The sequence below is a fragment of the Streptosporangium sp. NBC_01469 genome (assembly GCF_036227305.1).
GTDB lineage: Bacteria > Actinomycetota > Actinomycetes > Streptosporangiales > Streptosporangiaceae > Streptosporangium.
On the sequence record NZ_CP109465.1, the window covers coordinates 10687822 to 10745492 of the forward strand.

52 protein-coding genes (2 of these 52 only partly in view) are annotated in these 57671 nt (G+C 69.1%); 28 read left to right on the forward strand and 24 right to left on the reverse strand.

What is annotated here, in order from left to right:
• The 4 genes from OG587_RS46550 to OG587_RS46565 form a co-directional block, all read right to left on the reverse strand.
• Positions 1-475, reverse strand: the start of a protein-coding gene (locus OG587_RS46550; RefSeq protein ID WP_329085521.1) for a sugar ABC transporter ATP-binding protein. It extends 1037 nt beyond the left edge of the window; 475 of the gene's 1512 nt are visible here — the first part of the coding sequence; its start codon is at positions 473-475; the stop codon falls past the left edge of the window.
• A 14-nt stretch (positions 476-489) separates the two neighbouring features.
• Positions 490-1674 carry an ROK family protein gene (locus OG587_RS46555; protein ID WP_329085522.1) on the reverse strand — a complete coding sequence of 395 codons (1185 nt, stop codon included), beginning with the start codon at positions 1672-1674 and terminating at the stop codon, positions 490-492.
• Positions 1675-1804: 130 nt separating this feature from the next.
• On the reverse strand, positions 1805-5260 hold the full coding sequence (locus OG587_RS46560) for a ThuA domain-containing protein (protein ID WP_329085523.1): 3456 nt from the start codon (positions 5258-5260) through the stop codon (positions 1805-1807).
• 518 nt (positions 5261-5778) lie between these two features.
• Positions 5779-6675, reverse strand: a complete 897-nt coding sequence (locus OG587_RS46565; protein ID WP_329085525.1) for an SDR family oxidoreductase — start codon at positions 6673-6675, stop codon at positions 5779-5781.
• A gap of 327 nt (positions 6676-7002) precedes the next feature.
• Here OG587_RS46565 and OG587_RS46570 point away from each other — a divergent pair, with 327 nt between their 5' ends.
• Positions 7003-8061: an NAD(P)H-dependent amine dehydrogenase family protein gene (locus OG587_RS46570; protein WP_329085526.1), complete on the forward strand. Its 1059-nt coding sequence runs from the start codon at positions 7003-7005 to the stop codon at positions 8059-8061.
• Positions 8062-8422: 361 nt separating this feature from the next.
• On the opposite strand, the gene OG587_RS46575 is transcribed toward OG587_RS46570, so the two are convergent.
• From OG587_RS46575 to OG587_RS46585, 3 genes are all read right to left on the reverse strand, one after another.
• Positions 8423-8929 (reverse strand): flavin reductase family protein, encoded by a 507-nt coding sequence (locus tag OG587_RS46575; protein WP_329085527.1) that lies wholly within the window; start codon positions 8927-8929, stop codon positions 8423-8425.
• Between the two features lie 119 nt (positions 8930-9048).
• Positions 9049-9570, reverse strand: coding sequence for an NADPH-dependent FMN reductase (locus tag OG587_RS46580; RefSeq protein WP_329085529.1), 522 nt, complete (start codon positions 9568-9570; stop codon positions 9049-9051).
• Positions 9567-10349, reverse strand: a complete 783-nt coding sequence (locus OG587_RS46585; protein ID WP_329085531.1) for an ABC transporter ATP-binding protein — start codon at positions 10347-10349, stop codon at positions 9567-9569. Before OG587_RS46585 ends, OG587_RS46580 begins: the two co-directional genes overlap by 4 nt.
• 311 nt (positions 10350-10660) lie before the next feature.
• On the opposite strand from OG587_RS46585, the gene OG587_RS46590 reads away from it, so the two are divergent.
• The 9 genes from OG587_RS46590 to OG587_RS46630 all read left to right on the forward strand — a co-directional run bounded on the left by OG587_RS46590 (position 10661) and on the right by OG587_RS46630 (position 21528).
• Complete coding sequence (locus tag OG587_RS46590; RefSeq protein WP_329085533.1) at positions 10661-11554, forward strand: glutathione S-transferase family protein; 894 nt, start codon at positions 10661-10663, stop codon at positions 11552-11554.
• Between the two features lie 205 nt (positions 11555-11759).
• Positions 11760-14288, forward strand: a complete 2529-nt coding sequence (locus OG587_RS46595) for a glycoside hydrolase family 9 protein (RefSeq protein ID WP_329085536.1) — start codon at positions 11760-11762, stop codon at positions 14286-14288.
• 114 nt (positions 14289-14402) lie between these two features.
• On the forward strand, positions 14403-14768 hold the full coding sequence (locus tag OG587_RS46600) for a type II toxin-antitoxin system RelE/ParE family toxin (RefSeq protein WP_329085537.1): 366 nt from the start codon (positions 14403-14405) through the stop codon (positions 14766-14768).
• Between the two features lie 7 nt (positions 14769-14775).
• Positions 14776-15054 (forward strand): helix-turn-helix domain-containing protein, encoded by a 279-nt coding sequence (locus OG587_RS46605; protein WP_329085539.1) that lies wholly within the window; start codon positions 14776-14778, stop codon positions 15052-15054.
• 46 nt (positions 15055-15100) lie between these two features.
• Positions 15101-15766: a B3/B4 domain-containing protein gene (locus tag OG587_RS46610; RefSeq protein WP_329085540.1), complete on the forward strand. Its 666-nt coding sequence runs from the start codon at positions 15101-15103 to the stop codon at positions 15764-15766.
• Positions 15767-15959: 193 nt separating this feature from the next.
• Entirely contained in the window at positions 15960-19661 is a 3702-nt protein-coding gene (locus OG587_RS46615; RefSeq protein WP_329085542.1) for a multifunctional oxoglutarate decarboxylase/oxoglutarate dehydrogenase thiamine pyrophosphate-binding subunit/dihydrolipoyllysine-residue succinyltransferase subunit, read from the forward strand.
• Between the two features lie 137 nt (positions 19662-19798).
• Entirely contained in the window at positions 19799-19975 is a 177-nt protein-coding gene (locus OG587_RS46620; protein WP_329094229.1) for a DUF6104 family protein, read from the forward strand.
• Positions 19976-20092: 117 nt separating this feature from the next.
• Positions 20093-20842 (forward strand): DUF4097 family beta strand repeat-containing protein, encoded by a 750-nt coding sequence (locus OG587_RS46625; protein WP_329085544.1) that lies wholly within the window; start codon positions 20093-20095, stop codon positions 20840-20842.
• Complete coding sequence (locus OG587_RS46630; protein WP_329085546.1) at positions 20839-21528, forward strand: PadR family transcriptional regulator; 690 nt, start codon at positions 20839-20841, stop codon at positions 21526-21528. Before OG587_RS46625 ends, OG587_RS46630 begins: the two co-directional genes overlap by 4 nt.
• 156 nt (positions 21529-21684) lie before the next feature.
• On the opposite strand, the gene OG587_RS46635 is transcribed toward OG587_RS46630, so the two are convergent.
• Both OG587_RS46635 and OG587_RS46640 read right to left on the reverse strand, forming a co-directional pair.
• Entirely contained in the window at positions 21685-22647 is a 963-nt protein-coding gene (locus OG587_RS46635; protein ID WP_329085548.1) for a zinc-binding dehydrogenase, read from the reverse strand.
• Positions 22648-22710: 63 nt separating this feature from the next.
• Complete coding sequence (locus OG587_RS46640; protein WP_329085550.1) at positions 22711-23592, reverse strand: hypothetical protein; 882 nt, start codon at positions 23590-23592, stop codon at positions 22711-22713.
• Positions 23593-24079: 487 nt separating this feature from the next.
• Here OG587_RS46640 and OG587_RS46645 point away from each other — a divergent pair, with 487 nt between their 5' ends.
• Positions 24080-25195: a trypsin-like serine peptidase gene (locus OG587_RS46645; protein ID WP_329085551.1), complete on the forward strand. Its 1116-nt coding sequence runs from the start codon at positions 24080-24082 to the stop codon at positions 25193-25195.
• 100 nt (positions 25196-25295) lie between these two features.
• Here OG587_RS46645 and OG587_RS46650 read toward each other — a convergent pair whose 3' ends face one another.
• Positions 25296-25940 (reverse strand): SSI family serine proteinase inhibitor, encoded by a 645-nt coding sequence (locus OG587_RS46650; RefSeq protein ID WP_329085553.1) that lies wholly within the window; start codon positions 25938-25940, stop codon positions 25296-25298.
• A 93-nt stretch (positions 25941-26033) separates the two neighbouring features.
• Positions 26034-26195 carry a hypothetical protein gene (locus OG587_RS46655; RefSeq protein ID WP_329085555.1) on the reverse strand — a complete coding sequence of 54 codons (162 nt, stop codon included), beginning with the start codon at positions 26193-26195 and terminating at the stop codon, positions 26034-26036.
• A gap of 64 nt (positions 26196-26259) precedes the next feature.
• On the opposite strand from OG587_RS46655, the gene OG587_RS46660 reads away from it, so the two are divergent.
• Positions 26260-27819 (forward strand): hypothetical protein, encoded by a 1560-nt coding sequence (locus tag OG587_RS46660; protein WP_329085556.1) that lies wholly within the window; start codon positions 26260-26262, stop codon positions 27817-27819.
• 168 nt (positions 27820-27987) lie between these two features.
• On the opposite strand, the gene OG587_RS46665 is transcribed toward OG587_RS46660, so the two are convergent.
• The gene (locus OG587_RS46665; RefSeq protein WP_329085558.1) at positions 27988-28503 is read right to left on the reverse strand and encodes a hypothetical protein; all 516 of its coding nucleotides are present in this window, start codon (positions 28501-28503) and stop codon (positions 27988-27990) included.
• Between OG587_RS46665 and OG587_RS46670 the strand changes: the two genes are divergently transcribed.
• From OG587_RS46670 to OG587_RS46685, 4 genes are all read left to right on the forward strand, one after another.
• Complete coding sequence (locus tag OG587_RS46670; RefSeq protein WP_329085559.1) at positions 28490-29233, forward strand: trypsin-like serine peptidase; 744 nt, start codon at positions 28490-28492, stop codon at positions 29231-29233. The two genes, OG587_RS46665 and OG587_RS46670, sit on opposite strands and share 14 nt — an antisense overlap.
• 129 nt (positions 29234-29362) lie before the next feature.
• Positions 29363-30523, forward strand: a complete 1161-nt coding sequence (locus tag OG587_RS46675; RefSeq protein WP_329085562.1) for a trypsin-like serine peptidase — start codon at positions 29363-29365, stop codon at positions 30521-30523.
• A gap of 502 nt (positions 30524-31025) precedes the next feature.
• Entirely contained in the window at positions 31026-32558 is a 1533-nt protein-coding gene (locus OG587_RS46680; RefSeq protein ID WP_329085564.1) for a hypothetical protein, read from the forward strand.
• Between the two features lie 876 nt (positions 32559-33434).
• Positions 33435-34982, forward strand: coding sequence for a hypothetical protein (locus tag OG587_RS46685; protein WP_329085565.1), 1548 nt, complete (start codon positions 33435-33437; stop codon positions 34980-34982).
• Positions 34983-35152: 170 nt separating this feature from the next.
• Here the strand turns inward: OG587_RS46685 and OG587_RS46690 are convergent, their stop codons facing one another.
• Together OG587_RS46690 and OG587_RS46695 are read right to left on the reverse strand one after the other, a co-directional pair.
• Positions 35153-36511: a hypothetical protein gene (locus OG587_RS46690; protein ID WP_329085567.1), complete on the reverse strand. Its 1359-nt coding sequence runs from the start codon at positions 36509-36511 to the stop codon at positions 35153-35155.
• Between the two features lie 359 nt (positions 36512-36870).
• Positions 36871-38064, reverse strand: coding sequence for an NAD(P)-dependent malic enzyme (locus OG587_RS46695; RefSeq protein ID WP_329094231.1), 1194 nt, complete (start codon positions 38062-38064; stop codon positions 36871-36873).
• Between the two features lie 278 nt (positions 38065-38342).
• On the opposite strand from OG587_RS46695, the gene OG587_RS46700 reads away from it, so the two are divergent.
• Complete coding sequence (locus tag OG587_RS46700) at positions 38343-38873, forward strand: CGNR zinc finger domain-containing protein (protein ID WP_329085569.1); 531 nt, start codon at positions 38343-38345, stop codon at positions 38871-38873.
• A 101-nt stretch (positions 38874-38974) separates the two neighbouring features.
• Here the strand turns inward: OG587_RS46700 and OG587_RS46705 are convergent, their stop codons facing one another.
• Positions 38975-39277: a S24 family peptidase gene (locus tag OG587_RS46705; protein WP_329085571.1), complete on the reverse strand. Its 303-nt coding sequence runs from the start codon at positions 39275-39277 to the stop codon at positions 38975-38977.
• A 90-nt stretch (positions 39278-39367) separates the two neighbouring features.
• Between OG587_RS46705 and sodN the strand changes: the two genes are divergently transcribed.
• The 3 genes from sodN (at position 39368) to OG587_RS46720 (ending at position 41336) form a co-directional block, all read left to right on the forward strand.
• Complete coding sequence (sodN, locus tag OG587_RS46710) at positions 39368-39769, forward strand: superoxide dismutase, Ni (RefSeq protein WP_329085573.1); 402 nt, start codon at positions 39368-39370, stop codon at positions 39767-39769.
• A gap of 344 nt (positions 39770-40113) precedes the next feature.
• Positions 40114-40539, forward strand: a complete 426-nt coding sequence (locus tag OG587_RS46715) for an anti-sigma factor (RefSeq protein ID WP_030924831.1) — start codon at positions 40114-40116, stop codon at positions 40537-40539.
• The gene (locus tag OG587_RS46720; protein ID WP_030924834.1) at positions 40536-41336 is read left to right on the forward strand and encodes an RNA polymerase sigma factor SigF; all 801 of its coding nucleotides are present in this window, start codon (positions 40536-40538) and stop codon (positions 41334-41336) included. The genes OG587_RS46715 and OG587_RS46720 overlap by 4 nt, the downstream gene beginning before the upstream one ends.
• 41 nt (positions 41337-41377) lie before the next feature.
• Here the strand turns inward: OG587_RS46720 and OG587_RS46725 are convergent, their stop codons facing one another.
• A complete protein-coding gene (locus tag OG587_RS46725) occupies positions 41378-41761 on the reverse strand; it encodes a hypothetical protein (RefSeq protein ID WP_329085575.1) in 384 nt (127 codons plus the stop codon).
• Positions 41762-41839: 78 nt separating this feature from the next.
• On the opposite strand from OG587_RS46725, the gene OG587_RS46730 reads away from it, so the two are divergent.
• Together OG587_RS46730 and OG587_RS46735 are read left to right on the forward strand one after the other, a co-directional pair.
• A complete protein-coding gene (locus tag OG587_RS46730) occupies positions 41840-42799 on the forward strand; it encodes a diacylglycerol/lipid kinase family protein (protein ID WP_329085577.1) in 960 nt (319 codons plus the stop codon).
• A gap of 281 nt (positions 42800-43080) precedes the next feature.
• On the forward strand, positions 43081-43335 hold the full coding sequence (locus OG587_RS46735) for a WhiB family transcriptional regulator (RefSeq protein WP_329085579.1): 255 nt from the start codon (positions 43081-43083) through the stop codon (positions 43333-43335).
• A gap of 180 nt (positions 43336-43515) precedes the next feature.
• Here the strand turns inward: OG587_RS46735 and OG587_RS46740 are convergent, their stop codons facing one another.
• On the reverse strand, positions 43516-44979 hold the full coding sequence (locus OG587_RS46740; RefSeq protein ID WP_329085580.1) for a histidine kinase N-terminal domain-containing protein: 1464 nt from the start codon (positions 44977-44979) through the stop codon (positions 43516-43518).
• A gap of 67 nt (positions 44980-45046) precedes the next feature.
• Here OG587_RS46740 and OG587_RS46745 point away from each other — a divergent pair, with 67 nt between their 5' ends.
• From OG587_RS46745 to OG587_RS46765, 5 genes are all read left to right on the forward strand, one after another.
• Positions 45047-46207, forward strand: coding sequence for an 8-amino-7-oxononanoate synthase (locus OG587_RS46745; RefSeq protein WP_329085581.1), 1161 nt, complete (start codon positions 45047-45049; stop codon positions 46205-46207).
• Positions 46204-46923: a GntR family transcriptional regulator gene (locus tag OG587_RS46750; protein ID WP_329085583.1), complete on the forward strand. Its 720-nt coding sequence runs from the start codon at positions 46204-46206 to the stop codon at positions 46921-46923. The genes OG587_RS46745 and OG587_RS46750 overlap by 4 nt, the downstream gene beginning before the upstream one ends.
• 60 nt (positions 46924-46983) lie before the next feature.
• Complete coding sequence (bioD, locus tag OG587_RS46755) at positions 46984-47706, forward strand: dethiobiotin synthase (RefSeq protein WP_329085584.1); 723 nt, start codon at positions 46984-46986, stop codon at positions 47704-47706.
• A gap of 37 nt (positions 47707-47743) precedes the next feature.
• A complete protein-coding gene (bioB, locus tag OG587_RS46760) occupies positions 47744-48739 on the forward strand; it encodes a biotin synthase BioB (protein WP_329085586.1) in 996 nt (331 codons plus the stop codon).
• A 272-nt stretch (positions 48740-49011) separates the two neighbouring features.
• Positions 49012-50664 carry an acetolactate synthase gene (locus OG587_RS46765; RefSeq protein WP_329085588.1) on the forward strand — a complete coding sequence of 551 codons (1653 nt, stop codon included), beginning with the start codon at positions 49012-49014 and terminating at the stop codon, positions 50662-50664.
• Positions 50665-50736: 72 nt separating this feature from the next.
• Here OG587_RS46765 and OG587_RS46770 read toward each other — a convergent pair whose 3' ends face one another.
• Both OG587_RS46770 and bsaP read right to left on the reverse strand, forming a co-directional pair.
• Positions 50737-52491 carry a serine/threonine-protein kinase gene (locus tag OG587_RS46770; RefSeq protein ID WP_329085590.1) on the reverse strand — a complete coding sequence of 585 codons (1755 nt, stop codon included), beginning with the start codon at positions 52489-52491 and terminating at the stop codon, positions 50737-50739.
• A 341-nt stretch (positions 52492-52832) separates the two neighbouring features.
• Positions 52833-53015, reverse strand: coding sequence for a biotin synthase auxiliary protein BsaP (bsaP, locus tag OG587_RS46775; protein ID WP_329085591.1), 183 nt, complete (start codon positions 53013-53015; stop codon positions 52833-52835).
• Positions 53016-53040: 25 nt separating this feature from the next.
• Here bsaP and OG587_RS46780 point away from each other — a divergent pair, with 25 nt between their 5' ends.
• Positions 53041-53445, forward strand: a complete 405-nt coding sequence (locus OG587_RS46780; protein ID WP_329085593.1) for a thioesterase family protein — start codon at positions 53041-53043, stop codon at positions 53443-53445.
• Here the strand turns inward: OG587_RS46780 and OG587_RS46785 are convergent.
• The 5 genes from OG587_RS46785 to rsrA all read right to left on the reverse strand — a co-directional run.
• Complete coding sequence (locus tag OG587_RS46785) at positions 53435-53647, reverse strand: biotin/lipoyl-binding carrier protein (RefSeq protein ID WP_329085594.1); 213 nt, start codon at positions 53645-53647, stop codon at positions 53435-53437. The two genes, OG587_RS46780 and OG587_RS46785, sit on opposite strands and share 11 nt — an antisense overlap.
• A gap of 167 nt (positions 53648-53814) precedes the next feature.
• Positions 53815-55095: an HD-GYP domain-containing protein gene (locus OG587_RS46790; protein ID WP_329085596.1), complete on the reverse strand. Its 1281-nt coding sequence runs from the start codon at positions 55093-55095 to the stop codon at positions 53815-53817.
• Positions 55092-56447 carry an HD-GYP domain-containing protein gene (locus tag OG587_RS46795; RefSeq protein WP_329085598.1) on the reverse strand — a complete coding sequence of 452 codons (1356 nt, stop codon included), beginning with the start codon at positions 56445-56447 and terminating at the stop codon, positions 55092-55094. The genes OG587_RS46790 and OG587_RS46795 overlap by 4 nt, the downstream gene beginning before the upstream one ends.
• 215 nt (positions 56448-56662) lie before the next feature.
• Positions 56663-57607, reverse strand: coding sequence for an NAD-dependent epimerase/dehydratase family protein (locus tag OG587_RS46800; RefSeq protein ID WP_329085599.1), 945 nt, complete (start codon positions 57605-57607; stop codon positions 56663-56665).
• Between the two features lie 51 nt (positions 57608-57658).
• Positions 57659-57671, reverse strand: the end of a protein-coding gene (gene rsrA, locus OG587_RS46805; RefSeq protein ID WP_329085601.1) for a mycothiol system anti-sigma-R factor. 254 nt of this gene lie beyond the right edge of the window; only the last 13 of its 267 coding nucleotides appear in the window; its start codon lies beyond the right edge, outside the window — the gene reads right to left on this strand; the stop codon is at positions 57659-57661.

Below are 57671 nucleotides of genomic sequence, written 5' to 3' on the forward strand. Positions count from 1 at the left end.
ACGCCCGCGCCATGCTCACCACCTGCTTGGCCGCCGGAGACAGTCGCCCCACCTCCGTCGACGGGCGGATCTCCCCGTGCCCCAACCTGGCCAGCAACTCCCGCGTCGCCCGCGCCGCCTCACCCCGGCCCACGAACCCCATCCGGGACGGCTCATGACCCAAGAACACGTTCTCGGCCACACTCAACCCGTCCACCAGGTCAAGCTCCTGATAGATCGTGGAGATCCCGAGCCTGATCGCGGCGATCGGGCTCGACAGCCGCACATCCTCACCGTTCAACGTGATCGTCCCCTCGTCGGGCTGGTGAGCGCCCGCCAAGGTCTTGATCAAAGTGGACTTCCCGGCACCGTTCTGGCCGAGCAGGCAGTGCACCTCTCCTGGCAGCACTTCCAGGTCGACGCCGTCGAGGGCGCGCACTCCGGGGAACTGCTTGACGATCCCGCGCATGAGGAGCAGGGGGGTGGCTTCTGACATGGGGCCTCGCTGGTTCATCGTGGAGCCGAGAAGACGTGGTCGCTGCTGAGCCTGGCCGCGCCGACCACGCCGGCGTCGGGTCCCAGCTCCGAGAGCACGATGGGCAGGTTTCCGGTCGCCAGGGGCAGCGACCGGCGGTAGACGACGCTTCTGATCTCCGCCAGGAGGACGTGACCCAGCTGGGCCACTCCTCCCGCGATGATCACGAGGCCGGGGTTGAAGAAGCTAACGAGCCCGGCCAGCACCGTGCCGACCCTGCGCCCGCCGTCACGGATGAGCCGTACCGCCTCGGCGTCGCCCATCTCGGCGGCCAAGGCGACGTCCTCGGCGGTGAGGGTGCCCGTCTGGTCGAGACGCCGGCCCAGGTAGGCCGAGCGCCCGGCGATGGCCGTGGCCTCCCTGGCGAGGGCGGTCCCGCCGAAGTAGGCCTCCAGGCAGCCGACGTTGCCGCAGGCGCAGACGGGGCCCTGATCGTCGACGCGGATGTGACCGATGTCGCCGGCGCTGCCGGAGACACCCCGGTAGATCTTGCCGTCCACCACGATCCCGCAGCCGATACCGGTGCCGATCTTGACGAGCAGGAAGTCGTCCACCTGCCTGGCCAGCCCCGAGTGCAGCTCGCCGAGGGCCATGATGTTGACGTCGTTGTCGACCACCGCGGGGCAGCCGAGGGCCTGGCCGACCGCCTCCCTGACGGGGTAGCGGTCCCAGCCGGGCATGATCGGGGGGGCGACCGGCACCCCCTCGCGGAAGCTGACCGGCCCGGGGACACCGATCCCCGCGCCGTACAGCTGGGTGAACATGCCCTGCTCACCCAGCTTGGCGATCATCTCCATGGCCTGGTCGAGCACGGCCACGGGACCGTCGCGCACGTCGCACCGCTCGCTCAGGTGGCTGAGGATCTCCAGCTCACCGTCGGTGACGACCACGTCGATGGAGGTGGCGCCGATGTCGATCCCGGCGAAGCGGAGCTCTCCGGAGAGCCGTACCAGGCCGGACCTGCGCCCGCCGCGCGAGGCCGCCAGCCCCGCCTGCTCGGCCAGGCGCAGCTCGATGAGCCGGTCGAGTTCCAGGTTGAGCCTGGATCGTGACAGGGCGGTCACGTCGCCGAGTTCGGCGCGCGACCGCGCCCTCTCGCGCAGCAGCCGGAGCAGCGCGGCCTGGTGCGCGTTCTCTGGCCGAGCGACGGTCCGCTTCACGACACCTCCCTGTTCCGAGCAGGTGTGCAGAAGCTAACCCTCTTTAGACTGATTTGTGAATCACTTTTACCTAACGGTTCGCCGACTTTTGTAGCAATCGGCAAAAGTCGGCGAACCTGACCCGCCCCGGTCAGCTCACCCGGGTGAGCCTCCACTGCTGGTTGGCGCCGGTCCCGCAGGTGGCCTGGGTGAGTTGCGTGCCGTCGGCGGTCGAGGCTCCGGGCACCTCAAGGCAGTGGCCGCTCGCGACCGAGGTGATCCTCCAGGTGCCGTTCGTCCCGGCGGTGAACCTCCACTGCTGGTTGGCGGCATTGTGGCAGGTCCACTGGATGATCGGTGCGCCCGGCGCGGTGGAGCCGGCGTTCACGTCCAGGCACTTGCCTCCCTGGACGCCGGTGAGGGTGAAGGCGCCGCCGGTCGCGGCGGTGAACCTCCACTGCTGGTTCGCGGCGCCGCCGGCCGCCCACTGGACCACCTTGGCCCCGTCGGCCGTGGACTGGCCCTCGACGTCGGCCGCCTTGGAGCTGTGCGCGGCGACCATGGTGTAGACGCCGCCGGCCACCGGCCCGCTGGACCCCCCCGAGGCGTTCAGGGTGAGGGAGTCGAGATCGAACTGGTTGGCGGTCGAGTGCTTGAACACCAGGAACAGCGGATGGCTGCCCGACAGCGACGCCAGCGAGGTGGTGGCCGTTTGCTGGTAGGTGTCCCAGCCGCCGGTGTTCTGCACCGATGTGGTGGCCAGCAGCTGCCCGGTGGGCGAGTCGGCGCGCAACTCGATCGAGCCGCCGCCCACGGGCGAGGACACCCGGTACGACACCGACGCGACCCCCTGGACGCTCATCGGCGAGAAGGAGATCCAGTCGTTGTTGGAGATGTCACCGACGCGCTTGCCGTTCTGCGCCCCGGCCTGGTCGACGATCCGGACCCCGGAGGAGCCGGTGAAGTACTCCGCCTGCTTCTGGCGGGGCTGCAGGATCAGGTTCGCGGTGTTGGACAGGCCGCCCTTGTCGACGTAGGTCGCGGTGAGGACGTAGAAGGTGTTGGCGTCGGCGTCGTGTCCGGAGTTCGTGGTCACGACGGTCCCCGAGCAGCCGGTGAACTGGCCCGTGTCATGGCTGTGGGTGTCGTGGCCGAGCGCCGTAACCACCGTGACCTTGGAACAGTCGATCGTGCCGTCCTCGGGGTCGGTGACGGTCACCGTGTACGGGACCGAGTCGCCGAAGTTGATGGCCATGCCGTCGGGCGGCGAGCCGAACCGCACGACCGGCGCGGTGTTGCCGACCGTGATGGGCACCGTCGCCGAGCCGCTCTTGCCCGACGGGTCGGTGATCGTGAGCCTGGCGGTGTAGGTGCCGTTGGCGGTGTAGGTGAACGAGGGGTTGGCCGAGGTGGAGTCGGTCGAGCCGTTGCTGGTGAAGTCCCACGCGTAGGTGAACGCGTCGCCGTCGGGGTCCGCCGAGCCCGCCGAGGAGAACTGGACGGCGAGCGGGGCCTGGCCGGAGGTCGGCGTCCCGCTCGCCTTGGCGATCGGGGAACGCGAACCGTTGATGTAGTCGATGCGGTAGACGCCGTCGTCGGGGTTGGTGCCGCCGTAGCCGGCCCCCCACTCGACCAGGTACATCGCGCCGTCAGGGCCGAACTTCATGTCTATCGGCGACCTGAACCCGAGGTTGGACAGGAAGCGGTTGGTCTTCAGGACGTTGCCGCCGCCGTCCAGCCGCATCTCCATCAGGTAGTTGCGGCTCCACTCGTAGAAGAACGGGGTGTCGTCGAAGTACGCGGGGAACTTCGTGTCCGAGGGGTTGGCCGCGTCGTAGTGGTAGAACGGCCCGCCCATCGGGGCCGCACCGCCGCCGGTGCCCATCTCCGGCCACTCGGAAACGAGGTGGTAGTTGTACCAGACGGTGGCGGTCTTGACGGCGGGCAGGTTCGTCAGGCCCGTGTTGTTTGGCGAGTTGTTCACCGGCGCCGAGCAGTTGAACTTCGGCCCCGAGGTGGACGTGGCGAAGTTGTAGTCGTTGAACGGGATGTTGTTGCCGACGCAGTACGGCCAGCCGTAGAAGCCGGGCGACTTGATCAGGTTCCACTCGACGGTGCCCTCGGGCCCGCGGTTGGCGTTGGCCGATCCTGCGTCGGGGCCGTAGTCGGCCGCCGAGATCCAGCCGGTCTCGGAGTCCACCGAGAACCTGAACGGGTTGCGGAAGCCCATCGCGTAGATCTCCGGGCGGGTCTGCGCGGTACCCGGCGCGAACAGGTTGCCCGAGGGGATCGTGTAGGTGCCGTTGCCCTCCGGGTGGATCCGCAGGATCTTGCCGCGCAGGTCGTTGGTGTTGGCGCTGGTCTTCTGCGCGTCGAAGTTGGCGCGGCCCGAACGCTCGTCGATCGGCGTGTACCCGTCGGAGGCGAAGGGGTTGATGTCGTCGCCGACGCCGATGTAGAGGTTCCCGCCGGGCCCGAAGGTGAGATACCCGCCGGTGTGCCCCGGCTCGTCGGTCCTGGTGGCGGGGATGGCGAGAAGCTTCTTCTCGCTGGACAGGTCGAGGGTGTCGCCGTTCAGGGTGAACCGGGAGACTTGATTGATCGCCGCGGAACCGGTCGGCGAGTAGTTGAGGTAGACCCAGCGGTTGGCCGCGAAATTCGGGTCCAGGACAATGCCGATCAGCCCGTCCTCGCCGCCGGTGTAGACGCTCAGCGTGCCGGTGGTCACGATCTGGCCGTTGCTCTTGCGGACCAGCATGAGCTTGCCGGAACGGGCGATGTAGTAGACGTCGCCGTTGGGGGCGATGTCCAGGCCCATCGGCTGGTCGGGCGCGCTGTCGAGCGTCACCTTCTGGAACCGGTTCCACATGGTGCCACCGCAGTCGCCCGCGGCGTTGCCGGCCGCCCACTTGACGCCGCCGAGCACGTGCTGGCGGAAGTTGGCCTCGCTATAGGAGGCGCTCTCGTGGCCCATCGCGGTCGCCCACACGCGCCCGCCCTCGGTGTTGCGGCACCAGGAGATCGGGTGGTCGGCGCCCATCTTGCTGCCGCCGGCGTCGTAGGTGGTCTCGTCGGCGGTGACCAGAACGTGGACGTCGCCCCGCATGTTCTTGCTGAAGTTGTACCACTCCTCGGTACGCGTCCAGCGGTCGGGCAGGCCCACGGTGGAGGGGTGCTTCTTGTCCAGGACCTTGGCGGTGCCCTGCACGATGCTGGAGTGCGCGGTCATGTGCGCGCCGCCCAGGACGAGCTGGTCCCACCAGGGGAACTGGGCCTCGACGTTCATGTCCGTGGTGTTGTGGACCGCCACGATGCCGCCGCCGTCGTTGACGAACTTCTGGGTGGCCTGGCGCTGGGCGTCGTTGTCCCAGACCATGCCGGAGTTCTGCAGCATGATGATCGCGTCGAAGGTGGCCAGGTTCGCGTCGTTGAACACGGTCGAGTTCGCGGACTGGACGACCTCGAAGTCGTTGGCGGCGGCGAGCTGCTGGACCATCGTGATGCCCGCCGGGATCGAGCCGTGCACGTAGTCGGCGGTCTCGGTGAACAGCAGCACCCGGAAGGCGGCCGCCTTCGCGGCTCCCGCGCTCGCCGAGGACGTTGACACACCGGAGAAAACGGATAACAAGAGCAGGATGGGGACCATTAAGGCGGTGAACTGGCGGCGCACGGAATCTCCTGGGGGACGAGAAGGGCATGCGAAGCGAACCGGGCGGCCTGGGTGGGCGGACCGGTGGTGACAACCCGGGGAGCGAGCGGGCCAGTGGTGGTGCTGGAGAGGGAAAGGGCGGACGAACCGGTGTCGACATCGGAACGAGCGGCAGCAAATCTCGAGATCTGCCGGTTTCTGACTTATTTCCTCCTTATTTCAGGATGGTAAGGACAAGTTCTGCCAGCCGTCAAGCAAAAGGTTGCTGAGGCCAGGCAGAACATATCGCCCCCGCGCCGCGAAAGCGGATCCCGTCCACCCGGACTCCCTCGCCCGCCCTACCGGGCGTTTCATCTGATTCCCATATCCCCGCCGCACCCTCCGGACCGTTCCATGACCGCCGGAAATCACCGGAAATCCCTCCGGGCGACGAAAAGGGCGCTCTCGGAACGAGAGCGCCCTTGAACGTCCGGCCGTCAGAGCATGGCCTTCATCGAGGCGGTCGCCTGCTGTCCGAGGGTGGTCGGGGTCAGGTACGGCTGCTCGGCGAGGATCGCCTGCCAGTTGTCCCGGATGTCCTCCACCGTGTGGTCGTCCTGCCGCCAGCCGGGCCCCTCGGCCACGAACACCCGCGCGATCCGGCCGGCGCCGACGCTGAAGACCTCGCCGCTGGTCTCGCAGGCCTCGTGCGCCAGGAAGGTCACCAGGGCGCTGACCCGATCCGCAGTGAACCTGGCCTCGAACTCGGCGGGCAGGAGCTCCTCGGTCATCCGGGTCCAGGCGATCGGCGCGATCGCGTTGGCCTTGATCCCGGCCCTGGCGCCCTCGATGCCGAGCGTCTTGGTGAGGCCGACCAGGCCCATCTTGGCGGTGGAGTAGTTGGCCTGGCCGAAGTTGCCGAACAGCCCGGCGGGCGAGGAGGTGTTGACGATCCGGCCGTACCCCTGCTCCTTGAGATACGGGAACGCCGCCCGGCTGACCAGGAACGAGCCGCGGACGTGGACGGCGAGGACCTGGTCGAACTCCTCGACGCTCATCTTGCCGAAGGATCTGTCCCGCAGGATGCCCGCGTTGTTGACGACGATGTCCAGCCGTCCGTAGGTGTCGATCGCGGTCCGCACGATCGCCTGGGCCCCCTCGGGGGTCGCGACGTCGTCGGTGCTGGCGGCCGCCTCCCCGCCGTCCTTCCTGATCAGCTCGACCACCTCGGCGGCCGGGCCCGCGGAGGCGCCGGTGCCGTCCAGTGCCCCGCCCAGGTCGTTGACGACCACCTTGGCGCCGCGCTCGGCGAGCGACAGCGCGTGCGAGCGGCCGAGTCCGTGCCCGGCGCCGGTGATGACCGCGACCCTGCCGTCAAACCGCAGCTCTGACATCCGCAACCCTCCCACGAGAACATAATTCTAGTCGTCTGAACAATAGCTCGCCCGGCCCGCGTGATGCCATGGGAATCCCCGGGACACCACCTGCGGAACCTTTGGGACATCGCCCGCGAAACCGTGACGAGTCATCGGCGGAACTGTTACGCCGCCGCAAGGAAAGGCGCGCGACGGTAACCAAAAATGCCTGGGATCATTGCGCATAGTAAGCATGCGTGTTAATTTCTGCTAAAGTTTTTGCCCCACACGGGCGAGGGTCAACGACGACACCCCTCACATTCTCCTAGTAAGGCCCCGCCCAATATTTTGGGCTGGAGGCCCTATATGTCCTTATCGCCGCCCCGGCGCGTGGTCCAGTGGGCCACGGGCGCCGTCGGCAGATACTCCCTGCGCAGCGTGATCACCCGGCCGGATTTCGAACTGGCCGGTGTTCTGGTCTACGACCCGGACAAGGTGGGACAGGACGCGGGGACCCTCGTGGGGCTCCCCGAGGCCGGTGTCACCTGCACCGACGACGTCGAGGAGATTCTCGCCACGGAGGCCGACTGCGTACTGCACATGCCGCTGCCGGCGTCCTACTTCGGCGGGAAGCATCCGAGCGACGTGGAGACCATCTGCGCGCTGCTCGCCACCGGCAAGAACGTCATCACCACCACCGGGTTCGTGTACCCCAAGTGCTACGGCCCGGGGGTGGTGGAGCGTCTGGAGGCCGCCTGCCGCGCGGGAGGAACGTCCCTGCACGGCACCGGCGTCAACCCCGGCTTCGTGAGCGACATGCTGCCGCTCACGCTGACCGGCCTGTCCAGCCGCGTCGACCACATCTACGTCCGGGAGTCGTCCGACTTCCGGGGGCATCCGTCCCGGCAGATCGTGGTGGACCTGTTCGGCTTCACGCGTTCGGCCAAGGACTACGTCGCCGCCGTGCGCCCCTTCCGCGCCTTCCAGCGCTCGCTGTTCGCCGAGAGCGTCCAGTTCGTGGCCGACAACCTCGGCGTGACCCTCGACGAGGTCGAGGAGAGCGACGAGTTCGAGCTCGCGTCCGAGGAGTTCGAGATCGCCGCGGGACTGGTCAGGGCGGGCACCGTGTGCGCGTCCCGCTGGATGTTCAGCGGGCTGGTCCGCGGCCGTCCCTTCATGACCGTGGAGTGCGTCTACAAGGCCGACGCCGACCGGGTGAAACGCTGGGCCGATCCAGGCTTCAGCATCCACATCGAGGGCGTGCCCCAGCTGATGCTCACCGTCGACGAGATCTCCCACGGCCTGGCCGCCGCCGCCGCTCACGCCGTGAACTCCGTCGCCGCCCTCTGCGCCGCCCCGCCGGGCATCCGCACCGTGCTGGATCTCCCCCTGGCCACCGGCCGGGGCACCGTCCGCCTCGCCTGAGGATCCTCCTCGGCCCCCTCCGAGGCATCCCCAGAGCGGACGTTCACGGCCCGCCGGGCATCGGCCCGCTCACGACTCCGGCCAAGAACCGGCCCGAACACCCGCGCCACCGGCCTGGCCCGCCACATCGAGCCGGCAGATGCTGAGGGAAGTCGCCTTCAGCCCGGACGCCCGGCTGCTCGCCCTGGCGTCGTCCGACCACACCACCAGCCTCTGGGACGTCACCGACCCCGCCCGCCCCCGCCGACCGGCCGATGACGCCGGCCCCGGGCACAGCGGGAACGGTACGGCGCCGTGCCCGGCATCCGGCGTCGCCGATCCCCGCGAGACCGGGCGGAGGATCATCGCGGGATCAGAGGCATCAGGTATGCGGGATGAAACGCCCGAAACGGCCCTGGTGGTACAGGAGAGGTCGCCCGCCGGGTTCGAGACTGGTGTCGGTGACGAGTCCGACGACCAGGACGTGGTCGCCGATGTCGACGGTGGAGTGGGGAGCGCAGATCAGGTGGGCCGAGACGCCGCCCAGCAGCGGGACGCCCAGGTGCCCGGGGGTCCAGGAGGTGGGAGCGGCGAAGCGGTCGACGCCCTTCCTGGCGAAACGCGAGGCCAACTCGGCCTGATCGCTGGCCAGGACGTTCACCGCGAAGTGATCGGCCTGCCGGAGCCAGGGCCAGGTGGTCGAGGACTGGTCCACGTAGAAGGAGACCAGCGGGGGTGTGAGGCTGACGGATGAGAACGAGGTGGCCGTGAGGCCGACCGGTACGCCGTCGACCTGCGCGGTGACGACGACGACCCCGGCCGCGTGGACGGCCAGTGCCTGCCGAAAGCTCTCCGCGTCGACCGCGCGGCCCGACAGTGTCTCGGTCATGGCACCTCGCTCAGCACTGTGTGGGGTATCACCAAGATGCTCCACTTGGTCACTTTTCCCCCTCTGAGGAACAAAGGACACCTCTCAGAACCCATTACGCTCGCCATCTCTTCCCGGCGTCATGCGGGAGCCCTCTCTCCGAGTGCCGCGGACACCTGCGGGCCGACCCGGTCGGCCCAGGGGCCGAGAACGGCGTCGAGGTCGGAGATCTGCGACTCCAGCAGCGCGAGGCCCGGCGTAGGAACGGTCGCGCCGAGCTCCACCAGCAGCGGCCGGAAGTGGAGCTCCACCGCCAGCGAGTGCTTGGCGTCGCCCATCACCAGGACCGGGAGGGCGACGGCCGAGGCGAGCGCGCCGCCCGGCAGCCGGTCGAGGAACGCCTTGAGCAGGCCGGTGTAGGTGGCCTTGTAGGTGGGGCTCGCCACCACCAGCACGTCGGCCCCGGCGACCAGCTCCAGCGCGGCCCTCACCTCCGGCGCCGTCTCGGGGGCGAACAGCAGCGGGGCCAGGGCAGCCAGGTCGACGATCTCTGGAGGCCCCCCGTCCCCGATCCGCCGGGCGACGGCCTCCGCCGCCCGGACGGCCACCCCGTGGGTGCGCGATCCCGGTCGCGGGTTTCCCACCACGGTCACGATGCTCATGAGGCCACCGGTGCTTTCTGGTCGACATCGGAACGGAGAAGCTTCCACACCTCGTGGCGGTACTCCCCGAAGCGGGAACCGCCCCTCGGGTCACCCTCGCGGGGGCCGAGATCCACCTCGACGGCCCCCTGGATCCGGCCGGGCCGGGAGGCCATGACCGCGACCCTCCGGCCGAGATAGACGGCCTCGTCGATGCTCCGGGTGGTGAACAGGAGCGTCGTGCCGGTCTTCTCCCAGATCCGCACCAGCTCCTCCTGGAGCGACTCCCGGGTCCCGGCGTCCAGCGCGGCGAACGGCTCGTCGAGGAGCAGCACGGTCGGATCCGCGGCCAGGCTCCTGGCGATGGCCACCCGCTGGGGCATGCCGCGGGAGAGTTCGTGGGGGTAGCGGTCGCCGAGCTTGCCCAGCCCCGCCAGGTCCAGATACCCCCTGGCCAGGTCGGTGCGCTCCCGCTTCGTGGCGGCCCTGCCCTCCAGCGCGAACTCGATGTTGGACAGCGCCGTGCGCCAGGGGAACAGCGCGTACTGCTGCAGGACGATCCCCCGGTCGAGACCGGGGCCTTCGAGGGGGATGCCGTCCAGCAGGATCCGGCCGGCGGTCGGCGCGGCCAGCCCGGCGATCAGGTCGAGGAGGGTGGACTTGCCGCAGCCGCTCGGCCCGACGAGGGTGAGAAGCTCCCCCTCCCGTACGTCGAGGTTGACGTCGTCGAGGGCGGCGAAGGAACGTCGGGTGTCACGGCCGGTGAACTCCTTGCCGACCCCCTGGATCCGGAGCTTCACCGGGCACCCCCCGAAGGGGCGCGGACGGGGACGGCGAGGGTGACGAGGGTGGGGACATGACTGATCATGATCACGATATGCGTCCTGTGAGATATGGGGGAGGAGGGGACGGCGGGTCGATTCGTGATCACGGACACTGGGCGCTGAACACACGGCAGAGGTCGACGTGCGCGCACCGAGTCAGATAGATGCCCATACCGGAGAAACTACGCACCACTTTCCAGTAAGTCAATATTTCCTACTGGTTGTACATGAAATACCTCGGAGGAACCGCGCCCCCCTCCCCGCCGAAGGTCCCGTACCGTCGAGACATGAAGCTGGAAAAGGAGATCTCCGGCGGCGGTCGCTTCGAGAGGCAGCCGAACCGGTTCACGACGCGGATCGAGGCGGGCGGCGAGCACCCGCCGGAGCCCGGCCGCTACCAGATCTACGCGTCCTACGCCTGCCCGTGGGCGCACCGCTCCCTCATCGTCCGCGAGCTGCTGGGCCTGCGGGATGTGGTCGGGGTGACGATCGTCGACCCGATCAGGGACGAGAAGGGCTGGCGGATCCCCGGGGGCGACCCGGTCACCGGGGTGGAGTACCTCTCCGAGCTCTACCTGGCGACCGACCCCGGCTACGAGGGCCGCTACACGGTGCCCTGCGTCTGGGACGTCACCGCCGGGCGCCTGGTCACCAACGACTACCCGCAGATCACCCTCACCCTGGAGACGGCCTTCGCGCCGTGGCACGCCGAGGGCGCGCCCGACCTCTACCCGGAGAAGCTGCGCGAGGAGATCGACGCGCTCAACGAGGTGATCTTCCGCGGCCTCAACAACGGCGTCTACCGGGCCGGGTTCGCCCGCTCGCAGGAGGCGTACGACGAGGCGGTCACCGAGGTGTTCGCCACGCTCGACCTGCTGGAGGAGCGGCTGTCCACCCGCCGCCACCTGCACGGCGACGCGCTCACCGAGAGTGACGTGCGGCTCTACCCGACGCTCGCCAGGTTCGACGCCGTCTACAACTCGCACTTCAAGTGCTCGGTACGGCGGCTGGCCGACTATCCGGTCCTGTGGGCCTACGCCCGCGAGCTCCACGCCATCCCCGCGTTCCGCGACACGACCGACTTCGACCAGATCAAGCGGCACTACTTCGTGACGCAGACGAACGTCAACCCGAGCGGGATCGTGCCCCGGGGGCCGGAGATCGACTGGACCGCCCCCTGACGCCCCGCTGAAAGTTTCATCGGACAAATCGGTCATTCGCCCGGTCGGCGGGCGGTCCTGGAGGGGGCCGGTTGACGGTGGGCGAAACGCGCTGGAAACATCGGGCACCCAGGTTGTGGGAGCGCTCCCACTTGGGTTCCCCCGACCGGGCCCCTCGGACCCGCGCTCCCGCAACCTGGCACCTCCCCCGCCCAAAGGACCCTTTGTGATCAGACCACCCGCCTGGCTCGCCCTCGCCACGGCCGCCGCCCTGGTGACCCTGACCCCCCTGCCCGCCGCCGCGGACGGCCCAGAACAGATCGTCAACGGCACCTTCGACACCGGCACCGCCCCCTGGTGGAGCACCGGCAACACCGCGCTGGAGGTCGAGGACGGCCGCCTGTGCGCCGACGTCCCCGGCGGCACCGCCAACCCGTGGGACGTCATCGTCGGCCAGAACGACATCCCGCTGGTCAAGGACGAGACGTACGAGTTCTCCTTCTTCGGGATCGCGACGCCGGGGCGGGTGGCCAAGGCCCTCGTACAGCTCCCGGTGGACCCCTACACGCAGTACCTGTCGGCCAACCCCGAGCTGAGCGTGTCCGGTAACGACTACCGCTACACCTTCACCTCGCCCGTGGACCTGCCGGGCGCGCAGGTGGCGTTCCAACTCGGGGGCAGCGCCACCCCGTGGAGGTTCTGCGTGGACGACGTCTCCCTGAAGGGCGGGGCCGAGCCCGACGTCTACGAACCGGACACCGGGCCCCGCGTCCGGGTGAACATGGTCGGCTACCTGCCCTCGGGGCCGAAGAACGCCACCCTCGTCACCGAGGGCACGGAGCCGGTGGACTGGAAACTCAGGCGCGGCGGGGAGGTCGTCGCCGAAGGGGACACCGTCCCGCGCGGCGTCGACGGAAGCTCCGGCCAGAACACGCACTCGATCGACTTCGGCACGGTCACCGCGCCCGGCACCGGCTACACGCTGGAGGCCGACGGCGAGACCAGCCGCCCGTTCGACATCGGCGCGGACGTCTACGGCGAGCTCAGGACCGACGCGCTGAAGTTCTACTACACCCAGCGCAGCGGCATCCCGATCCTCGACGACCTCCGCCCCGGCTACGGAAGGCCGGCCGGGCACGCCGGGGTCGCCCCCAACCGGGGCGACGTCGCGGTGCCCTGCCAGCCGGGCGTCTGCGACTACACGCTGAACGTCAAGGGCGGCTGGTACGACGCGGGCGACCACGGCAAGTACGTCGTCAACGGCGGCATCTCCGTCCATCAGCTGATGTCCGCCTTCGAGCGCGCCAAGGCCGACGGCGTCCACAGGGACGGCGACCTCGACATCCCCGAGAGCGGCAACGGGGTGCCCGACATCCTCGACGAGGCCCGCTGGGAGCAGGAGTTCCTGCTCAGCATGCAGGTCCCCGACGGCAGGCCGTACGCGGGAATGGCCCACCACAAGATCCACGACGCCGCGTGGACCGGGCTGCCCCTCCTGCCCCACCTGGACCCCCAGCCACGCGAGCTGCACCCGGTCTCCACCGCCGCCACCCTCAACCTGGCCGCCACCGGGGCCCAGGCTGCCCGCCTCTTCGCCCCGTACGACGCCGCGTTCGCCGCGCGCAACCTCACGGCGGCCAGGAAGGCGTGGGCGGCGGCGAAGGCCAACCCCGCGCGGTACGCGGACCCGGCGGACGGGGTGGGCGGCGGCGCCTACAACGACGACAACGTGACCGACGAGTTCTACTGGGCCGCCGCCGAGCTCTATCTCGCCACCGGTGAGAAGGAGTTCAGGGACCACGTGCTCGCCTCCCCGCACCACACCGGCGACATCTGGCGCGAGCGCGGCTTCGACTGGGGCAACACCGCCCAGCTCGGCCGCCTGCAGCTGGCGTCCGTGCCCAGCGCACTCCCCGACCGGGCGCAGGTGCGCCGGTCGGTCCTGGAGGGCGCCGACAGGTATCTCGCCGTCCAGAAGGCCCACCCGTACGGCGTTCCGTACAACCCGCCGGACTACGACTGGGGCTCCAACAACCTGGTGCTCAACAACATGGTCGTGATGGCCGTCGCCCACGACCTGAGCGGCGAGGCGAGATACCGCGACGGGGTGCTGGAGGGGCTGGACTACCTCTTCGGGCGCAACGCGCTGAACCAGTCGTACGTGACCGGCTACGGCGAGGTCGCCTCGAAGAACCAGCACAGCCGCTGGTACGCCCACCAGCTCGACCCGTCCCTGCCCAACCCGCCGCGCGGCACCCTGGCCGGAGGCCCGAACTCCGCGATCCAGGACCCGGTGGCCCAGGCCAAGCTCAGGGGCTGCAAGCCCCAGTTCTGCTACATCGACGACATCGAGTCGTGGGCCACCAACGAGCTGACGATCAACTGGAACTCCCCGCTCGCCTGGATCGCCTCCTACCTCGCCACCCCCGCCGCCCCCGGCCCGTGCAAGGTCACCTACACCACCCACGGCGAGTGGCCGGAGGGGTTCAACACCCAGGTCACCGTCACCAACACCGGCACCAGGGCCATCGACGGCTGGACCCTCAACTGGTCCTTCCCGGGCGGCCAGGCCGTACGGCGGCACTGGAGCGCCGCCCTCACCCAGGACGGCGCGACCGTGACCGCCAAGAACCTCGCCTGGAACAAGACCATCAAGCCCGGCGGCTCGGTCACCTTCGGCTTCATCGGCGCCGACGCCCCCGGCCCCAACCCCAAACCGGAACGCTTCCTCCTCAACGGCGGCCTCTGCAGGTGACCGGCACGACTTGATCACGTACGTCCATAATCGGACGCCTAAGCCGGTGACCTGCGGTTACCGATGTTGACGTATCGCGGATTATATAATCGATGACATATAGCCTCACGGTCCGTGAGGCTATATGTCATCGAGGTCGAGCCCGAGATCCGATCTTGGCTTGAGTCGCTTTCCGAACGCGACTACGTGAAGGTCGAAGCTCTGGCCGATCTCCTCTCCGAACAGGCCGAGACGCTCGACGAGCCCTACTCCAGGCACCTTGGAGGCAAAGTGCGTGAGCTGCGCCTCTCGCTCACGCGCCGTCAGGCCAGGATCACCTACTGGCTCGCTCCCGGTCGGCGGATCGTCCTTCTCACCGTCTTCACCAAGACACGCCGCAGGGAGACCGGTCAGGTTGAACGCGCTCGTCGAGCACAGGTCGAATGTGAGAATCTTCATGTGGTCGCCTCGGAGGTCTACGACCGCGTCTGGAAGGACTGAGTGGGGCATGGCTCACAGCACGTGGGAGCGGACAGGCGCCGAGCGCCGTGCCGACGCCTACCAGGAAGCCCGCGAGGCGTTGCTCCTGGGGCAGCAGGTCTACAACCGCCGGATGGAGCTCGGCCTTTCACAGGCGGAGCTGGCCGAGCGGGCCGGGATGACCCAACCGCAGGTCTCCCGCCTGGAAACAGGGGGGGTCACCCCGACGCTGGCACTGCTCCGACGCCTTGCGAAAGCGCTGGACGCCGACTTGAACGTCACTTTCACCCCCCACGCGGCCGCCTGACGCCGCTTCCCGGGGGCAAGGGCCGCGAGCGCCCTAAACTGGGGCCGTGATCGAGGACATCCGGGTGGATCCCGCCGTCAGCGTGCTCAGGCCCGACTTCGGGGTGCTGGTGATGGGGGTGTACGGGCTGCGCAACGGGCCGACGGACGACAGGTCGCGGGCCTGGCTGGCGGAGGCGGCGGAGAAGGCCGTGGCGGCCGACGACCCGAGGGTCGAGGCGTGGCGGGAGGCGTACCGGGGGTTCGGGGCGAAGCCGCAGCGGACCAGGCCCTCGGTGGACGCGCTGGTCAGGCGGATGCCGCCGCCGGAGATCAACCGGGTGGTCGACGCCTACAACGCGATCAGCGTCAGGCACGGCCTGCCGATCGGCGGGGAGGATCTGGCCCGCTACGAGGGGGCGGCGAGGCTGGTGCGCGCGAACGGCGACGAGCCGTTCGAGGTCGTCGAGAAGGGCGAGCCCGCGATCGACCACCCGGAGGCCGGCGAGGTCGTCTGGCGCGACGACAGGGGCGTCACCTGCCGCCGGTGGAACTGGCGGCAGTGCGTCCGCACCCGGATCACCGAGGAGACGACGGACGCGCTGTTCCTGCTGGAGCGGCTCGCACCCCTGTCGTCGGAGGAGCTGCGCGCGGCCGGAGACGAGCTGGCCGGGCTGCTCGAAGACGTCACTCCGGGAATACGGGTGGAGTCGCGACTGGTCTGGCCGGGCTGACCGCGCCCGCCGGATCGGGCTGACCAGCGCCTGAGCGAGTAAACAGTTACCCGGTGGCTGACCACTTTGGCCGATACTGAGAGGATCGGCGAGGAAGCTGTCGTCAGACTGGCGCAGGTCCAAGCCGAGGCGAGTAGCCTTGGACAGGTTCTCTATCATCAACGCCGATCTGCGGAAGAGGGCGATTTCCGCCGTGTCGTCTGAGTCGTCGCGGACAAACCCGCTGGCAGCCTTTGGTCAGAACGAATGGCTTGTCGACGAGCTGTATCAGAAGTACCTCCAGGACCCCGAGTCGGTCGACCGGGCCTGGTGGAACTTCTTTGCCGACTACAGCCCTGATTCGGGGTCCGGCCGCGCCGCGCCCCAGGGCGCGGCCGCCGCCGCGCCCGCCGCTCCACCGACACCCGCTGCGCCCTCGGCCACCCCGGCTGCGGCTCAGGCCACCCCGGCCCCCGCAGCGACGACCCCAGCGCCGGCGGTGGCCAAGCCCGCCCCGGCGGACCAACCCAAGCAGGAGACGCAGTTGCCCGCCGCCGCCGGTGCCGAGGAAGTCCGACTACGCGGCGCCGCCGCGAGGACAGCGGCCAACATGGAGGCCAGCCTCGTTGTCCCGACGGCGACCAGTGTGCGCGCGGTCCCGGCGAAGCTGCTCATCGACAACCGGATCGTGATCAACAACCACCTGTCGCGCGGTCGCGGCGGCAAGGTGTCGTTCACGCACATCATCGGCTACGCGGTGATCAAGGCCCTCAAGGTCCTGCCGGAGATGAACCACTCCTACACCGAGGTCGACGGCAAGCCGGTGCTGGTCAAGCCCGAGCACGTCAACCTGGGCCTGGCCATCGACGTCGCCAAGAGCGACGGCACCCGCCAGCTCCTGGTCCCGTCGATCAAGGCGACCGAGCGGATGGACTTCCGCCAGTTCTGGGTCGCGTACGAAGAGGTCGTGCGCAAGGCCAGGGCGGGCAAGCTGGGTGTCGACGACTTCAGCGGCACGACGATCTCGCTGACCAACCCGGGCACCATCGGCACCGTGCACTCGGTGCCGCGCCTGATGCCGGGACAGGGCACGATCATCGGCGTCGGCGCGATGGAGTACCCCGCCGAGTACCAGGGGGCCTCCCCCGAGACGCTCTCCCGCCTCGCGGTGAGCAAGGTCATGACGATCACCAGCACGTACGACCACCGCATCATCCAGGGCGCCCAGTCGGGCGACTTCCTGCGGCAGGTCCACCGGCTGCTGCTCGGCGAGGACGGCTTCTACGACGAGATCTTCGAAGCCCTCCGGATCCCGTACGAGCCGATCCGCTGGGTCCAGGACATCTCGACCACCCACGACGACGACGTGGCGAAGTCGGCCCGGGTCATCGAGCTGATCCACGCCTTCCGGGTCCGCGGCCACCTCATGGCCGACACCGACCCGCTGGAGTACAAGCAGCGCAAGCACCCCGACCTCGACATCAAGTCACACGGCCTGACCCTGTGGGACCTGGAGCGCGAGTTCGCCACCGGCGGCTTCGGCGGCCGGCCCCTGATGAAGCTGCGCGAGATCCTCGGCGTGCTGCGTGACTCCTACTGCCGCACCATCGGCGTCGAGTACATGCACATGCAGAACCCCGAGGAGCGGGCCTGGATCCAGGCCCGCATCGAGCGGCCGCACGCCAAGCCCGACCGCGAGGAGCAGCTGCGCGTCCTGGAGCGGCTGAACACCGCCGAGGCGTTCGAGACGTTCCTGCAGACGAAGTTCGTCGGGCAGAAGCGCTTCTCGCTGGAGGGCGGCGAGGCGCTGATCCCGCTGCTCGACTCGGTGCTGAGCTCCGCGGCCGAGGAGCGGCTCGACGAGGCCGTGGTCGGCATGGCCCACCGCGGGCGCCTCAACGTGCTGGCCAACATCGTCGGCAAGTCGTACGGGCAGATCTTCGGCGAGTTCGAGGGCAACATCGACCCGCGCAGCGCGCACGGCTCCGGCGACGTGAAGTACCACCTGGGCGCCAGCGGCGACTTCGTCTCGCCCGACGGTTCCAAGCTCAAGACCTCGGTCGTGGCCAACCCCTCCCACCTGGAGACGGTCGACCCGGTCCTGGAGGGCGTGGTCCGCGCCAAGCAGGACCTCCTGGAGCGCGGCGAGGAGGGCTTCACCGTCCTGCCGGTGCTCGTCCACGGCGACGCGGCCTTCGCCGGCCAGGGCGTGGTGGCCGAGACGCTCAACCTGTCGCAGCTGCGGGGCTACCGCACCGGCGGCACCGTGCACATCGTGGTCAACAACCAGGTCGGCTTCACCACCAGCCCGGCCAGCTCGCGCTCCAGCGTGTACGCCACCGACGTGGCCCGGATGATCCAGGCCCCGATCTTCCACGTCAACGGCGATGACCCCGAGGCCGTGGTCCGGGTCGGCCGCCTGGCGTTCGAGTACCGCCAGGCGTTCCGCAAGGACGTGGTGATCGACCTGATCTGCTACCGGCGCCGGGGACACAACGAGTCCGACAACCCGGGCTTCACCCAGCCGCTGATGTACGACCTGATCGACGCCAAGCGCTCCACCCGCAAGCTCTACACCGAGGCGCTGATCGGCCGGGGCGACATCACGGTGGAGGAGGCCGAGGGCGCGCTCCGCGACTACCAGGCCAAGCTGGAGAACGCCTTCGCCGAGACCCGCGCGGCGGCCAAGGACCCGACGGGCGAGTTCTCCCGCCCGGTCGACATGGAGACCGTCCCCTGGTCGCACGAGGACGTCACGACGGCCGTCTCCGAGGAGACCGTCAAGCGGATCGTGGAGACCCAGCTCAACATGCCCGAGGGCTTCACCGTCCACCCGCGCCTGCTGCCGGTGCTGCAGCGCCGCGGGCAGATGGTCGCCGAGGACCGCATCGACTGGGGCATGGGCGAGACGCTGGCCTTCGGCTCGCTGCTGATCGACGGCCACCCGGTCCGCCTCGTCGGCCAGGACTCGCGGCGCGGCACGTTCACCCAGCGGCACGCCGTGCTGGTCGACCGCGTCACGGGCGAGGAGCACACCCCGCTCAAGACGTTCAACCAGGGCACCACGAAGTTCTACATCTACGACTCCCTGCTGAGCGAGTACGCCGCGCTCGGCTTCGAGTACGGCTACAGCGTGGAGCGGCCCGAGGCGATGGTCGCCTGGGAGGCGCAGTTCGGCGACTTCGTCAACGGCGCCCAGTCGATCATCGACGAGTACCTCACCTCGGGCGAGCAGAAGTGGGGTCAGCGCTCCGGCGTCACCCTGCTGCTGCCGCACGGCTACGAGGGGCAGGGGCCCGACCACTCCTCGGCCCGCATCGAGCGCTTCCTGCAGATGTGCGCCCAGGACAACATGACCGTGGCGCAGCCCACGGTCCCGGCCAACTACTTCCACCTGCTGCGCTGGCAGACGCTGTCGAACCGGCACCGTCCGCTGGTGGTGTTCACGCCCAAGTCGCTGCTGCGGCACAAGGCGGCGATCTCGGCGGTCGGCGACTTCACCTCGGGGTCGTTCCAGCCGGTGCTCGGCGACGTCACGGCCCCCCCGGCCGGCGTCCGCAAGGTCGTGCTGGTCTCCGGCAAGCTCTACTACGACCTGGCGGCGGCCCGCGACAAGCAGGGCCGCAACGACGTGGCGATCGTCCGTCTCGAGCGGCTCTACCCGTTCCCCGGCGACCCGCTGGAGATCGAGCTGAGCCGCTACGCCGCCGACATCGAGCTGGTGTGGGTGCAGGACGAGCCGCTCAACATGGGTCCGTGGCCGTTCCTCGCGCTCAAGCTGGCCGAGAACCCGGGGGTCTTCGGCGGGCGTTCGATCAAGCGGGTCTCCCGCAAGGCCAACTCCTCTCCGGCGACCGGCTCGCACTCCACCCACGAGGCGGAGTTGCAGCAGATGCTGGGCGAGATCTTCAAGTAGGCGACCGGCCACCGGCCGGTCCGAGGCAGGCGTCACCACGGAAGTCCCCCGCAGGAGCCTCTGCGGGGGACTTTCCCGTTATCGCGAGGCACCAGGAGATCGCGAGTGTGACCACAGCGTTGTCAGAGGAGAACGTGATGTACTTCACCGATCGCGGTATCGAGGAACTCGTCGCGCGCCGGGGCGAGGAGGAGGTCACCGTGGTGTGGCTGGCCGAACGTCTGCGCGAGTTCGTCGACCTGAACCCCGACTTCGAAACGCCGGTGGAACGGCTGGCCACCTGGCTGGCCCGGCTGGACGACGAGGACGACTGAGAAAAACGCGATATATCTTGACCTTCCGATGGACGCGACATATCGTGTCAGTACAAGGAGGTCACGCGCATGCGGCAATGGACGATCGAAAAACCAGAGCAGCTCACCTTTGACTCCGTGAGGAAACTCAACGTGCGGATCGTGGCGGGGAAGCTGGCTGTGCTGGCCAGCGACGGCCCTCCCACGCTTGAGGTCACCGAGGTCGACAACCCCCCGTTGCTCGTCACCCACGACGACGACGGCACGCTCACCGTCACCTACAAGGACCTCACCTGGGACGGCCTGCTGGGCTGGCTGCGTCCCGGGCGCCGCAGGGCCACGCTGTCACTGACCGTGCCGAAGGACTGCCCGGTCAACGTGGGCGTGGTCTCCGCGTCAGCGGTCGTCGCCGGGTTCGAGGACCGCACCTCGGTCAGGAGCGTCTCGGGTGAAATCGTGCTCGACGGGGTGAGCGGCGAGATCAACGCCGACACCGTCTCCGGCGCCGTGGAGAGCCGCGGCCTGGTGGGCGATCTGTCGTTCAAGAGCATCTCCGGTGAGCTGACCGTGGCCCAGGGCACGCCCCGGCGGCTGAGCGTCACCACCGTCTCCGGCCGGGTCACCGCCGACCTGGAGCTTCCGCCGACCGGCCACGTCACGATGAACAGCGTCTCCGGCGACATCGTGCTCCGGCTCCCGTACACGGTCGAGACCGATGTCAAGATCCGTTCCACCTCGGGCAGGATCGACACCGGCTTCCCCGAGCTCGACTACTCCGTCCAGCCCGGCGCGAAGACGCTGAGCGGCCGGATCGGCGGCGGCATGGCGTCACTGACGGCCAACACGGTCTCCGCCGACGTCACCCTCCTGAAGGGAGCGCAGGCATGAGCCCGGTCTTCGGCCACGGAAGGCTCCGGCTCTATCTCCTGAAGCTGCTGGAGGAGAGCCCGCGCCACGGCTACGAGGTGATCCGGCTGCTCCAGGATCGCTTCCTCGGCGTCTACTCCCCCTCCCCCGGCACGATCTACCCGCGCCTGGCCCGTCTGGAGGAGGAGGGCCTGGTCACCCACGAGGTCGTGGACGGCAAGAAGGTCTTCACCATCAGCGACCGGGGCCGCGACGAGCTCAACGAGCGGCTCGACGAGCTCGCCGACCTGGAGCAGGAGATCTCCGACTCGGTCCGCGACATCGCCCGCGAGGTCAAGGAGGACGTGCGCGACACGGTCAAGTCGCTGCGCGAGGAGCTCACCCAGATGGCGCGCGACGTGCGCCAGGGTCCCGAGCAGGACTCGCGCAAGATCTGGCGCGAGCAGAAGACGGAGTGGCAGCGCCAGAAGCGCGAGTGGCAACGCCAGACCGGCGAGTGGAAGGACGAGTGGAAGCGCGTCTGGGCCGACGGCTTCACCGGCGAGGGGTCACCCGCCGGAGACGCCCGGCTCGGGCAGATGCTGGCCGAGTTCGTCGAGGAGGTCCGCAGGGACGCGGCGGCCGCGCAGGTCAGCGAGGAGACCCTGGCGACCGCCCAGGACGCCCTGTACGACGCGGCCCGCCGCATCCGCGACGCGCTCCGGTGATCCCGGCGGCGCCTCGCGGGACGCCCGCCGGGCGCGGCACGCCACGACCGGCGGCCTCCGTGAGGTGGCGCGCACGGCACGGGTGGCCCCCACCTCCGGACCTGCCGGGTTCATCCCGGCAGGGCTCAATCCCAGCACGGTTCATCCCGGCACGGTTCATCCCGGCAGGGTGAAGACGACCTTTCCGAAGAGCTCGCCCTCGTGCATGGCCGCGAAGCCCTCGCGAGCCTCGGCCAGCGGGAGGGCGCGGTCGATCAGCGGGCGAGTGCCGGTCTGCTCCAGGAAGCGGGCCAGTCTGCCCAGCTGGTCGCGGGTGCCCATGGTGGAGCCGATCACCGACAGCTGCAGGAAGAAGACGCGATTCAGGTCGGCCGGCGGGACCGCGCCGCTGGTCGCGCCGGAGATGACGATCCGGCCGCCGGGGCGCAGCGCCTTCAGCGAGTGCCCCCAGGTGGCCTGGCCGACGGTCTCCATCACCGCGTCGACCCGCTCGGGCAGCCGGGCACCGCTCTCGAAGGCCCGGTCGGCACCCAGTTCCAGGGCCCGCGCCCGCTTCTTCTCCGAGCGGCTGGTCACCCAGACCCGGTATCCCCCGGCCCGGCCCAGCAGGATCAGCGCGGTGGCCACGCCGCCGCCCGCGCCCTGGACCAGCACGGTCGAGCCCGGCTCGAGCCCGGCCTTGTCGAACAGCATGCGGTAGGCGGTCAACCAGGCCGTCGGCAGGCAGGCGGCCTCCTCGAAGCTGAGCGCGGCGGGCTTGGGCACGAGGTTGCGCCGGGGCACGGTGACCCGCTCGGCGAAGGTGCCGTCGTGCTTTTCCGAGAGCAGGGAGCGCTTCGGGTCGAGCGTCTCGTCGGCACCGCTGCCGATCACCGAGTACACGATGACCTCGTTGCCGTCCTCGTCGAGCCCGGCGGCGTCGGTGCCGAGCACCATCGGGAGTTGCTCCTGGCGGAGGCCGACCCCTCGCAGGCTGAACAGGTCGTGGTGGTTGAGCGAGGCGGCCCTCACCGTGACGGTGGTCCACCCGTCGGGAACCTCGGGTTCCGGACGCTCACCGAGCGTGAGACCGTCAAGGGGGTTGTCGGGATCGATCCGCGTGGCGGTTACAGCGAACATGGCCGCACCCTACGCCGTCCGCGCGGCGCCCACCGCGAACGGGCCCCGTCCCCCGCGCCGCCGCTACGCCGTCCGCCGCACGGTTATGCCCGCCATGGTCCTCTCGACGTGTCCCCGCTCCCCCGAGGCCGCGACGTACACGCCGTCCTGGCAGGTCTCGGCGGAGAAGCGGCGTCGCTGCTCGATGACGGAGAGCTCGACCGACGCGACGTCGCAGCCGGGGATCGGGGCCAGCACCAGCAGGGTCTCCCTCGCCCCGCCGAACCACAGCTGCGGCCCCAGCGGCTCACCGCGAAGGATCTCCCCCTGCGTGGCCAGCCGCACCGGGGATTCGGCGTCGAGCACGAGGTAGCCGCCCTTGGTCACTTTGCCGCTCAGACCGCGTGCCCAGAGCATGCGCTGTTCGAAGGGCATGCCGTCCTTGAGATCGCGCAGCGCCACGAACCACGGGTCGAACGCGAACAGCAGCACCTCCCCCTCGGCGGGACTCATCGGGTGCCAGAGCGTCACCCCCTTGGCCAGCCGCCGGATCATCGGCCGCCCCTGGGCGACCCCCGCCGGGCCTCCCGACGGCACGTTCAGCTGCCGGTACGGGCCGGTGTCACCCTCGAGCCGGCCCGATATCGCGGGCCGGACCCCCAGCTTCGCCAGGCCCACCTCCGCCGGGTAGCTCACCTCCGCCGCCGAACCGTCGGGAAAGACCACGTCGAGGATCTCCCTTCCGCCCTCCTGGCGGAACCGCGGGTGGAGCACGTTCGGGGCCTGCTCCGCGACGGCCCCCGCCCGCGTGGGCACCGGCGACGGGAACGGCGGCGGAACCGCGTCCGGCTCCCGGCCCGTCAGCAGGCCCCACGCCACGAGCGCCGCCAGCGCGGCGGCGCCGATCCAGCGCCACGGACCCCCGGGGGACCTCGCCTCGATGATGTCGTGCTGACCACCGGCCACGTCTTCGGCCGCCTCTTGCAGAAGGTACGGTTCTCGGCCCCCATCTTCGGGGTTCGGCGGTCTCGGCACCCGCGTCAGTACCGTCACGAATCAGAATCGATGCCTCCCGGGGGAGGCGCCGTCACACGGCCCGCCGTCCGCGGCCCGGACCAAAATAAACGCGGAAGGCCGCCACACAGTGCCGAGAACGTCACCGCACTCAATGGCCCAAAGGTGTCGGAGTTACTTGAGAAACCTTCGGTAATCGCTGTTACCAGTGATGTCGACGATGCCTCTGAGATCGCCCCTCAACCCATGTGAGCTGCGGAAATGCTTATTCGTTAAGTTATAACAAATGGCTATTTAAATAACAAGACAGCATCGGATGGAACCGTCTCAGACTTTTTCCCGTCAATTCCTGCCGAGTGCTCGGCCCAGTCAGTAACGTTCCGATCGTTTTCCCGGCGAGGAGAAGTCCCGTCTCCGCGCTGAGAACGAAAGGAGCTTCATGAATTCCCGAGCACGGCGCCTCACGATCCCCCTCACCGGCGTTCTCATGATCGCCGGAGTGATCGGCGCCACCACCGGTGCCAACGCCGGTACGGCCCCCAAGGACGTGGTCAGTTCCCAGGCCTCGGAGACGGCCAACCAGGCCACCTCCTTCTGGTCGCCCGAGCGCATGCGCAAGGCCACGGACGCCACCGGCGACCTCGACCTGAGCGTCAGGGGCGGCAAGGCCTCCAGCGCCGCGGGCCCCGACGGCCCCGGCGGGTCGGTCCCGCCGATCGGCGCGGAGGGCGCCAAGTCCTCCAAGAGCAAGCAGGTGAACCTGCCCAACACCGTCGGGCGCGTCTTCTTCACCCTGCCCGGCGCCAACCCGGCGGACCCGAAGAGCTGGAAGTACTGCTCCGGCAGCTCAGTTCAGGGCAAGTACCGCAACGTGGTCGCCACCTCCGCGCACTGCGTCTACGACGTGAAGACCAACCAGTTCTACGACAACTGGATCTTCATCCCGTCCTACTGGGACGGCAACCAGGCGTGGGACGGCAAGAACCCCTACGGCATCTACGCGGCCAAGTGGTTCAACGCGCACGACGACTTCGTCGTGAAGGAGGACTACGACTACGACTACGCCTTCGTCAACGTCCACTCCGGGTTCAAGGTGAACTGGGAGAAGGACAAGGACGGCAAGTGGAAGCCGATCATCAAGACCGTCGGCCGTCTCGGCGACAACGTCGGCGGCCAGGGCTTCGCCTGGAACCAGAAGGTCAAGAACTCGATCTTCTCCTTCGGCTACCCGGCCGGCCTGCACCCCGACGGCGACAAGCCCTACTCCGGCCGCACGATGAAGTGGTGCTACGGCACGACCGGCGCCATGCCGGCCGCGCCGAAGTACAACGTCCAGGAGCACATCGGCTTCAAGTGCGCCTTCACCGCGGGCGCGAGCGGCGGACCCTGGATCTACAAGTACAAGAGCTCCAGCCGGACCGGCTACCTGATCGGCGTCAACAGCATCGCCTGGGACACCGACAAGAACGACCGGTACGACAAGATCTCCTCGCCGTACTTCAACAGCGACACCTACAAGGTCTACAAGACCGCGGCCAACCGCTGGACCAGCTGACCCGCACCACCGGCCGACCGTAAGGCCATTCGGCCGGCCGGAGTGAACGAGAAGGGCCCGGTCCTGGGACCGGGCCCTTCCTCACACGGGTGGCGGCCGGTTACGAACCCGGCCGCCGGGCCCTGCCAGGGGACGTCCCGGGAAAGGCCGCCAGCCTGTCGGGAACGTTCCATCCACTCGCCGGTTTCGGGGAGTCGTCGTCGAGGGCGAAGACCGGGCCGGTGGCGGCCCGCAGCGAGCAGGGGCTGCCGTAGGTGCGTTCGAACCGGATGAACCGGTTGTTCCAGATCCCGATGGCGGTCACCGTGACCGGGTCGTACTGCAGCGTGCACGCCACCCCCGCCTTCGGCCTGAGCCTGGCGGGATCACCCCGCACCTCGGCCAGCGCCTCGCACGCGTGGACCGCGTCGGGGTGGGTGTCGCCGGGCCGGTCGCACAGCAGCAGGGCGTGGCTCGCCACGGGCAGGGGCTTGTCTCCCCGCGCGAGGCTCAGCACGAGCGCCTTGGCGCTGCGCGGAGGTCTGGCCCTGGGGAACGGATCCACCGGTCCGGGCATGGTCTGGGCGGGCTCGCCCGGATGGAGCGGGAGCGGCTCCGTCACCTGCGGCCCCCGGTCGCCGGGACGGGGAAACGGCCGCGTCTCCTGCGACCCGGGAACGGGATCGCGGGGCGGCGGTGTGGACGCCGCGGCCGTACCCGAGAGCTGGAAGAGGCCGACAACGGCCAGGCAGAGAAGACGCCGCATGAGATCCCCCGATGACGTGTGACGCGGATGCCCGGCTCAGCCTGCCCTTGGTCGCACTCTCGGGACAACCACCGGCCCCGGTGTTTCCGCAGTTCATACGGTCACATGACCCGCACGGAACTTCTCGATCAAGTGAAGGTAGATCAGACGGGCGCCGAGGATTCTCGGTTCCATGGATTTGATAACAAAAATGTAACGGTCCGACTGGTTGCCCGTTTTATAGCTCTTTAACCCATCTTTGCCGAGTACGGTCACCTCTTGTCTCTTTACGCATGCGTGGGTTGCGTCCCGAGTGACCCATGACAAAGAAGGAGCTTCATTGAACTCCCGAGCCAAGCGCCTCGTCCTTCCCCTCGGCGGCGCCCTCGCCGCCGCCGCGATGATCGGCGCCTCCCTCCCCGCCACCGCCCAGGCGAGCACGGCCGACCCCGACGTCAAGTCCTCGGCGCTCACCCCCTCCGGTAACGCGAAGGCCATCGCGGGCTACTGGACCGCCTCGAAGCTCAAGTCGGCGACGACCTACCTCGCCGACTCCACCGTCTCGGCCAGGCTGACCAAGACCGGTGCCGCCAGGGCCGCCGCCGACGGCAAGCCCGGCGTCGTCGCCCCGACCGGCGAGGAAGACAAGAGCGCCGGCAAGTCGAGGAACGTGAACCTCCCGATCACCGTCGGCAAGGTCTTCTTCGTCGACGACAAGGGCCAGGAGCGTTGGTGCTCCGGCAGCTCCGTGCAGTCGAAGTACCGCAACCTGGTCGCCACCGCCGCCCACTGTGTCTACGACACCGACGCGAACAAGCCGTTCGGCAACTTCGTGTTCATCCCCGGCTACTACCAGGGCAAGGCCCCCTGGGGCATCTACGTCGGCGCCAAGGTCAACACCCACGACGACTTCACGGTCTACGAGGACTACGACTACGACTACGCCTTCGTCAACGTCTACAACGGCATCAAGCAGCAGCCCGAGAAGGAGGTCGACTACAAGACCTTCAAGGCGCACGTCGACAAGGGCGGGGTGGGCCGTGAGGCCGCCACCACGGTCGACTTCGAGACCTACGACAAGTGGACCCAGAAGGGCGGCCTGGGCAAGGTCGAGAACGTCTCCTCCGAGGACGAGGTCGGCCCCCAGTACAAGGACGCCCTCGCCGTCGCGGCCGAGACCGACAAGTGGACCTGGGAGAAGGTCACCGGCGAGGTCTACGGCCTGAAGAACGACAAGGTCACGCTCAAGGGCAACGAACTGCCGCAGGCCAACTGGCCCAAGGCCGGTTCCAAGGTCGAGACCCGCGTCGAGAACGTCACCAAGACCGAGTACGACGCCTACAAGGGCCTTGGCTACCGGAAGATCGACGCCCAGGGCAACTACACCATCACGTACTACTTCGTGGTGAAGTACATCAAGAAGACCGCGTCCGTGAAGTACGTGATCTTCCGCCACTACATCTCGACGGTGGCCGACGCCGGCCGTCTCGGCGACAACGTCGGCGGCCAGGGCTTCAGCTGGAACCAGAAGCTGGGCAAGAAGGTCTTCACGTTCGGCTACCCGACCTCGGCCCACCTGGACGGCAACAAGCCGTACTCCGGTCACACCCAGAAGTGGTGCTACGGCACGACCGGCGCCGCGCCCGTCGTGTCGGCCTACAAGGCCGAGGAGCACCAGGCGATCAAGTGCGCCTTCACCCCGGGCGCCAGCGGCGGTCCCTTCCTGCTGCAGTACAAGAACAGCAAGCGGACCGGCTACCTCAACGGTGTCGTGAGCCTCACGATCGACAGCGACGACAACAAGCGCTACGACCGCGTCACCACCCCGTACTTCAACGGTGACACGTACGGCATCTACAAGCACGCCGCCAACCTCTGGACCGGGAAGCTTCCCGCCTAGACACGGGCTTCGTGAACGAGGAAGGGCCCGGTGCACACCGGGCCCTTTTCCACCTTCACGGGGTGCTTATACACCTTCAGCCACACTGGCCAGGTAACAGAGTAAGAGCGGATCGGTCCAACGAACTGCCCAAAACTAAGTTGATCTGGAAAAATCACCCCTTGCACCCTAGGTAGCCACCCGAAACTCCCGGTTCCCCGAAAGGATTCCCATGTCCTCCCGCGCGCGGCGGCTCACGGCCACACTGGGCGGGCTGGTCGCCGCCTGTGTGATCATGACGTCCACGTTCGCCGGGAGCGCCGCGGCCGGCCCGCTGTACGGGGTTCCCAACGGGATCACCTCGATCACCCTGACCAAGAGCAGCGCCGACATGAGGCGGATCGCGGAGTACTGGAGCCCGGCCAGGCTCAAGCAGGCCATGGACAACGTGCCGGCCACGCCCGGCAGCCCTCCCTCCTCCGGGTCTCCCTCCTCCGCGTCTCCCTCCTCCAGCGGCCCCACAGGGAGCGCCACACCGGGGAGCGCCACGGCCGCCGCGGCGTCCAGCGCCAGGGAGACCGCGACCACCACGACCACCGGCAGGAAGAGCTCCAGCACGTCCGGGAGTTCCGCCCCGGTCGTCAGGCCCACCCTGCCGAAGAAGCGGCCCCCGGCCTCCAGCAGCTCGCCGGTGACCGTGGGCAAGGTGTTCTTCCGGATCGGCACCAAGGACTACTGGTGCTCCGCCTCCTCGGTGGCGGCGACCAACCGCAACCTGGTCGCGACGGCCGGGCACTGCGCCTACGACGCCAAGACGGGCAGCCAGGCCGAATACTGGATCTTCATCCCCGGCTACGACAAGGGCAACACCCCGTACGGGATCTACGTCGGCCACTCCCTCAACCTGCATGAGGACTTCGTCGGCAAGGGCGACTACGACTACGACTACGCGTTCGTCACCGTGCACGACGGCTTCAGGTGGAAGGCCGGCAAGGCGTCCGGCACCTACGAGATGGAGGGCGTCGGAAGCCTGGAGGACAACGTCGGCGGGCAGGGCCTGGTGACCAACCGCGGCAAGGGCCTGTCCACGGTCGCCTTCGGTTATCCCGCCGCCCCGCATCCCGACGGCTACCGGCCCTACGACGGCCAGAAGCTGAAGTGGTGCGACGGGCGCACCATCAGCGTGACGGCCCCCGCCCGTCTGGTCGAGCAGGGAATCGCCCTGACCTGCGGGTTCACCAACGGCGCGAGCGGCGGCCCCTGGCTGATCTCCTACAACAACGCGAACGGCGTCGGCTACCTCAACGGCGTCAACAGCTTCGCCTGGGACGTCAACACCGACCGCAGGTACGACAGGATCTCCTCCCCGTACTTCATCGCGTCGACCTACGTCGTCTATCACTGGGCCGCGACCCAGCAGGCGCCCCGATCATAACACCGCCTTAAGAGAGGCTTAAGGGACCCTTATGCGGGGTTTGCTCCGGCGATCACTGCATAGGTTCGTAGCTTGTCGTCCCGCAGTTCCCGGACGTCCGGGAACGTTGCAGCGCAAGGAGCTCGTCTTTTGAAGCACTCTCTTCTCCCCCTCGGTGGCGCCGCAGCCGCCACCGCCCTGCTGGCCACCACCCTGGCCGGCACCGCCCAGGCCGCCCCCGACTGGGCGACCGACCCGATGGCCAGGAACAACGCCTCGGCGGTCTCGGTCATCGACTTCTGGGCGGCGTCGAACTTCGCCGCCCTCAAGAAGGCGACGGTCTACAACCCCGACCCCGGGGCCCCGAAGATGAAGGTCGGCGGCGGCTTCTCCCCCGACGGCAGGCCCGGCAGCGTCGGTCCGACCGGCTCGGAGAAGCCCACCCCGTCACTCGCCAAGAACGTGAACCTGCCCAAGACCATCGGCAAGGTGTTCTTCGTCGTCAACGGCGAGTACCGGTGGTGCTCGGCCACCTCCGTCCAGGGCAAGTACCGCAACGTGGTCGCGACGGCCGCTCACTGCGTCTACGACCCGGGCAGCAACAGCGACACCCTCGACAAGTGGGTCTTCGTCCCCGGCTACTACCAGGGCAAGACCCCGTGGGGCATCTACGTCGGCAAGTCGGCCTGGACGCACTACGACTTCGCCAACTACGAGGACTACGACAAGGACTACGCCTTCGTCACGGTCTACAACGGCGTCGCCTTCAACGGGGTCAAGCAGGTCACCAGGGGTGAGTACAACGGGTTCACCGGGCCCAAGTGGTCACGTGGCTCGCACTACTACATCCTGCTCTCCAAGGATGTCGGCCGTCTCGGTGACAACGTCGGCGGCCAGGGCTTCACCTGGAACCAGAAGACCGGCAAGACCGTCTACGTCTTCGGCTACCCCACCGCGCCGCACCCCGACGGCGACAGGCCCTACAGCGGCGTGACGCCCAAGTACGTGTACGGCAAGACGTCGGGCAAGGAGTACGTCTCTTCGGCCGAGAAGGTCGAGGAGCACGTCGGCCTCAAGGGCGCCTTCACCCCGGGCGCCGACGGCGGGCCGTGGATCTCGCAGTACAGCAGCTCCAGGCGCCTCGGCCTCGTCAACGGTGTCACCAGCCTGTTCGGCGACCAGGACCAGAACGACCGCTACGACCTCATCACCTCGCCGTACTTCGACGGGGAGACCGCCGACATCTACCGCAAGGCCGCCAACGTGTGGTCCGGCAGGATCGTCGGCCCGAACGGCGAGCTCTACAGATAACTCGCACATCCTGAGGCGAGGGGCTCTCCCGGCCCCTTGACCACCCGCGGGGCCCGGCGCGTAGCGCGCCGGGCCCCGCACCCGTTTCCGGGGGCGAAGAGGTCGGCCTCGGGGGCCAGGAAGGCATTTCGTGGGGCGATTCGGAAGCTCGTCCGGTCAGAGGCGGGCGCGTTAGACGTGTCCGCCGCGGAATCGGTGCCATCAAGTTGATGTGATCTGCATCACACAAGAGTCATGACTCACCGCAGTCACTCAATCACCTCACATCAGTCACTTCCGCCCCAGACTTATGCCTATCTGCGGAAACAGCCGAGACATCCTCAATCACAACATCAGCATCAAGGGCGCATAAACATCACGAAACGGTCTCGGCCCCTCAGGCCCGCCTCTTACCTCTCGAACCGGCTTCCGGTGGTCAAGATCGGCGCTGTATGTTTCTGGCATTCCCTTTACTGACGCATGGGACGCAAGAAGCGTTCCACATCAGACCAAGGAGTTCCCCTTGAAGCGCATCCTCCTCCCCGCCGGTGGCGCCGTTCTGGCCACCGGTCTGCTGGCCGCCGGCCTGGCCGGCACCGCCAACGCCGTTCCGGACTGGGCCTACGACACCATGGCCAAGGACGCCCCGTCCGCGGTCGACGTCGCCGAGTTCTGGCTCGCGGCCAACGGCGCCACGAACAACCTGGCCAAGGCGACCCCCTACACCTGGGAGACCAAGGCCACGCCGACGCTGAACGCGGGCGGTGGCTACACCCCCGACGGCAAGCCCGGCGTCGTCGCCCCGACCGGCGAAGAGAAGAAGACCGCCGCGAAGGTCAAGAACATCAACCTGCCGAAGTCCATCGGCAAGGTGTTCTTCGTCGACGACAAGAACCAGCTGAAGTGGTGCTCGGCCACCTCGATCCAGGGCAAGTACCGCAACCTGGTCTCGACCGCCGCTCACTGCGTCTACGACGACAAGGCTGACGCCAGCGTCGCCGACAACTGGGTCTTCGTCCCCGGCTACTACCAGGGCAAGACCCCGTGGGGCATCTACGTGGGTAAGACCGCTTACACCCACTACGACTTCGCCAACTACGAGGACTACGACCGCGACTACGCGTTCGTGACCGTCTACAACGGTGTCCAGATCGGCGGCGGCGAGGGCAAGGTCGTCACGAAGGACGAGTACGACAAGTTCACCGGTCCCAAGGGCGTCAAGACCACCGAGATCACCAAGGCCCAGTACGACGAGTGCAAGGACTTCAACGGGAAGGAGACCTCCGACTGCTACGCCAAGGAGGAGAGCTCCCAGGTCCTCGTCGGCCCGGACTGGAAAGAGCAGATTGACGGCAAGTGGTACCACGCCGTCAAGGTGAAGGACGAGGTCACCAAGGCCCAGTACGACGCCGCCCCCAGCGGCCAGGGCCAGGGTTACAAGGAGTACTTCACCACCGAGCACGTCACCAAGGCCGTTTACGACGCCTACACCGGCCCTGGCTACCGCAAGATCGATGGCGTGGGCAACTACACCATCACCCACTACTACCTCGAGAAGTGGGTGAAGGAGACCAAGACCACGAAGTACTTCAAGGACACCTTCGCCATCGTCGAGGGCTTCATCAAGGACGTCGGCAAGCTCGGCGACAACGTCGGCGGCCAGGGCTTCACCTGGAACCAGAAGCCCGAGCAGACGGTGTTCGTGTTCGGCTACCCGGCCGACGCGCACCCCGACGGCAACAAGGCCTACACCGGCGTTACGCCGAAGTGGACCTACGGCAAGACCACCGGCAAGACCTACGTCCAGGCGTCCACGAAGGTTGAGGAGCACATCGGCCTCAAGAGCTCCTTCACCCCCGGCGCCGACGGTGGCCCCTGGCTCGCCAAGTACAGCAACGCCAAGCGTCTGGGCTACGTCAACGGTGTCACCAGCCTCTTCGGTGACCAGGACAAGAACGGCCGCTACGACCTCATCACCACGCCGTACTTCGACGGCGAGACCGCGGCCATCTACACCAAGGCCTCCGCGGTGTGGTCGGGCTCGATCGTCAAGTAGTAGTAGCTCCCTGACGATCACCCGAGCCTGAGCGTCCAAACCTCAGACTCACCCAGATTCACAGCACCACCAGCTTCACCCGAAGGGGCCCGGCACACGCCGGGCCCCTTCGGCCATCCCCCACCGGGGATCGTCGCGGAAGCGGCGACCCGCTCCGCGCAGACGTCGAAGGGCCCGGCACATGCCGGGCCCTTCGACGTTGTGGGGTGCCGTCCAGTTGTGGGGTGTCATCAATCGGGAGCCCTGGCGGCACCAGGGCTGAAGATCACGGATATGCCTCCGCGACGTCTCACGCGTCCGTGGGCGGTGATCATCTCGCCTCCGCGCCGCCACGTCGCGTTCTCAGACGAGATCAGATCTTCCAGGCCGGGAAGAACACCACTCCTGCGGCCGGCGCCCGGCAGCGAAAGGATCAAGCCCTTACGGGAGGCGCGAGGAAGGTGAGTGAGAAGGAGGCCATGAGGGCGCTCACTCCGGTTTTCTACGTGCGTTTCGCTTGCCGTCTGGCCCATCCGAGAGCCTGGATCCCACATCGACGGCGTCTTTAGACGCGGCCCCATCGGAATCGGTGCCATCAGATTGATGTGATCTGCGTCACATGTGATTGGTAACGAATTGTGTCGGTTCAGTCACGACACATCCGTCACTTCAACCACAAGGATCCGCCTATCTGCACAAACATGTAGGCACCCCCCCAACTCCAACATCAGCTTCACGGGAGTCCAAACATCACAGAATGGCATCGACGCGATCAAGGAAGTCTTTGATCCACAAACCGGCTTCCGGTGTTCAAGATCTTCGCTGTATGTTTCTGGCATTCCCTTTACTGACGCATGGGACGCAAGAAGCGTTCCACATCAGACCAAGGAGTTCCCCTTGAAGCGCATCCTCCTCCCCGCCGGTGGCGCCGTTCTGGCCACCGGTCTGCTGGCCGCCGGCCTGGCCGGCACCGCCAACGCCGTTCCGGACTGGGCCTACGACACCATGGCCAAGGACGCCCCGTCCGCGGTCGACGTCGCCGAGTTCTGGCTCGCGGCCAACGGCGCCACGAACAACCTGGCCAAGGCGACCCCCTACACCTGGGAGACCAAGGCCACGCCGACGCTGAACGCGGGCGGTGGCTACACCCCCGACGGCAAGCCCGGCGTCGTCGCCCCGACCGGCGAAGAGAAGAAGACCGCCGCGAAGGTCAAGAACATCAACCTGCCGAAGTCCATCGGCAAGGTGTTCTTCGTCGACGACAAGAACCAGCTGAAGTGGTGCTCGGCCACCTCGATCCAGGGCAAGTACCGCAACCTGGTCTCGACCGCCGCTCACTGCGTCTACGACGACAAGGCTGACGCCAGCGTCGCCGACAACTGGGTCTTCGTCCCCGGCTACTACCAGGGCAAGACCCCGTGGGGCATCTACGTGGGTAAGACCGCTTACACCCACTACGACTTCGCTAACTACGAGGACTACGACCGCGACTACGCGTTCGTGACCGTCTACAACGGTGTCCAGATCGGCGGCGGCGAGGGCAAGGTCGTCACGAAGGACGAGTACGACAAGTTCACCGGTCCCAAGGGCGTCAAGACCACCGAGATCACTGCGGCCCAGTACCAGGAGTGCAAGGACTTCAACGGGAAGGAGACCTCCGACTGCTACGCCAAGGAGGAGAGCTCCCAGGAACTCGTTGGTCCTGACTGGGTTGAGCTCGGCGAGGACGGCAAGCCCAAGCCCGGTGGCCTGAAGGCCGTCAAGGTTCAGGACGAGGTCACCAAGGCTCAGTACGAGGCCGCCCCCAGCGGCAACGGCCAGGGCTACAAGGACTACATCGCCACCGAGCACGTCACCAAGGCCGTTTACGACGCCTACACCGGCCCTGGCTACCGCAAGATCGATGGCGTGGGCAACTACACCATCACCCACTACTACCTCGAGAAGTGGGTGAAGGCGACCAAGACCACGAAGTACTTCAAGGACACCTTCGCCATCGTCGAGGGCTTCATCAAGGACGTCGGCAAGCTCGGCGACAACGTCGGCGGCCAGGGCTTCACCTGGAACCAGAAGCCCGAGCAGACGGTGTTCGTGTTCGGCTACCCGGCCGACGCGCACCCCGACGGCAACAAGGCCTACACCGGCGTTACGCCGAAGTGGACCTACGGCAAGACCACCGGCAAGACCTACGTCCAGGCGTCCACGAAGGTTGAGGAGCACATCGGCCTCAAGAGCTCCTTCACCCCCGGCGCCGACGGTGGCCCCTGGCTCGCCAAGTACAGCAACGCCAAGCGTCTGGGCTACGTCAACGGTGTCACCAGCCTCTTCGGTGACCAGGACAAGAACGGCCGCTACGACCTCATCACCACGCCGTACTTCGACGGCGAGACCGCGGCCATCTACACCAAGGCCTCCGCGGTGTGGTCGGGCTCGATCGTCAAGTAGTAGTAGCTCCCTGACGATCACCCGAGCCTGAGCGTCCAAACCTCAGACTCACCCAGATTCACAGCACCACCAGCTTCACCCGAAGGGGCCCGGCACACGCCGGGCCCCTTCGGCCATCCCCCACCGGATTCGGTTCTCCCAAGAGGACTCCCCGAGCCGGGGGACGGCGCTCAGGCGGGATTGAGCTCCCTGACCCGCTCGTTCAGCTCCACCACCGGCCGCTCGGCCGCGTGGGGATCCAGTCTCCGTCGCAGGTCCGCGACGTAGGAGCGGGTCCTGGCCGACTCCAGGCCCCTGGCCAGCGCCAGCGCCTCCACCGCGACGGAGCAGGCCTCCTCCAGCTCCCCCGAGGCGAGCAGCCCGGCCGAGAGCAGCGACAGGTTGAACATCCGGCCGCGCACGTAACGCCCGTCCATCTCCAGCGAGCGCCTGGCGTGCCGTACCGCACCCGGCCCGTCGCCCAGGTCGCGGAAGCAGTGCGCGAACTTCGCCGACAGGTAGGCCTCGTCGAAGTAGGAGATCCAGTCGGGCTCGTGGCCGGCCCTGCGCCGGTCGAAGGACAGCTCGGCCTCGTGCAGGGAGCTCGCGCACGCCGCGCGGTCGTCCAGTGCCGCGTGCGCGTGGGCCTCCAGCACGTGCGTCTCCGCCAGCAGGGCGAAGACCCCGGCCCGCCGGGCGGAGAGCTGGGCGGCCCTGGCTAGGTCGAGCGCATGGGCGGGTTGTCCTATATATATGGCCTGGTGGCTCATCCCGGCGAGGATCTCGCCGCCGAGCCCGTGGTCGCCCGCCCCGCGCGCCAGGCGCAGCGCCTGGATCAGGTAGCGCTGGGCCAGGCCGTGCTGCTCCAGGTCGTAGGCCATCCACCCGGCCAGCCGGGTCAGCTCGGCCGCGGCCGAGGCCAGCGCCTTGCCCGTGTTCTCGGCGTACGAGCCGTCACCGAGGAGCGGCGCGACCGCCGTGTCCAGATATTTCACGACAGCAGGGCGGACCCTGCCGCCGCCGAACCTGTTGTCCAGCTCGCCGAAGGACCGGGTGACCTCCCGGATCGCCGCGATGTCGTCCATGCCGACGCGCCGGGTGCCCCGCCCCTCGGGGCGGCCCTCCAGCGGAAGGGTCAGCCAGCGCAGCGCTCCGGCGGACCCGGCCCCGATCGCGAAGGTGGAGTCGAGTAAGAACCTTCGTCTCTCCACGTCCCCGCGCCACAGTGCTGTCACGGTCGAGATTCCCTCCTGCCACGTGTGGTTGAACTCCTGCCCGAGGTCGAGAGGCGTCAGGACGGCCGGCAGGCCGAGATCCTCGGGACTCACCGCCCTGCCGAGCCGAAGCGCGAAGATCTCGGCGAGCAGCCCCGTGACCGGGTCTCTCGGCCGCTGGCCCGCGAGCCAGCGCAGCACGGAACTGTGGTCGTATCTCAGACCGGACAGGCCGCGAGCCGCGCCGAGATCGTTGAGCCGACGGGCCAGCCCCTTGTGGGTGAAGCCCGCCTCGGCGATGAGCCGCTGAAGTAGTCGGTTGGGCTCGCGTTCCATAGCTCCCCTCACCGTGAGAACCATCCGCGTGCCGACGGCGCGCGTGATCCGGCCGTGCGCGCATCGACTACCTGATGCACGCCTTACCGGCATAGGTAACTGAGAGCTCTTTTTATAGCACGATCCGTGACGAATATCGGGGTTTCCGGAAAGCACGGACGCCCCCCGCCGGTCGGGCGGGGGGCGTCCGCGATCGCGTGCCTGGTGAGCGTGTGGCCTGGAGCATGGACCTGGTGCGTGGGGCCTGGTGAGCGCGATCGGTATGGGATGCGGGGCCGCGCTTCCGGCCGTACGGCGGGATCACCCATCCCGCGAGGAGCGGGGGCCGGTCGGCGACCGCGGGCCGGAGAGGTGGTGGCCTAGAGGCGGGCGACCCCGTCGGCGCGGGCCTGCGCGGAGACGGCGGCGATGACCGCCGGGGCGACGCGCTCGTCGAACGGGCTGGGGATCACGCAGTCGGCCGACAGGTCGCCGTCCCCGACGACCCCGGCCAGCGCCTCGGCGGCGGCGACCTTCATGTTCTCGGTGATCGTGGTGGCGCGGACGTCGAGCGCCCCGCGGAAGACGCCGGGGAAGGCCAGCACGTTGTTGATCTGGTTGGGGAAGTCGGAGCGGCCGGTCGCGACCACGTGCGCGTACTTGCGCGCGATGTCCGGCCGCACCTCGGGCGTCGGGTTGGACAGCGCGAAGACGATCGAACCGGAGGCCATCGACGCGATGGCCGCCTCGGAGATCGTCGAGCCCGACAGCCCGACGAACACGTCGGCCCCCGCCAGCGCTTGCTCGGTGGAACCGCGCAGGCCCGCCCGGTTGCTGTCGCGCGCCAGGGCCTCCTTCACCGGGTTGAGCCCGTCGCGGCCCTCGTAGATGAGGCCCTTGGAGTCGGCCACCGCGATGTCGCCGATGCCCGCGTTGAGCAGGATCCTGCTGACCGCGATCCCGGAGGCGCCGGCGCCGGCGACCACGACCCGCAGCTCTCCCAGCGAGCGGCCGGTCAGCCGCGCGGCGTTCTTCAGCGCGGCCAGCGTGACGATCGCGGTGCCGTGCTGGTCGTCGTGGAAGACGGGGATGTCGAGGAGCTCGCGGAGGCGCGACTCGATCTCGAAGCAGCGGGGCGCGCTGATGTCCTCGAGGTTGATCCCCCCGAAGGAGGGGGCGAGCCGGACGACCGTCTCGACCAGCGCGTCCACGTCGGTGCAGTCGAGGCAGATGGGCACCGCGTCGACCCCCGCGAACTGCTTGAACAGCAGGGCCTTGCCCTCCATGACCGGCATGGCGGCGGCGGGCCCGATGTCCCCGAGGCCGAGCACCGCGGTGCCGTCCGAGACGACGGCGACCACGTTGGAGATCCAGGTGTAGTCCTTGGCCAGCTCGGGCTCGTCGGCGATCGCGCTGCAGACCCTGGCCACCCCCGGCGTGTAGGCGAGTGCCAGGTCGTCGGCGTCGCGGACCGGGACGGTGGAGCGGACCTCCAGCTTGCCCCCGCGGTGCAGGGCGAAGGCCGGATCCAGATCGAGCGCCTCGAGAGCCTCGAGGGAGATGGAGGATGGCATAACAGCCACAGCGACCCCTGTAGTTCAGTCAGACAGACGGATATTTCCTTCGGAAGCGGCCGGAGGAAGCCTGTCCCGGGCTTCGGTAGCCGCTCGGGGCCTGCTCACTGAGCACGGTCGCCTGGAGGGGTACGGGGGTCACCCGTTGCTCGATTGTGCCACATGTTGAGACTGCCTCCGATGGAGGAGGTCACTCACTTTCGCCGTCCCGGTGTTAACCTCACCACATCGTGTAATACTCAAAATCCATGCCGCCTCTTACATCGACGGATCCCCAGATGGACCTGACCTCCTACGCGGAGCTGGCCGTACTACTGATCAACAGCCCCGACCGGCTGACCGGCCTCGAAGGGCTGCGCCTGCTCCTGGAAGAGGGCGGCCGCTACCGGCCCGGCTGCCGAATCACCAGGAGCGACCTGGAAGCCCTGCGCGACCTGCGCGAGGAGCTGATGATCGTGTTCGAGACCGCCGAGGCGGGCGACGAGGAGGCGGTGGTCGACCGGCTCAACTCGCTGCTGATCCACCACCCGGTCCAGCCGCAGATCTCCGGTCACGACGGCGAGCGCTGGCACCTGCACCTCACCGAGGGCGGCCGGATGGCCGACCAGTACGCGGTGGGCGCGGTGATGGGACTCGCCACCATGATCACCGACCTCGGCGTCGACCGGCTCGGCCTCTGCCAGGCGCCGCCCTGCCGCAGGGCCTACCTCGACACCTCCTCCAACCGGTCGCGCCGCTACTGCTCGGAGCGGTGCGCCAGCCGGGCCAACGTCGCCGCCTACCGGGCCCGCCAGAAGGTCGGCCAGTAAAGCCCGAGGCCCCTGAGGTCGCCGCCTGCCGGGCATACCAGAAGACCAGCCGGGCCCACCTGAAGACCGTCGGTGAGCCCGCGAGGGCCCCGGGCCGGGGCCTACCTGGCCCGCCAGAAGCCCGGCCGGTAGCGCAGCACCACCCTGCCGACGATCGACGAGAGCGGCAGCGCCCCGAAGTCCCAGCTGTCGCGCCGGCCGGGCGCGCGCTGGTTGTCGCTCTCCAGCCACCAGCCGCCGTCCTCCTCCCACGCGGCGCGCTTGACGATGAGCACGGCGGGGTCGGACGGCAGCCGGGCGACGACCAGGTCCCCGGGCCGCACGGTCGCGCCGCGCCGTACCCAGAGCCAGTCGCCCGGTCGCAGCGCGGGCAGCATCGACTCTCCCGCGACACGGACTCTCATGGAGCGTAACCCCCTCCCACGCGGGCATTCGGAGACGAGTAAGGTCGTTAACCGGACCATTCTGAACCTGGCACCAAGGAAGGATTTCCGATGCTCGCACGACTTCTGCGTCCCAAGCACATCGCCTCGGCGCACTGCGACCTGCCCTGTGGCGTGTACGACCCGGCCCAGGCCCGCATCGAGGCCGAATCCGTCAAGGCCATCATGGAGAAGTACGCCGGAAACGAGGACCCGGTGTTCCGCTCCCGTGCGCTCAGCATCAAGGAGGAGCGGGCCGAGCTGGTCAAGCACCACCTGTGGGTGCTGTGGACCGACTACTTCAAGCCCCCGCACCTGGAGACCTACCCGCAGCTGCACCAGCTGTTCTGGGAGGCCACCAAGCTCGCGGGCGCGGCCGGCGGCAAGGGCACGGTCGACGTCGCCAAGGCCGACGAGCTCCTCGGCAAGATCGACGACATCTCCAAGATCTTCTGGGAGACCAAGGCCGCTTAAAACCCTCACAACGATGTCGTGAGAGGGCACCGGTGGTCCGGATCAAGGAAATGTCCCCGGGACACTCCCTTGATCCGGATCGGGGCCCGCGAGGACGCGCCGCCGCCGGCACGACGTCCGGGCCGTGAGGCCCCGGCCTCGCCTGACAGGCCGGATCCCGGCGCGTCGGCGCCGTCCGGCACGGGCCGGACCGCGATGCGCCGGAGCCGTCATAAGTACAGTGCCCCTTTTTGCGTATCTTCAGGGGTTCTTGACGGTGGCAAATCGCCTCGATCGCGAGTCCAAGCGGGCCAACTACCGTCTCAGGGCTGTAGGTTGCAGTCAGCGACTCTGCGAGGAGGAACGTGACCGAACACACCGAGGCGCCCGCGGTCGGCATGGGCGGGATCCGTGACGTGGTGAGCGTCCGGCTGCCGGCGACGAGTGCCTATCTGTCCGTGCTGCGTACGGCGACAGCCGCGCTCGCCGTACGGCTGGACTTCACGCTGGACGAGATCGAGGATCTTCGGATCGCGGTCGACGAGGCGTGTGCGATGTTGCTGACCCAGGCCGTTCCCGGCACCGATCTGACCGCCGAGTTCGAGCTCACCGGGCAGCTGATGAAAGTGCGGGTCGAGGTCAGCACAGTGGGGAGCACACCCCCGAAGCGCGACGACTTCGCGTGGATGGTGCTCACCGCCCTGGCCGATGATGTGGATGCCGTAACCGACTCCCCCGACCGTATGGCGATCGTCCTCCGCAAGCGCCGAGGCGCGGCGAGGCCGGCGTGACGGAAAGGACTCGTGCCATGGCCGCCAGCGACCACGCGGTGCCCGACCGGGTGCGTGCGCGCCTGCTCTTCGCGGAACTGGTGGAGTTGACCTCCGACGACCCGCGGCGTCAGCGCATCCGTGACGAGCTCGTCGAGCTCCACCTCCCCCTCGTCGAATACCTCGCCCGCCGGTTCCGTAACCGGGGCGAGTGGCTGGACGACCTCACACAGGTCGCGACCATCGGGCTGATCAAGTCGATCGACCGCTTCGATCTCGGCCGCGGGGTGGAGTTCTCCACCTACGCGACCCCGACGATCGTGGGCGAGATCAAACGCCACTTCCGCGACAAGGGCTGGGCGGTCCGCGTGCCGCGCCGGCTGCAGGAGCTCAAGCTCTCGCTCACCAAGGCGATCAGCGAGCTCTCCCAGCGGGAGGGGCGCGCGCCGACCGTGGCCGAGCTGGCCACGTTCTTGAAGATGAGCGAGGAGGAGGTGCTCGAAGGGCTGGAGTCGGCCAACGCCTACTCCACGGTCTCCCTCGACGCGCCCGACTCCGGTGACGATGACGCACCGGCGGTGGCCGACTCCCTCGGGATCGTGGACGACTCCCTGGAGGGCGTCGAATACCGCGAGTCGCTCAAACCCCTGCTGGAGCGGCTGCCCCCGCGGGAGAAGCGGATCCTGTTGCTGCGTTTCTTCGGCAACATGACACAGTCCCAGATCGCCACCGAGCTCGGCATCTCACAGATGCACGTGTCCCGGTTGCTCGCCAGGACCCTCGCCCAGCTCCGCGAGGGCCTGACCGTCGACGACTAGCGGACGGCTGGTCCTGGTCCCCGTTAGAAGGCGTGCGCCGTCTAGTCCTGATCCCCGTAGAGGGCGTGCGTCGTCGGCGGGGACAGCAGCGTGACCAGTCCGATCACCGCGAGGGCGATCAGCGAGATGCCGATCACCCGCTGGTCGGACTGGATCAACGTGATCGAGACCGGGATGGCGAAGATCTGCGTCAGCACACCCGGGCTCCGCGCCCATCGCTCCGACCGGATCATGCCCCAGCCGACCCAGAGCAGGGCGGCGCCGATGATGATCCCGAACGCGGCGACGGCGATCGAGCTCATCAGGTCGGACGGCCGGCCGATCACCGTCTCCACGCCGGCGTAGCCGCCGAGGAGCAGGGCGGTCGTGCCTTCCAGTGCCATGACGGCGGCGGCGACGGTGAGGGTCATCGGGCGGTTCGACACGGGGCCAACCCTATCGCCGGGTGTCGTCGCCCGGTTCTTCGCCGCCTCAGCTCGGTTTCCGGCGGATACGCTGAGGTCATGCGCGCGATGCTCCTGGTGAATCCGAAGGCGACGACGACCAACCAGCGAACCAGGGACGTTCTCATCAGAGCGCTGGGCGCGACGATGAACCTGACCGTCGAGGAGACGGCCTACCGGGGGCACGCGACGCGGCTCTCCCGCAAGGCGCACGCCTCCGGCTACGACGCGGTGGCCGTGCTGGGCGGTGACGGCACCATCAACGAGGCGGTGAACGGGCTGCTCGACCCGGTGGACGGCAAGGCCGGCGACGAGGGCAGCTCGATCGACCGGCCCGCGCTGCTCGCGATCCCCGGCGGCAGCGCGAACGTCTTCGCGAGGGCCCTGGGCCTGCCGAACGACCCGGTCGAGGCGGTGGGGGCGATCCTGGAGGCGATCCGCGACGGCCGGAGGCGGACCGTCGGGCTCGGCCAGGCGATCTGGGATGACCACAGTAGATATTTCACGTTCTGTAGTGGCCTGGGGTACGACGCCGAGGTGATCAGGGCGGTCGAGGGGATGCGGGGCACCGGCCGCAAGGCGACGCCCACCCGCTATGTGAACACCGCGTTACACCACTATCTGTCGACCGACAAGCGCCATCCGCCGATGACCGTCGAGGGTCCGGACGTGCCGCGGACCGGCGGCATCTTCATGGCCGTCGTCTCCAACACCTCTCCGTGGTCGTACATCGGCCCGCGGCCGGTCTCCCCGACCCCGTGGGCGAGCTTCGAGACCGGGCTCGATCTCCTGGGCCTCCAGCGTCTCGGCCTGCCCTCCATGCTCCAGCTGATGCCCCAGATCATCGGTGATCGCGCCACCCTGCCGACAGGCCGCCACCTGGTGCAACTCCACGACGAGAAGGAGTTCACGCTGAGCGCCGGGCGCCCGGTGGCGTTCCAGCTGGACGGGGATTACCTGGGGGAGGTCGAACGGATAACTTTCCGTTCTATCCCCGACGCGTTACAGGTCTTGGTCTAATCGGTTACGTGCGGGCATGTGTGACGCATCCGACATCCATTTCAGGCAAAACGTTCTCCCAAACCTCTTGCGTGTACTAAGCGTGGCTGACAATCTCGAGATTGACGTCGGAACGTAGGACCTTTGAGCGGCTACCTCGCTCCCAGGCCACCGACGATCGAGCGGACAGACCCCCGACCCGAACCACGGACCGGGGTTCCGTTCGCGCTGGTTAGTGAAACTCTTCACAAAGTGAGCCGCTGGAGCCGACGCAAGGGCTCCTCATACGAAGGAGTGGACGCATGGACTGGCGCCACCGAGCTGCCTGCCGTGACGTGGACCCCGAGCTGTTCTTCCCGATCGGCAACACCGGCCCCGCCCTGATGCAGATCGAGGAAGCCAAGCAGGTCTGCAACACGTGCAGCATCAGTGAAGCATGCCTGAAGTGGGCGTTGGAATCCGGGCAGGACGCCGGCGTCTGGGGCGGCCTGAGCGAGGACGAACGACGCGCGCTCAAGCGTCGCACGGCTCGCACCCGTACCCGCGCGAGCGTCTGACCCGCCGCGCCACTCCTCCTCTCCTCCGGCCGGGCGACGGGCATGTCTCTCCGACCTGCCACGACACTCCTCCGGCCGGGCGACGAGCACATCCCTCCGACCCGCCGCGACATCCCTCCGGCCGGGCGACGGGCACGTCCCGCGCCGAGGGCGTGACCTGACGCGCTTCCCTTCCCCCGCTCAGACCGCGGGGAGAGGGATGCTCAGGCTCACCTCGGTGCCGCCGCCCTGGCGCGGCTCGATGGCCAGCCGCCCGGACAGCTCGCCCACCACCAGGGTCCGGACGATCTGCAGGCCGAGACTGGTGGCCTGGTCGAGATCGAAGTCCTCGGGCAGCCCGCTGCCGTCGTCGGACACGATCACGTCCAGCCGCTCGGCCCCGCGTGACACGATCACCTGAAGCTTGCCCTGGCGCTGCGCCAGCCCGTGCTGGACCGCGTTCTGCAGCAGCTCGGTGAGAACCATCGCCAGCGGCGTCGCGATCTCCGAGCGCAGCACCCCGAACGTCCCGACGCGGCGCGGTACCACCTGCGTCTCCGGGGCCGCGACCTCTCCCGTCATCGCGATCACCCGGTCGGCGATGTCGTCGAAGTCGACCTGCTCCTCGGGCGTGTGCGAGAGCGTCTCGTGCACGATCGCGATCGACCCGACCCTGCGCACCGCCTCCTCCAGCGCCTCCCTGCCCTCCGGCAGCTGCATCCGCCTGGCCTGGAGCCGCAGCAGCGCGGCCACCGTCTGCAGGTTGTTCTTCACCCGGTGGTGGATCTCCTTGATGGTGGCGTCCTTGGTCATCAGCTCCCGCTCGCGGCGCCGCAGCTCGGTCACGTCCCTGATGAGCACCAGCGCGCCGATCCTCCCGCCGCCGACGATCAGCGGGATCGCTCGCAGCTGTACGACCGTGCCGCCCGACTCCACCTCCGTCTCCCTGGGCTCCCGCCCGCTCGCGACGAGCATCAGGTTCTCGTTGATGGGCTCGTCGGAGTAGCAGAGCGTGGCGGTCGTGCGGCCCAGCTCGGCGCCGACCAGGTCGGCGTTGAGGCCCAGCCGCCGGTAGGCCGAGAGCGCGTTCGGCGAGGCGTACGTGACGCGGCCCGCCCGGTCGAGCCGGAGCAGCCCGTCGCCCACCCGGGGCGAGCGGACCAGGATCGGTTCGGCGCCGGAGAAGGGGAAGCGGCCCTCGGCCACCATCTGGGCCAGGTCGGAGGCGCTCTGCAGGTAGGTCAGCTCCAGCCTGGAGGGGGTGCGCGCGGAGGAGAGGTTCGTCGAGCGCTGGATGACGCCCAGGAAGTGGTCGGCCCGCCGCACCGGGATGGTCTCCTCGCGGACCGGCACCCCGCTCGACCAGTCGGGGTCGCCCTCGCGGCAGATGCGCCGCTCGTTCCAGGCGGTCTCCAGGAGCGGCCGCTCCCCCTTGGCCGCCGTCATGCCCACGATGTCGTCGTGATAGACCGTCGGCCCCGTGGTGGGTCTCATCTGCGCGATCGCGATCCAGCCCGAACCCTCCTTCAGCGGGATCCACAGGATCAGGTCCGCGAAGGAGAGGTCGGCGAGAAGCTGCCAGTCGGACACCAGCGAGTGCATCCACTCAAGGTCAGCATCGTCGAGCGCGGTGTGACGAACCGCCAGGTCGCTTAGAGTCGGCACCCGTGCATCATGCGTTCTTTGCAGGCCCGAACGCGAATCGGGTGAGGCCTGCTGGAAAGATGCGCCTATGGAGCAGACCCCCGACCCGCTGGCCCGGTTCCGCACGGCAGCGGCCACGAGGGAGGCGGCAGGGCTGCGGCGGGCCCTGCGCGCCCGCACACCCGACGACGACGGCCTGATCGATCTGGCCTCCAACGACTACCTCGGCCTGGCCAGGGACGAGCGGCTGGTCGAGGCGGCCGTGGCGGCCACACGCGCCTGGGGCACCGGCTCCACGGGTTCCCGCCTGGTCACGGGCTCCACGGCCCTCCACGCGCGCCTGGAGACGCGTCTGCGCGCCTTCACCGGCGCGGAGGGTGCCCTGGTGTTCTCCTCCGGCTACCTGGCCAACCTGGCCGCCGTCGCGGCCCTGGGCAGGGACGCCCTGGTGGTCTCGGAGGCGGGCAACCACGCGTCGATCGTGGACGCCTGCCGGCTGTCGCGCTCCCGGGTCGTGGTCACCCCGCACAGGGACGTGGTGGCCGTGGAGAAGGCCCTGGCCGGCCGGGACGAGGAGCACGCGATCGTGGTCACCGACGCCGTCTTCTCGGTGGACGGCGACCTGGCCCCGCTCGCGGAACTGCACGCGGCGACGGTGCGGCAGGGCGCGCTGCTGGTCGTCGACGAGGCGCACTCGATCGGGGTCGTCGGCGCCCGCGGCCAGGGCGCGGCGCACGCCGCGGGACTCGCGGCCGAACCGGGCGTTGTGAGAACGATCACACTGTCCAAGTCCCTGGGATCGCAGGGCGGGGCCGTGCTGGGCGCGCCCGAGGTGATCCAGACCCTTGTCGACACGGGCCGCTCGTTCATCTTCGACACCGGGCTGGCGCCGGGCAGCGTGGCGGCGGCACTCGCCGCCGTCGATATCCTTCACCATCAGCCCGAACTGCCCGGACGCGTGCGGGCCAGGGCGAGGGAGCTGGCCGCGATGGCCCGCGATCTCGGCCTGGAGACCGGCGATCCGGCGGGTGCGGTCGTCCCCATCGTGCTCGGCCCACCCGAGACCGCGCTTCGGGCCGCCCTCATCTGTGCGGAACACGGGGTGCGCGCCGGATGCTTCCGGCCGCCCTCGGTGCCGGTCGGCCGCTCTTGCCTGCGGTTGACGGCACGGGCCAATCTGAGTTCCGATGATCTAGCGGTGATCCGGGGTGCACTCACCGCCGTGGCCGAGATGAAGGTGACCATGTGAGCGACGACTCCCCGCGGATCCCGAAGTACTACGACGTCAAGCGCAGCCTGCTCACCCTCACCAAGAGCCTGCCGGCGGGCAGCGCCCTGCCCCCGGAACGGGCCCTCGCGGTCCGCTTCGAGACGTCGCGCACGACCGTGCGCCAGGCCCTGTCCGAGCTCGTGGTCGAGGGTCGCCTGGTGCGCATCCAGGGCAAGGGGACGTTCGTCGCGCAGCCCAAGGTCGCCCAGGTCCTCCAGCTGACCTCCTACACCGGGGACCTGCGGACCGTCGGCCTCGAACCCGACACCAAGATCCTCGACATCAGTTACGTCACCGCCGACGAGCCGCTGGCCCGCCGCCTGGCCATCAACGCCGGTGGCCGCGTGCTGCGCATCCACCGGCTGCGCCTGGCCAACGGCGAGCCGATGTCGATCGACACCACCCACCTGTCGGCCCGGCGCTTCCCCCGCCTCAGGCGGGAGCTGGAGGTGCACTCCTCGCTGTACGAGACGCTGTACAACGCGTACAACGTGCGGCTGACCGACGCCGAGGAGATCATAGAGACCGTGCTGGCCACCCCGTACGACGCGCAGGTGCTCAGTGTCGACGTCGGCCTGCCGATGCTCCTGCTCACCCGGCACGCCTTCGACGCGGACGGCAACCCGGTCGAGTGGGCCCAGTCCCTGTACCGGGGAGACCGCTACAAGTTCGTCACCCGCCTGCGCCGCCCCTGACGCGCCTGCGACGCCGACCCGCACGACGCCGCCCGGCCCGGCCCGCCTAAGGTGAGGCGGGTGAGCATTCTCGTGGTCACCGGGACCGACACCGGGGTGGGAAAGACGGTCGTCACCGCGGCGGTGGCCTCGCTCGCCAGGGAGCGGGGCTCCTCGGTGGCGGTGGTGAAACCCGCGCAGACCGGGGTGTCCGACAGCGATCCCGGCGACGTGGACGACGTCATCCGGCTGTCCGGGGTACGGACGACCTTCGAGCTGGCCAGGTACCCCGCCGCGCTGTCCCCGGCCGCGGCGGCTCGCCTGTCCGGCCTGCCGCCGGTCTCCGTCGCGCGGGCGGCGGCCCGGATCGAGGAGCTGGCCTCCTCGCACCGGCTGGTGATCGTCGAGGGGGCGGGCGGGCTGCTCGTCCGCTTCGACGAGGAGGGGGCGACCCTGGCCGACCTGGCCCGGACGCTCTCGGCGCCGGTGCTCCTGGTGACCAGGGCCGGGCTGGGCACGCTCAACCACACCGCGCTGACGCTGGAGGCGATGGCCCACCGGGGGCTGGAGCCCGCCGGGGTGGTGATCGGCTCCTGGCCGGCCGAGCCCGACCCCGCCGAGCGGAGCAACGTGGCGGACCTGGAGATGCTGGCCGCCCGGCCGCTGGCGGGCGCCCTCCCGGAGGGGGCCGGGCTGCTGGAGCGCGACGCCTTCGCCCGCGCGGCCCGCGCGGGGCTGGGCCCGGCGCTGGGCGGCGGCTTCGACCCCGCCTCCTTCCGCGCCACCCTTAGGCTTTCCCCGTAGCCGAAGCCGCGGACCCTCTCCACGATGGAGGTATTAGATGAGCGACATCCTCGAGATCGCCCGGACGCAGGTGCTGGAAGAGGGCCGCGGTCTCGACGCGGCGCAGGCACTGCGCTGCCTGGAGCTGCCCGACGACCGCCTCGCCGAGCTGCTGGCCCTCGCCCACGAGGTGCGGATGAAGTGGTGCGGCCCAGAGGTGGAGGTCGAGGGCATCATCTCCCTCAAGACCGGCGGCTGCCCGGAGGACTGCCACTTCTGCTCGCAGTCGGGGCAGTTCTCCTCCCCGGTCCGCGCCGTCTGGCTGGACATCCCCTCGCTGGTCGAGGCCGCCAGGGAGACCGCGGCGACGGGAGCCACCGAGTTCTGCATCGTGGCCGCCGTACGGGGTCCCGACCGGCGTCTGATGGACCAGGTCCGCCAGGGGGTGAAGGCGATCCGCGATGCGGTCGACATCAACGTGGCGTGCTCGCTCGGCATGCTCACCCAGGCTCAGGTCGACGAGCTGGCCGAGATGGGCGTGCACCGCTACAACCACAACCTGGAGACCGCGAGGTCGCACTTCGGGAAGGTCGTCACCACCCACACCTGGGAGGAGCGCTGGGACACCTGCCTGATGGTGCGCGAGGCCGGGATGGAACTGTGCTGCGGCGGCATCGTGGGCATGGGCGAGACGCGGGAGCAGCGGGCCGAGTTCGCCGGCCAGCTCGGCGAGCTCGCACCCGACGAGGTCCCGCTGAACTTCCTCAACCCGCGCCCCGGCACCCCCTTCGAGTCCTTCCCGCTGCTGGAGGGGCCGGAGGCGCTCCGGACGATCGCCACCTTCAGGCTCGCGCTGCCCCGCACGATCCTGCGCTACGCGGGTGGCCGCGAGCTGACCCTGGGCGACCTGGGCACCCGCGACGGCATGCTCGGCGGCATCAACGCGATCATCGTGGGCAACTACCTGACCACCCTGGGCCGTACGGCCGAGGCCGACCTCGGCCTGCTGGCAGACCTCAAGATGCCCATCAAGGCGCTCTCCGACACCCTCTGAGTCCCGGGCTTCCCCAGGGCCGGGGGAAACCCGGCGGAGGTCCGTGCTCCATGGACGGCACCGGAAGACCGGATCCGCGCCTCCCTCGCTCCGGCGGGCTCCGCGCTCCGGTCCGTACCCGGCGCCCTGCCGATCCCGTACGGCCCGCCACCAGGCGTTGGGCGGCCTATTTCCGGATAGACGCGATATGCGCGGACGGCATTAGGCGAGGGGATCTGGGCAGGGGGAACAATCCCTGTCCGGCTAAGTGACTGACTGGTAGGTTGCGCGATATGGAGTCTCCCAAGCACGCAGGTGACATAGCGGTCGCCGTCTCCAAGGCATATGGCATCGAGACCATGTTCACCCTCTCCGGCGGGCACATCTTCCCGCTCTACGACGGTGCGGTCCACGAGGGCATGCCCATCCTCGACGTCCGCCATGAGCAGAGTGCCGTCTTCGCCGCCGAGGCGACCGCGCGGCTGACACGCAAACCCGGGCTGGCCGTGCTCACCGCGGGCCCCGGCATCACCAACGGCGTCAGCGGGGTGGCCACCGCGCACTTCAACGGGTCCCCCGTCGTGGTCATGGGAGGCCGTGCCCCGCAGTCGCGCTGGGGGTCGGGCGCGCTGCAGGAGATCGACCACCCGCCGCTGTTCGCCCCCATCACCAAGCTGGCCTTCACCGGCTCCGGCGCCGACTCCATCGCGCAGGACGTGGAGATGGCCTTCCGCACCGCCCTCGCCCCGCACCGCGGCCCCGTCTTCCTCGACTTCCACATGGACCACCTCTTCTCGGCCGCGCCCCCGCTCGAGGAGGCCCCCGAGACGCTGACCCCGTCGCCGCTGGAGCCCGACCCCGAGGCGCTGGCCACGATCGCCCAGCTGATCGCCGAGGCGCAGCACCCGGTGCTGGTGCTCGGCTCCGACGTGTGGATGGACCGCGCCGAGGAGGTCGCCAGGAGCTTCGTCGAGGAATACCGCCTGCCGGTCATCCCCAACGGCCAGGGCCGCGGCATCCTGCCCGCCGGGCACGAGCTGCTGGTCACCCGGGCCAGGGGGATGGCGTTCTCGCAGGCCGACCTGGTGATCGTGGCGGGCGCCCCGATCGACTTCCGCCTCGGCTACGGCTGGTTCGGCGGCAAGGACGGCGCCCCGCTCGCCAAGGTCGTGCACCTGGCCGACGCGCCGTCGCAGCTGACCACGCACATGGATCCCGTGGCCGTCGCCGCCGGCGACCTCTCACTGCTCTTCTGGAGCCTCGGCGCGGCCTGTGCCAACGCGGGCGTCTCTCCCAAGACCTACGCGCCCTGGGTGACACAGCTGTCCGAGGCCGCCTCCGCCGCCATCGCCGCCGACGCCGGCCTGCTGGAGTCGGCGTCCGACCCGATCCACCCGATGCGGATCTACGGGGAGCTGGGCAAGGTCCTCGCCGACGACGCCGTGGTGATCGGCGACGGCGGCGACTTCGTCTCGTACGCGGGCAAGTACGTCGAGCCGCGGCAGCCGGGCAACTGGCTCGACCCGGGCCCGTACGGCTGCCTGGGCACGGGCCTGGGCTACGCCATCGCCGCCAGGATCGCCCGCCCCTCCTCGCAGGTGGTGCTGCTGCTCGGCGACGGCGCGGCCGGCTTCTCGCTGATGGACGTCGACACGCTCGTGCGGCACCGCCTGCCCGTCGTGATGATCTGCGGCAACAACGGCATGTGGGGTCTGGAGAAGCACCCCATGCAGATGCTCTACGGCTACGACGTGGCCGCCGAGCTGCAGCCGCAGTGCCGCTACGACCAGGTGGTCACCGCCCTCGGCGGCGGCGGCGAGCTCGTCACCGATCCGTCGGAGATCGGCCCGGCCCTGCGCCGCGCGTTCGACTCCGGCGTCCCCTACATGGTCAACATCGCCACCGACCCCTCGGTGGCCTACCCCCGGCACACCACGGGCATCTAGGAGAGCGCCACCGGGCTCGCGCACGGGGACCGGAAGGTCCGCCGGCGCGAGCCGGTCGTCACCGCTGAGGACTTAGGGCTTGCCGGTCGCCGTCGGCGTCGGGGTGGGCGTCGGCGGGCAGTCGACGTTGACGGCGATGATCTCCACCGGCTTGGACGGGTCCCACAGCGTGCCCGCGCTCGGGCGGGACTCGACCACCTCGACGCACTGGGTGTGGTCGACGTCGGCGCTGTAGGAGAGTGTCACCTTGAAACCCTCCTGCTTGAGCCTCGCCTCCGCCGCGCCCGGCTTCATGCCGACGGTGCCCGGAACGCTCCTCTTCGGCTTCGGCGTCGGCGTCGGAGTCGGGGTGGGAGTCGGCTTCGGCGTCTTCGTGACCGTCGGGGTGGGGCTCGGCGACTTCTCCTCGGTGGCATCCGGGGTGGGACGACTGTTCTGTGGCTGGCGCGTCACTGTCGGACTGGGCGACAGTGACGGCTTACGGGTCGGCGGCTTACGGGTCGGCCCCTTCTTCGTCTCGCTGACGGCGGTCGAGGGCGCCGGCTTCATGGGATCGGTGTTAGACGCGTCCCGGGAGTCCGCCATCCCGTTGATCGCCACCGCGACGAGGCCCGCGCACATCACGGCCGCGACCGCCGACACCGCGACCAGCCCGCTCTTGCGGCGCGGCTTCTGCGCGGCACGGCGTCCACGGCCCTGCGCGCCCGCCTCGGCGACCGCCCCGGCTCCCGCCGCCGGCGCGGTGGAGTGCGGCGAGCCCCCCTGCCAGCCGCTGGTCGGCGCCTGCGACCCCTGCCAGTTTCCCGTCGGCGCCTGGGCGTCCTGCCAGCTGCCGGTGGGAGCCTGAGCTCCCTGCCAGCCCGTCTGCGGCGTGGCCGATCCCTGGCCGTGCCGGCCGGTCTGCCCCTGCGGGCCTCCCTGGGGGGCCTGCGCCTGCCAGCCGGTCTCCGGCGGCTCGGCCTGCTGCGCGGACGCCGACAGCGTGTCGCCGCCCTCGGCGCCGAGGGCGGCCTGCCTGGCGGCGGCACTCATCGCCGTGGCACTGGGGAAGCGCCGAGCCGGATCCTTGGCGAGGGAGCGCTCCACAAGTGCCCTGGCCGCGGGCGGGACGTCCGGCGGCAGCGGCGGCGGCGCCTCGCGGATGTGCTTGAGCGCGATCGTGACGGGCGTGTCTCCGTCGAACGGTCGCTGCCCGGCCAGGCACTCGTACGCCACCACACCCAGCGCGTAGATGTCCACGGCCGGCGTGACGGGCGCGCCCTCGGCCTGCTCGGGCGCGCAGTAGGCGGCGGTGCCGAGCACCATGCCCGCGTCCGTCAGCCGGCTGGCGGTGTCGGACCTGGCGATGCCGAAGTCGGTGAGCACGAGCGTGCCGTCCGACCGCACCATCAGGTTGCCCGGCTTGATGTCCCGGTGGACGATGCCCTGGTCGTGGACCGCCTGCAGTGCCGAGGCCGCCTGGGCGATGAGGTCCATCGCGGCCCTGGGGGCGATGCGCCGCAACCGCCCGAGCAGGCGGTCGAGCGGCTCGCCGTCGACGAACTTCATCACCAGGTATGCCGTCGCCCCCGCGCCGGGCACCTCGTGAACCCCGTAGTCGTACACGTCGACGACCCCGGGGTGGTTGATCGTCGCCATCGCCCGCGCCTCGCCCTGGAAGCGAACCAGGAAGCCCGGATCGTCCGTACGGCCCGGGAGCAGCACCTTTACAGCGACGGTGCGGGCCAGGACGATGTCCTCGCCCTTCCACACCTCGCCCATACCGCCGGCGCCAATGCGGGTGCTTAGGCGATACCGCCCCGCCAGCGTCGTGCCTTGGGCCACCATGACTCCCCCGTAACCCTCTCCACTCCTACCCCAGAGCTCTCAAACCCCAGAGCTCTCCAACAAAGCGGATCCGCGTCGCGGCACCGTCACGGCGCTGTAACGAAACCCTGCATGCCGTATGGCTCACAAACGAGACGCGTGCCGTAGCATCGCACAAAACCCGGCACTTTTGGGCGTACTTATACACCTTGCAGGCCCTTGCGCCCAAGGTCACCCGGAAGTCACACAGGAAACACTCAGCCCGGGTGCCACGGCATCACCCCACGGTATCCGGGGCGAACTCCGTAAAACCCTACAAGGTTACGCAAAGACCAAGTAAGTCGGGGTTAAATCGAGCGGTGTCAGCCGTTCGTGGTGCCGTGCTCGGCGCAGCGCGCGGACCAACCGCCGGGGGTCACCTGCACCACCATCCGGCGACGGCAGCGGGAACAGTAACGGGGCGGCTCCATCACGCGGGCCGACAGGCACGCGGCGTGGTCGGCCTCACCTTCCGGGCGCCCGCAGTGGTCACAGTACGAGGTCACGAGACCAGACCCTATGCTGACGCGCATGACGCTCGCTCCCGGTCTGCAGGCACGGCTTCTCATCATGGTGGAAAGGGAGGACACCGCGGCGAAGGTCGGCAGCGGTGACGTCCCGGTGCTGGCCACACCCCGCGTGCTGGCCCTCGCCGAGCGGGCCAGCGTCCAGGCGGTCGCGGGTGCCCTGGCACCGGGCCAGACCTCCGTGGGCACCCGGGTCTCCCTGGAGCATCTGGCGGCCAGCCCGGTCGGCACGCACGTCGAGATCGCCGTCGAGCTCACCGAGGTCGACGGGCGCCGCCTGGTCTTCGGCTTCACCGCCCGCGACCGGAAGTCCGTCGTCGCCTCTGGAACGATCGAGCGCGTGGTCGTCGACCGCGAGCGCTTCCTCGCGCGGCTCGCCCGCGGCGGCGACGGCGGGACTACTGGATGACGGCGATCAGGTCGCCCTCCTGGATGACGTCACCCTCGGCGACCTGCAACTTGGCGATCACACCGCTGTCCTCGGACAGAACCGGGATCTCCATCTTCATCGACTCAAGGATGACCAGGGTGTCACCGTCCTCGATGTTGTCACCCTCGGCCACGAGGACCTTCCAGACGTTCGCCACCATCTCGGCGCGGATCTCAACCACCGGAGACTCCCATCGTTCAACGTTCTTCAACTGTGCCAGAAAGAGCTGATCACGCCCGCACACGGGACACCAGTCCCGTGTCGTGGTTCCCGCCGGCCGTCCTCACCATGACCGGGTAGCCGATCCCGGCGGCCGGCGTGGCCTGCTCCAAAAAATGTGCGGGAAGTCTAAAGCCGGTGAATCGGAGCCAGCCTGTCAATCACACGGGCCATCGCCTCGACGACCGTCGGGTCGTACTCCCGGCCCACGCCGAGACGAAGCCGTTCCAGGGCGGCACCCGCCCGGTCACGGTCGCTGGAACCGCCGACGAGGTCGTCGTAGGCGTTGGCCGCCTTGATGATGCGGCTCGCCATCGGAGGCGTCTCCGCGCAGGTGTCGCACTGGCGGCGGACGATCTCGGCCACCCGGTCCAGCACCCCGGTCTGCCTGATCACCTCCGCGCCCAGCTCGGCGATGCGCCGCGCCTGCTCGGGGTCGGTGAGGACCGTGGCGCCGCCCGGAATGGGATCGCGCAACGACAGCTGGCCGATGTCGTGCATGAGCGCGGCGTACTCAAGCTCCAGCAGCTCGGGCTCCGCCGTGCCGAGCTCCCGTCCGACCGCCACCGCCAGGCGGCTCACCCGGCGGGAGTGGCCGGGCTCGACGTATCCGCCGACCTCGGTGACCCGCGACAGCGCCCGTACGGTCTGCAGGTAGGTGGCCCTGATCCCGGCGTACTTGCGGAAGGCGACCTGGGTGACCAGCAGCGGCGCGGCGAAGACCAGCAGCGCGGTCATGCCCATGCTGTGCGAGGCGAGCGCGAGCAGGATGCCCGAGGCGGCGACGGCGGCCCCCAGCGGCGCGGCCATCCGCAGCTCGTCGTGGACGGCCACCCTGAAGGCGGCACGCACCTGCTCGGCCCGGAGCACGGCGGCCAGCAGCACGTCGGCCATCACCATGAGCAGGATGAGCAGGGCCATCACGCCGAGCGCGGGCCACCAGCCGCTCTCCCCTCCGCTGGCCACCTCGAACAGCGGCCCGGCCAGCGGCCGGTAGGCCAGCGCGAGCAGGGCGCCGGTGAAAAGCCTGCGCGCCATCCCGTCCAGCTGGGGCGGGCGGCCCACCGCGAGGTGCGGCAGCGCCCCCGCCACCATGCCGGCCGACAGCACCGCGACGACCTGCAACGCCGAATGCCGCGCGGGAACACCTCCCATGTCCAGCAGGAGCGTGTATCCGAGCGCGGCCGCCGCGCCGATCGGCGCCACCTCCCTGTTACCGGGCATGGTGAGCCTGGCCAGTTCCCCGATCGCGATCATCGCGCCGAAGGCGACGGCGATCTGGGGGTCGAGCAGGCCGGTCGCGGCCGTGTGGGCCACCCCCGCCACCGCCAGGAGTCCCGCCGCGCAGATCAGCAGGAGCTGGCCCGAGTCGAGCGTCTGGAAAACCCGGGTGGTACCGGAGCCGTTCATCGTTCGGACACCACCTGGATGGGCACGGTCGGGTCGTCGTGGTCCTTCGCGGTGGTCTCTGTCACGTCGGCCGGAGGCGTGACGACCGTGCGCGGCGGCTCCCAGCCGTCACGGTCGACGGCCTTGACGAACGCGACCACCATCACCGGGTCGAACTGGGTGCCGGCGCCCTTGCGCAGCTCGGTCATCGCCACCTCGCGCGAGCGGGCGTTGCGATAGGAGCGGTCGGAGGTCATCGAGTCGAAGGCGTCGGCCACCGCGATGATCCTGGCGAACTCCGGGATCTCCTCGCCCGCCAGCCCCATCGGGTAGCCCTTGCCGTCCTGCCGCTCGTGGTGGTGCATGATCCCGGCGAACGCCTCGTCCAGGAAGTCGATGCCGCGCACGATCTCCAGCCCGCGCATCGGATGGAGCTGGATGGCCGCGAACTCCTCCTCGCTGAGCGGGCCGTCCTTCTGCAGCACCTTGGTCGGCACGCCCAGCTTTCCCACGTCGTGGAGCATCCCGGCGTAGCGGATCGCGCGCAGCCGCTCGGACCCCATGCCGATCTCCTCGGCGATCATGCCCGCGGCCAGGGAGACGCGGGTGCAGTGGCCGCGCGTGTAGTAGTCCTTGGTCTCCACGGCCTGGCAGAGCGCGGCGATCGTCGCGTCGTAGGAGCGCTGCTGCGCGAGATACTGGCCGAAGGCCCAGCGGGCCACGAAGAGCGGGAGCAGCACGAGCACCGCGGAGATCGAGTTGACCGTGGCCCACAACCCGGCGATCAGCAGGCCGAAGGTGGCGTAGCCGAAGTAGGAGACCATGAACTGGGCCACGCCCCGCAGCGGCACCTGGTCGGCCTGACCGGTGAGCTTCAGCACGATCGCGATCAGCACGAAGTTGAGGGGCACGAAGACGGCCGCCGCGCCCGCGAACGGCACGATGATGTCGTCGAACCCGGCGATGGTCGGCACCCCGGACCTGCCGCCGAGCCACACGTAGACCCGGCCGGCGACGTAGCCGCAGATGGCGAACTGGGCGCTGTTGAACAGCCGCTTCACCAGCGGCAGGCCCGGCCGCACGCTGAACATGGCCGTCATGCCGACCAGTGCCGCTCCCTCGGGACCGAGCAGCACCACCGCGGCGAGCACCGCGGAGAAGCTGACCGACACCGCCGCCTGCCGGACGTGCAGCAGGGTGGGCACCGACTCGCACACCAGGAACAGCAGGGCCAGCACCATGAGGTTGGACCAGTCGAGCAGGTCCAGCCGGCCGTCCGACACCACGCTGTATCCGAGCAGCGCGAACGCGGCTCCGATGACAAGGATCAGATAGACCTTGGCAAACCACGGCAGTCCACGCAAAGCGGCCACCCTAGGGTTCCTAAAGGGCGCGTGCTCAGGTCCAGGAAATCCCAGGAAAGACCGGGGTGACCGTTTCCTTCAACATGCGCTGCCTCCACGTCGATTTCGCACCCAGGTTATCGAAGCGAATCTGATCAGGAGAGCGAGACGGCCAATCGCAAGCAAAGCGTAACCAAGCAATCACCGGCCGCCATCGGCGTACAAGGCCCCGGGGTCCTCCGGCGTCACAGGCTCGCGAGCCTGGTCCTCGCCCAGTCGACGGTGCTCTTCAGGCCCACGGCCAGATCCGTCTGGGGACGCCAGCCGAGCCCCTCGAGCGCGGGGGCCGGGTCGACGGCCATCGCCGGGAGGTCACCCAGGCGGGCGGGGGCCTCGCCCGGCTCGTCGGCGACACCCGCCGCCTCCGCGACCAGGGAGTGCAGCCTCCGGTCGGTGGTCTGGACGCCGGTTCCGAGGTTGAACCGGCCGCCGCCGCCCTCGGTGCCGCAGGCGCGGGCGAGACCGTCCACCACGTCGTCGACGAAGATGTAGTCGCGGGTCTGGGCGCCGTCGCCGTACACCACCGTGGGGGTGCCGTTGAGCAGCGCGTCGGTGAAGATGGCGACCACCCCCGCCTCGCCGTCGGGCGACTGGCGCGGGCCGTAGACGTTGGAGAGCACCAAGGTTGTGTAGTCGATGCCGTGGAGCGCCTTGAACGTGGCCAGGTAGGTCTCCGCGCTCAGCTTGGAGGCCGCGTACGGGGAGCGCGGGTCGGTCGCCGCGCCGCCGGGGACCGGGATGACCGCCGGCCTGCCGTACACCGCGACCGAGGAGGCGAAGACGACCTTGCGGGTGCCCCCGTGGTGGGCGGCCTGCAGAACGGACGCGGTGCCCTCGACGTTGAGCCTGGCGTCGTGGACCGGGTCGGCGACGCTCTTGCGCACGCTGATCTGCGCGGCGAGGTGGCAGACGACCTCGGGCCTCCACTCGGCGGCCAGGCCGATCAGGGCCGGGTCGCGGATGTCCATCACGTGCAGGGCGAACAGCGGGCTCTCCGCGGCGCGGACCAGGTTGTCCCGGTCGCCGCCCGACAGGTCGTCCACGACCGCGACCTCGTGCCCGTCGGCCAGCAGCCGGTCGACGAGGGTGGATCCGATGAATCCCGCCCCGCCGGTCACGAGTATGCGCATGGTGAACCCCCATCGTCGTATGGCCCAGGCCGTACGAGAGATCCTAGGAGGTCAGCGAGCCAGT

What these genes read in the sequence shown, in the direction of transcription:
- OG587_RS46565 (WP_329085525.1), bottom strand. Translation starts at nt 6,675, where the DNA reads ATGTCAGAGCTGCGGTTTGACGGCAGGGTCGCGGTCATCACCGGCGCC.
- OG587_RS46570 (WP_329085526.1), top strand. Translation starts at nt 7,003, where the DNA reads ATGTCCTTATCGCCGCCCCGGCGCGTGGTCCAGTGGGCCACGGGCGCC.
- OG587_RS46575 (WP_329085527.1), bottom strand. Translation starts at nt 8,929, where the DNA reads ATGACCGAGACACTGTCGGGCCGCGCGGTCGACGCGGAGAGCTTTCGG.
- OG587_RS46580 (WP_329085529.1), bottom strand. Translation starts at nt 9,570, where the DNA reads ATGAGCATCGTGACCGTGGTGGGAAACCCGCGACCGGGATCGCGCACC.
- OG587_RS46590 (WP_329085533.1), top strand. Translation starts at nt 10,661, where the DNA reads ATGAAGCTGGAAAAGGAGATCTCCGGCGGCGGTCGCTTCGAGAGGCAG.
- OG587_RS46605 (WP_329085539.1), top strand. Translation starts at nt 14,776, where the DNA reads ATGGCTCACAGCACGTGGGAGCGGACAGGCGCCGAGCGCCGTGCCGAC.
- OG587_RS46620 (WP_329094229.1), top strand. Translation starts at nt 19,799, where the DNA reads ATGTACTTCACCGATCGCGGTATCGAGGAACTCGTCGCGCGCCGGGGC.
- OG587_RS46630 (WP_329085546.1), top strand. Translation starts at nt 20,839, where the DNA reads ATGAGCCCGGTCTTCGGCCACGGAAGGCTCCGGCTCTATCTCCTGAAG.
- OG587_RS46635 (WP_329085548.1), bottom strand. Translation starts at nt 22,647, where the DNA reads ATGTTCGCTGTAACCGCCACGCGGATCGATCCCGACAACCCCCTTGAC.
- OG587_RS46645 (WP_329085551.1), top strand. Translation starts at nt 24,080, where the DNA reads ATGAATTCCCGAGCACGGCGCCTCACGATCCCCCTCACCGGCGTTCTC.
- OG587_RS46650 (WP_329085553.1), bottom strand. Translation starts at nt 25,940, where the DNA reads ATGCGGCGTCTTCTCTGCCTGGCCGTTGTCGGCCTCTTCCAGCTCTCG.
- OG587_RS46690 (WP_329085567.1), bottom strand. Translation starts at nt 36,511, where the DNA reads ATGGAACGCGAGCCCAACCGACTACTTCAGCGGCTCATCGCCGAGGCG.
- OG587_RS46695 (WP_329094231.1), bottom strand. Translation starts at nt 38,064, where the DNA reads ATGCCATCCTCCATCTCCCTCGAGGCTCTCGAGGCGCTCGATCTGGAT.
- OG587_RS46700 (WP_329085569.1), top strand. Translation starts at nt 38,343, where the DNA reads ATGGACCTGACCTCCTACGCGGAGCTGGCCGTACTACTGATCAACAGC.
- OG587_RS46705 (WP_329085571.1), bottom strand. Translation starts at nt 39,277, where the DNA reads ATGAGAGTCCGTGTCGCGGGAGAGTCGATGCTGCCCGCGCTGCGACCG.
- sodN (WP_329085573.1), top strand. Translation starts at nt 39,368, where the DNA reads ATGCTCGCACGACTTCTGCGTCCCAAGCACATCGCCTCGGCGCACTGC.
- OG587_RS46730 (WP_329085577.1), top strand. Translation starts at nt 41,840, where the DNA reads ATGCGCGCGATGCTCCTGGTGAATCCGAAGGCGACGACGACCAACCAG.
- OG587_RS46735 (WP_329085579.1), top strand. Translation starts at nt 43,081, where the DNA reads ATGGACTGGCGCCACCGAGCTGCCTGCCGTGACGTGGACCCCGAGCTG.
- OG587_RS46745 (WP_329085581.1), top strand. Translation starts at nt 45,047, where the DNA reads ATGGAGCAGACCCCCGACCCGCTGGCCCGGTTCCGCACGGCAGCGGCC.
- bioB (WP_329085586.1), top strand. Translation starts at nt 47,744, where the DNA reads ATGAGCGACATCCTCGAGATCGCCCGGACGCAGGTGCTGGAAGAGGGC.
- OG587_RS46765 (WP_329085588.1), top strand. Translation starts at nt 49,012, where the DNA reads ATGGAGTCTCCCAAGCACGCAGGTGACATAGCGGTCGCCGTCTCCAAG.
- OG587_RS46770 (WP_329085590.1), bottom strand. Translation starts at nt 52,491, where the DNA reads ATGGTGGCCCAAGGCACGACGCTGGCGGGGCGGTATCGCCTAAGCACC.
- OG587_RS46780 (WP_329085593.1), top strand. Translation starts at nt 53,041, where the DNA reads ATGACGCTCGCTCCCGGTCTGCAGGCACGGCTTCTCATCATGGTGGAA.
- OG587_RS46790 (WP_329085596.1), bottom strand. Translation starts at nt 55,095, where the DNA reads ATGAACGGCTCCGGTACCACCCGGGTTTTCCAGACGCTCGACTCGGGC.
- OG587_RS46800 (WP_329085599.1), bottom strand. Translation starts at nt 57,607, where the DNA reads ATGCGCATACTCGTGACCGGCGGGGCGGGATTCATCGGATCCACCCTC.